A 57,671-nucleotide genomic window follows, 5' to 3' on the forward strand; every position below is an offset into this window, starting at 1 on the left:
GCTTTTAATACTTCATAACCAGTAGTTTCCAGTTTACGAGCGATAACGGCTTCTGCAATCATGTCTGTAACACCTGCACCGATCATGTGGCATCCTAACCATTCTCCGTATTTAGCATCGAAAATTACTTTTACAAAACCGTCTGGAGTTCCAGAAGCTTTCGCTTTTCCAGAAGCAGAGAAAGGGAATTTACCCACTTTGATTTCATAACCAGCGTCTTTTGCTTTTTGCTCTGTCATACCAACAGAAGCAATTTCTGGAGTAGCATATGTACAACCAGGAATATTTCCATAATCCAACGGTTCTACATGGTGACCAGCGATTTTTTCAACACAAAGGATTCCTTCAGCAGAAGCTACGTGAGCCAAAGCTTGACCAGGAACTACATCTCCAATCGCGTAATAACCCGGGATGTTGGTTTCGTAAAAATCGTTTACTAATATTTTATCTCTATCTGTAGCGATACCTACCTCTTCCAATCCGATGTTCTCGATATTGGATTTGATACCCACAGCAGATAAAACAATGTCTGCTTCAAGGATTTCTTCTCCTTTGGCTGTCTTAACCGTTGCTTTAACTCCTGTTCCCGTGATGTCCACTTTTTCAACAGAAGCATTAGTCATGATTTTAATTCCCGCTTTTTTCAAAGAACGCTCAAATTGTTTAGACACGTCGATATCTTCAACAGGAACGATGTTCGGTAAAAACTCTACTACAGTTACTTCCGTTCCCATAGCGTTATAAAAATGTGCAAATTCAACACCGATGGCACCTGAACCTACAACAATCATTTTCTTAGGTTGTTCCGCAAGCGTCATCGCTTGACGGTATCCGATTACTTTTTTACCGTCTTGTGGAAGGTTTGGTAATTCTCTTGAACGTGCACCTGTAGCAATGATAATATGGTCTGCGGAAAGTTCCGTAACCTTACCATCTTGATCGGTAACATCAACTTTTTTACCAGCCTTTACTTTACCAAAACCGTTGATAACTTCAATTTTATTTTTTTTCATCAAGAATTGAACACCTTTGCTCATTCCGTCTGCAACTCCTCTTGAACGGGCAATAACCGCAGAGAAATCTTTATCAAAAGTTCCGTCTATGTTGATTCCATAGTCAGAAGCATGTTTTAAATAATCAAAAACCTGTGCAGATTTTAAAAGCGCTTTAGTTGGAATACATCCCCAGTTAAGGCAAATTCCCCCAAGGTTTTCCTTTTCTACTACAGCTACTTTAAAGCCTAATTGCGATGCTCTGATGGCAGTTACATAACCTCCAGGACCACTTCCCAATACAATAATATCGAATTTCATATCTATGTGTTTCTATATAATTCAGCTACGAAATTAATCATTTAATTTCGTTATTAAAACTTTCGTAATTAAAAGTTCTTTTCAATTGTTTTAATTTAATTATTCGGTAATAAGACAGTGCATTACAGCTGATTTCTCAGGGAATCCAAATGTTTGGTTTCTGCAATTTCCACAGTCGAAAATTGAGAGTCGTACAGGTTTTTGTAATAACCGTCTTTGAGTTTTACCAATTCAAAATGAGTACCTGTTTCAACGATGCGACCTTGATCCATTACAATTATTTTATCTGCTTTTACAATGGTTGCCAATCGGTGAGCGATGATGATTGACGTTCTGCCTTTGGTTAAATGCTCCGTGGCATGCTGCATCAATTCTTCGGAGTAGGTATCTACAGAAGAGGTTGCCTCATCTAAGATTAAAATGCTAGGATTGCTGACATAGGCTCGTAAAAACGCAATCAATTGGCGTTGTCCTGAGGACAACATAATGCCGCGCTCCTTAACGTTATAATCGTAACCGTATGGCAAGCTTTCGATAAAGTCGTTGATACCGATTTTAATAGCAGCGGCAACAACATCGTCTCTCGTGATACTAGGGTTGTGTAGCGTAATGTTGTTTAAGATGGAATCGCTAAACAAAAACACATCTTGTAGAACTACGGCAACTTGCTTGCGCAAACTGTCCATAGTAAAAGATTTGATATCAGTGCCGTCAATGGAAATGCTTCCTTTGTCGAGTTCGTAAAAATTGTTAAGTAGGTTGATAATAGTCGATTTTCCAGCTCCTGATGAACCAACTATGGCGACGGTTTCTCCCGCTTTTATTTTTAAATCAATACCCTTTAATACTTCCACTCCCGGAATATAACTAAAGTGAACATCGTTAAATTCGATAGTACCTTGGAATTGACCTGCAACTAAATCGCCCGTTTTTTCCACTTCATCTTCAATTTCCAAAACCTCAAAAACGCGTTCTGCAGCGATGATTCCCATTTGCATTACATTGAATTTATCTGCAATTTGACGCAAAGGGTTGAATAACATATTGATCAACATGGTATACGCAAAAAGATCTCCAAAGGTAGTTAAGTGACCACCATTAGCTATTGTCATACCTCCATACCAAATAATAAAGCCCAGTGTTAAGGACGATACGATATCGGCTATAGGAAAGAAAATAGAGTTGTATAGGATGTTTTTAAGCCATGCGTTATTGTGTTTGTCGTTGATTTCTTTGAATTTTTGGTATTCCACTTCTTCTCTGGTAAAGAGCTGTACGATTTTCATACCGGTTAAACGCTCTTGAATAAAAGTATTTAAGTTGGAAATTTGAGTACGTACTTCTTGAAAGGCCCCTTTCATTTTTAGTTGAAAAACACGAGTAGCGTATAATAAAATGGGCATGCCGATAATTACAATACAACTCAACTGCCAATTCATATAAAACATAATCCCCAAAACGACCACCATCTTTAATAAGTCGCTGACAATCATAAACAAACCTTGACTGAAAATACTGGCTATAGATTCAATATCAGATACAGCACGCGTAACCAGTTTACCTACGGGTTCATGGTCGAAATACCGCATTTTAAAAGAGGTGATTTTGCGAAACAATTGTTCTCGAATATCTTTTACAATGTCTTGACCAAGCCAGTTGGCCCAATACACAAAATAAAATTGAGAAACCACCTCCAAAATAAGAACAATACCCATTAAACCTACATAAATCAACAAACCTTGACCGTCGTGTTTCTGTACATAATCATCCACGGTTTGTTTAAGCATATAAGGGCGTAAGGCTGCAAATATCGATAGGGATATCGCCCAAACGATAACCCAATTAAAACGACTTTTATAGGGTTTGGAATAAGCTAATATTTTTTGGAGAGATATGGATTTAATGGCTTTCATTCAAAATAAGGGTATGATACTCGGGTTAAAAATAATCCTTTTGCCGGAACTGAAAATCCGGCTTGACCACGGTCTTTGCTCTCGATTATGGTACGTAGGTGGTCTATGGGCACCTTGCCCAGTCCAATTTGTATTAAGGTACCCACTATGGCGCGAACCATATTTCTCAAAAAGCGGTTGGCTGTAATCGTAAAAACCAAACTGTTATTGTTAAGCTCCCATAAGGCTTGACTTATAGTGCAGTTGAAGGTGAAAACGTCGGTATTGCTTTTGGAAAAACATTCAAAATCCTCATATTCGAACAAAATCTGAGCAGCTTGATTCATCTTTTCAACATCTAAAGAACGAAAATGGTACCAGCTTAAATCTTTTTTAAAAGCGTCTTTAAATAAATGTATATGATATTCATAGGTTCTGCTTGTGGCATCAAAACGGGCATGTGCTTCAGTTGCTACGACATGAATTCCATAGACAACAATATCTTCGGGCAAAAACGAATTGAGTTTGGCTATGAGCAGCTTCTCGTCAATAGGGGCTTCATAATCAAAATGAGCGTACATTTGTCTTGCATGTACTCCCGCGTCAGTTCTCCCAGCTCCGACCAATTCCAAAGGCGTTTTTAGTAAAATACTTAGCGCCTTAGTAAGGGTTTCCTGAACAGTTACAGTGTTGGGCTGAGATTGCCATCCGTGATAGTTGGTGCCTTGATAAGCAAATTCTATAAAGTATCTCAAAATTAAAGGTGAAAATTTATTTGAAGTACAAATATAATCTAATTTAGTCATTTGCTGTTTTTAGTAAAAATAAATTTAACGTATTTACTTTAAAGTTAAAGGAGTTTTTAGGGCATTGCCTCCGGCCCAGGCCTTTTGCTATATCTTTTTATAACGCAAAGCGTCATAAAAAGGATGCCGCGTCAGTCCTTAATGCGAGCGTGCTAAGGTTAATGAACACAATTAAAAAAACGAACTTTGCAGGTGTAGATAAAGGAAAATTTAGTATATTATTTAATTACCTTTGCTTTTGGAACCTAATATATAGATAGATGCGTTTTATAATTTTTTGCTTATTATTGATTTCGAATTGGGGATATAGTCAGCATTTTGATCAATTTTTTATAGACAAAACCCTTAGAGTTGATGCGGTTTTTGCTGGAAATTCAGAAAGACAAAGCATAGTGATAGACGAGTTGAATGAGTTGCCAAGTTGGGCTGGACGCAAACAGCACTTAAGTAAAAATCATTTGGGTGGTAATGGTGTTATATCTATGTACGACATCAAAACGGACCAACTAATTTACACGCAAAGCTTTAGCACACTATATCAAGAATGGTTATCAACACCGGAAGCACAGTTGAAATCCAAAAATTTTGAAAATGTTTTCTTACTGCCGTTTCCCAAGTCGGAAGTGCGTTTGGAAATTGCTTTAATTGATAGTTCAGGGAATTATCCGGTATTGCTAAAACAACGAGTTGATCCGACGGATGTTTTAATTCATAAAAAGGGCTATCGGTATATAACGCCTCATACCTTGCTACATCGGGCTAAAACAGCTACCAACAGCATCAATATAGTTATAGTAGCTGAAGGATTTCAAGACAACCAAATGGATAAATTTAAACAATATGCCCAAACAACAATCGACGAGATTTTTGCGCATCAACCGTTTGGACAATTTCAAGATCGATTTAATATCTATGCCGTAGAAAGTGTGTCGAGTGATAACGGAGTTAGCGTTCCGCGTTTAAACGAATGGAAAAACACGGCGGTCGAATCCAACTTTGATACTTTTTATTCAGAGCGGTATTTGACGACTGCTCGTGTAAAAAAACTGCACGACCTGCTGGCTGGAATACCCTATGAACATATCATTATTTTGGCAAATACCGATGTATATGGCGGGGGCGGTATCTACAATGCTTATACCTTAACCACTACGGGACATGCAAATTTTAAACCCATCGTAGTTCATGAATTTGGACATAGTTTTGCGGGACTTTCCGACGAGTATTTTTATGAAAGTGATGTGCTTAGTGATATGCAGTCTATTGCCTTAGAGCCTTGGGAGCAGAATATTACAACTTTAAAAAATTTTGATTCCAAGTGGAAAGACATGTTAAGTCCAAAAACACCGATTCCGACAACTAGTAAAGATGTTGATAAATATCCGTTGGGTGTTTATGAGGGTTTGGCAGGAAAAAAAATATATAAAGCCGCTTTGGACTGTAGAATGAAAACAAATACGGCCAAAGAGTTTTGTCCGGTATGTCAAAGGGCAATCAGCCGTTTGATACAGTTTTATACCGATTAGAATTAAAGGGGAGCAAGTAAAAACTCGATGTTGAATTAATTAAAAAGCAGTTTGGTGAAAAAGATATTATTGTTGTCCGACACCCATAGTTTTATAGACGATACCATATTAAAATATGTGGATCAAGCCGATGAAGTGTGGCATGCGGGCGATATCGGAGCGATTAGCGTAACCGACGAAATAAAGAAACGCAAACCATTACGCGCGGTATTTGGTAATATTGATGGTATTGAGGCACGAGGAGAATTTCCGGAAGACAATCGTTTTGTTTGCGAGGGCATGCGGGTTTGGATAACTCATATTGGCGGTTATCCGGGTAAATATAATGCTAGAGTTAAGAATGAATTGCTTGCAGATCCACCTCAGATATTTATCTGCGGGCATTCTCATATTTTAAAAGTACAGTATGATAAGGCTTTGGGGGTTTTACATTTAAATCCGGGTGCGGCTGGAATTTCTGGATTTCATCAGGTGAGAACCATGTTGCGCTTTGAAATTAATCAGGGCAAAATTCAAAACTTAGAGATAGTAGAATTTCCCAAGCATAAAAAAACCGAACCCTAGGGTTCGGTTTTCCGCGCACTAATAAACTAAGATGAAAGGTTTATCTTAATCGATCTACAGATTTTACGAGATCTTCATCCTTCTTGATGGCTTTGTTGGCCAAGACCAACAACACGATAGAAACAATCGGGAGGAACATTCCAATACCTTTCTCAGAAACCGCTTCCGCAGTTTCTCCAGATATCATTAGAGAACGATACACAAATAATCCTAGTAATATAACGTTTGATATGAGGTTCAATCGGTTTAACACAAATTGATTTTGTCTTTTTTTATAGGCTAAAATACTGATAACACTTAAGCTGGTCGATAAACCGAATAAAATAGTATAGTATGAGTTTTCCATAAAATAGTAGGGAATATCACCAGTTGTTTTCCATAGTGGAAACACAAATGGTAGCACCCCAGAGAAAACCAAAGCTAAAAATAAATATACAGTTTGAATTCTTTGAATCATGATCTATTCTTTGAAAAGACAAAAATAACGTTTCTTTTTTTTAAATTCCTATTGTTTTTTAAAATTAATTCGTAATATTGCAAGACATAGCCGTAAGTGCTTCATATTATGGCTATTTCAAAACTTGTAACATACTCCAAAAAATACAACACAACAATTCCATTAAATTTAAACAATAAACATTTCTATGTTTGACATTTCTGTATTAAAAGAAATGAAGCTTCTCGAGCTTCAAGAAATCGCAAAAAATGCAAAGATTAGTAAATACCGATATTTAAAAAAAGATGAGCTCGTTTATCAGATTTTAGATTATCAAGCTGCTAATCCAGAGTCTGTTAAAGTCTCAAATACAACTACGGAAGATGCTCCCATAGCCAGTACAGCTGAAAAGCCGAAAAGAAAAAGAGTGATTTCCGAAGAAAAAAACGAAGTTTTAGTAACTGCTAAAATCGAGAAAGACGAAACAGTAAACGAAGCTACAACGGTAGAGGTACCAAATACTAAAAAAGATAATCCGGAACGTATAGAACCGATTAGACGAGTACAGGAACGCCCTCGAACGGATAACAGAAAAATTATACCAGCAGTAATAGAAGCAGAGGAAAAGCCAACCGAAGGTTCTAAAGAAGAAACTGCACCAAGAAAAGAATTTGTTGCCAAACAAAGAGTTAAAAAGGAAATACGTCCTGCAAATACTTCAGAGGTTAGAGAACAAGATACAACTAAAGTTGCTCAACCGAATACAGCAAAAAAAAACCATACGAATCCCAATTCCAATCAAAATGGGAATTCCAATCAAAATAACAATGCTAACCAAAATGGCAATTCTAATCAGAATAATAACAATTCTAATCAGAATTCAAACCATAATAACAACCCCAATCAAAACAATAATCCAAACGCTTCGGGTAAAAATAAAAAACCGCAATTCAGAGAGCCGGATTATGAATTTGATGGAATTATAGAAAGTGAAGGAGTTTTAGAAATGATGCCTGATGGTTATGGTTTTTTAAGATCTTCCGATTACAATTACTTGTCTTCACCTGATGATATTTATTTGTCACAATCACAAATCAGACTTTTTGGTTTAAAAACAGGTGATACCGTAAAAGGAGTGGTTCGCCCTCCAAAAGAGGGAGAGAAGTTCTTTCCTTTAGTTAAGGTTTCGAAAATTAACGGCCACGACCCACAAGTGGTTCGGGATCGCGTTTCTTTCGAGCATTTAACGCCTTTGTTTCCAGACGAAAAATTTAAATTAGACGAAAAGAGAAGTACGGTTTCTACACGTATCATGGATATGTTTGCTCCAATTGGAAAAGGACAACGTGGTATGATCGTTGCACAGCCTAAAACGGGTAAAACCATGCTTCTTAAAGATATTGCCAATGCTATAGCGGCAAATCATCCTGAAGTTTATTTGATTGTTTTATTGATCGATGAAAGACCGGAAGAGGTAACGGATATGCAGCGTAGTGTCAATGCAGAAGTAATTGCTTCTACCTTTGATGAACCAGCAGAAAGACACGTTAAAGTAGCAAATATAGTATTGGAAAAAGCCAAGAGATTGGTAGAGTGTGGTCATGATGTGGTTATCTTATTAGATTCGATTACACGTTTGGCCAGAGCTTACAATACAGTGCAGCCGGCATCTGGAAAAGTATTGAGTGGAGGGGTTGATGCCAATGCATTACAAAAACCAAAACGATTTTTCGGAGCAGCTAGAAATATTGAAAATGGCGGGTCGTTGAGTATCATCGCTACCGCACTTACAGATACAGGATCAAAAATGGACGAGGTTATCTTTGAAGAATTCAAAGGTACTGGAAATATGGAATTGCAGTTGGATCGTAAAATTGCCAACAAACGTATATTCCCTGCTATTGATTTAACGTCGTCAAGTACGCGACGCGACGATTTATTGTTAGACAAACCGATGTTGCAAAAAATGTGGGCTATCAGAAACTATTTGGCAGATATGAATTCTGTTGAAGCGATGAACTCGATTAACGACAACATTAAGAAGACCAACAATAACGATGAGTTTTTAAAATCGATGAACGATTAGATTTGATTTTTAAATAGTGTATTGTCCTGAAAAATTGATATTAGGATTAAAATTGGTACTTTCCATAAAGTATAAGTCAAAAAGATTAGGGTTAGATTTTTTAATTAAAGTCTAACCCTTTTTTTATAAATAATTGGAGACTAATCTAAAGTAACCCCAGCTTCGAACAGGTTAAAGCTACTTCTTTAGTACTTCTCTTGCGGCCAAACATACTGTTTTCATAAAGACTCATCGATAGGAATGATATTATATTTTTACGCTTCACTGCTTTCTTTTTATTTAATTGGGAGGGTAATAATTGTTGGATTTAAATATTAAGTAAGTGCAAAATTTTTAGTATATTAGTAGAGAGAAGTTTTGATTAATAATTTAAAACCAAAAGTCATGAAGAAAACATTTTTTTTAACATTCGTAATGATGTTTATAGGGCTAAGCGTTTCTGCTCAAGATATAGCTTTGACTAAAGAGCAATTGCCTAAGGGGATTCAGACCTTTATCAGCAAAAATTTTAGCGATAAAGTATTTCGTTCTGCAAAACTCGATAAAGAGCTTTTAAATCAAAAATATGAAGTAAAGTTTGAAGACGGTACGGAGGTTGATTTTGACAAAAACTCTAGAATGATTCAAGCAGAGTGTAAAACCGGTTTGCCGAGTTCGATTGTTTCTAAAGAAATACAAGATTATGTCACTAAAAATTATGGTATTAATTATATCGTAGAGTGGGAGTTAAAAACAGGAAATAGACAAGAAATTAAATTGGATAATAAAATAGAAATGATTTTTAACGATAAAGGACAATTTTTGAGATTGGATTAATTCGTTGTTAAAACAAAAAAAACCGAGCTAGCTCGGTTTTTTTTGTTTTTTAAAATAGCGTATGTTATTTAATAATAACCTTTTTCGTAGCCTGTCCTTCATTGGTTTGTACTTTTATAAAGTAAAAGCCTTTTGGCAAGTTGTCAACGGCATAAGTGTCGTTGCTTTCCGATTTCGGATGGTTTAAGGTTTGTATGGTTTGACCGCTAATCGTAGTTACATAAATTACATCAATTGCAGTTGACGATTGTATATATACTTTGTTGTTGGCACTTGGATTTGGATAAACGCTAAATTCAATGCTTTGGTTGTTGCTCGTAGAAAGTGAACCCCAGCGGTCTTGTGCTGCTGGTCCGCCCCATATTTTAGTTGCCAATGCTGGATTGTCAATAAATGGATTTCGGTTTCCTTGAGCGTATGAATTGCTGCTTTTTCCTAGATAGTTATTACGTTGAATTTCAACCTCAGAAACGGGGTCTTCCGCATTCCATTTTAAAAACAAATCAATCATACCATCTGGAGTACTATTAGCATTACCAATACCAACGTTATTAGGTAAACAACGGGTATTGTAACGTAAATACATATACATCATCATACGGGCAATGTCGCCTTTCCATTCGTCTCCAGGATACCATCCTGAGCCTGCTTTACCTGATTTCCCAGAGCCTTCTGCGAATTTAAGGTTTCCACGAGTGGAATTCCACTTTACATCAGAAGCTCTTAAGTGATGCGCATCTGCGCCAGGACCTGAAGTGTTTAGATTTGGAGTACCCAAAGACTTGGCATAGGTATGCTCTCTATTCCAATCCTCGTTGCCACCACCATTTTTATTCTTACTTCTTACACGACTGTTTGTACCACTAGTCACACCGGGCCAGCCGTAAACAAGTAATACGTTGTCGTTGTTAGTAGGGTCAAGGTCGCAAATTTTAATAGCATCCCAAACTTGATTGTAACTTAAGTCACGAGTATGTGTGTTGGTTATTTTGGTAATCAACTGGTTTTTTAAAGCAATTCCAGTTAATGAAAAATCAACACCGTTGTAATAAGACGCTTGATCTGCAGGTTGAGCTACAGCTATAAAAGAGCTGAATAATCCACCGATAAAGAGTAAAATAGTTTTATTCATTAGGCAAAATATTTGAGTTTTGTTTGTTTTAAAAAAAAGTCGTTATAGTTTTCGTTCCATTAAAGCCATATAAAAACCGTCAAAACCAGATTCTGAGGCTAAAATACGTCTGTCTTCGACCAATTTAAATTGTGAACCTATCTCTGTTTGTAAAAAATAAGCAATTTGTTCTTGATTCTCCGAAGGTAGTATAGAGCAAGTAGCATAAACCAACTTTCCTCCCGGTTTAACAATTTTAGAATAATCTTCTAATACTTGTCTTTGTACCAGTTTGATATTGTCGATAAATTCCGGTTGCAATTTCCATTTACTATCTGGATTTCGCTTTAAAACACCCAATCCACTACAAGGTGCATCTATCAAAACACGGTCTGCTTTCTCATGTAATTTTTTAATTACCTTGGTGGTGTCGATAATGCGATACTCAATATTAAATGCGGCATTTCTCTTTGCGCGAATCTTTAATTGTTTTTGTTTGCTCTCGTAGATATCCATAGCGATAATCTGCCCTTTATTTTCCATTAAGGAAGCCATATGCAAGGTTTTTCCACCAGCTCCAGCGCAAGTATCAACTACGCGCATACCCGGTTGAATATCTAGAAAACGAGCTACTAATTGAGAAGAGGCATCTTGTACTTCGAAAAAACCATCTTTAAAAGCATCTGTTAAAAACACATTAGCGCGTTCTTTTAAAATCAAAGCATCAGGATAGTTGTCGTCTAAAATCGTATCAATATCCAAATCCATTAAAATGGCACGTAATTTCTCACGTGTTGTCTTAAGTGTATTTACACGTAAAATAACTTGTGCTTGTTTGTTTTGTGCAGCCAATTCTTGAGTCCAAGTTTCTTCGCCCAATTCTTTTAATCCCAATTCGTCCATCCAATCTGGAATAGACTCTCTGTATTTACGTATCTTAATTAATTCGTCAAAACGACCTTTTATTTTTCTAACTGGGGTTTTTTCAAAGTATTTCCAATCCGGTAACTTATAGCCTCTTAGTACTGCCCATACGGCAAATATTTTCCAAACTTCATCGCGGTTATATGGTTCTTTTACTTCTGCTATTTCTGCATAAAGTCGTTTCCAACGAACCATTTCATATATTGTTTCGGCAACGAATTTACGGTCGGTACTTCCCCATCTCTTGTCCTTTTTTAATGCTCTCGAAACAACTTTGTCGGCATATTCTCCATCGTTGTAGATAGATAAAATAGAATCAATAACGGTAAATGTTAAATTTCTGTGTAGTCTCATTATAAATATAAAATCAGCCTACAAAGATAGTTCTTTTCAGGCTGATTTTTAAAAACAAAGGTTATTATTGTGTTATGATAAATAATAAATATATAGCTATATCTTATTTTTTGTCGCGATATTGTTTAAGAAGTTTGCGATTAAAGTCGTCTTCTGCTTTTTTAAGTTGAATGATTTTTTTGGCACTCAACACCTTTTGTACGTCTTCTAAAAAGTTTGTACGCAGCGAAAAATATTCTGTTTCGTAATTTATCAATTTCCTCAAAGCTTCGGATGCTTCTTTTTCTTGTAACTTTTCGATGGTTTCCATATCGGTGTTTTTGATATATCGCGCCGTAGGATTGTTTCTAAGAGCATGCATTTTTTCGGAGTAAGTCGTATATAATGGCCAAAATTTTTCTGCCTCCTTGGCAGTTAAGTTTAGTTCCGACGACAAATGAGTGATTTTTAATGCATGGATTTGGTCGTGGTTACCACGCTCTTGGGCAAATGCAATTTGAGTACAAAAATACAAAATGCAAAAAGTGAGCATTTGTTTCATAAAAAACAGTTTTTATTCGTTCAAATAATATTCTATATCCGTACTGCTAAGTAGGTATTCGTCGATCTTTAAGGCATCTATCTTTAAAGATTTTTCCAAAGCCTTTAAATCCTCTTGCGTAAAGTCTTTTTCGATATCAGTCGGAAGAGAGGCAGCTGTGTAATTTAAATAATTTTCAATATCTGCGGTACTCAACGAATTGTCGGTGTTGCTTTGATTCCAGAAATTTACAGCTAGGAAAAGCACAATCGTAGCAGCAACCCCTAAATAGGTAAAACGCGATATAAAACGCGATCGTTTAACAGCTGCTGTTTTTTGAGTCTCCCATTTCGAAAACAATTGCTCGTCAAAATGCTCAAAATATTGTTCAGGAATCTTAAAGTGATTTTCCGAATCGGTTAGCTTATTGGAATTTGGTTGTTTCATTGTTTTTTCAATCTTATAGGTTAGACTAAATTTTAGGCTAAAGGTTTAATGCTCCTTTAAAAATACTTCAATTTTTTTTACCGCATGGTGATAAGATGCTTTTAAGGCCCCGACGGTAGTCTCTAAAATCTCAGACATCTTCTGATATTCCATGTTTTCAAAATATTTCATTTTAAATACCAATTGTTGTTTTTCCGGAAGCGTCAGTACAGCCTTTTGAAGTAGTATTTGGACTTCATCGCCGCTATATAAATGGTCTTCTTGAAGTTGATTTACTTGAAGATGTGATAGTTCGTCAAAGGAAACTTGCTGTTTTTTTGCTTTTTGTTTTAAAAACGTAAGGGCTTCATTCGTAGCAATACGATACATCCAAGAGTAAAGTTTGCTATCTCCTTTAAATTTATCAATATTTTGAAAAATCTTAATAAACGCGTTTTGTAAAACGTCGTCTGTATCGTCGTGATTTAGCAGCAGCGTACGCAGATGGAGGTAAAGCGGTTTTTTATACCGAGTGACCAATTCCCTAAAAGCCTGTGCTTGAGTGTTAGTTTGGGTTAATCGAATTATAAATTGAGCTTCTTCTTCCAAAGGATTTTTTTATAAGTGGGAAAGTTAATCATTTTGAACCAATTGGAAAAAAGACAAACTCATTTGTTTAAATAGGAGGGCTAGTAGGTTCCTTATACTGACGAAAGTTAATGGCGATGAAGTTAAAGAGGACAAAGAAAATAGTGGGAAAGGTGTTTTTTGATTTCGCATAGTTTTGATAAACGCTTACCTTTGTAAAAAAAACAATGATTAAGACCATTATTTTTGATATGGACGGCGTAATTGTCGATACAGAGCCTGTGCATAAATACGCGTATTACAGACATTTTGACGAATTGGGAATCGTTGTTTCTCCGGAATTATTTGCTTCGTTTACGGGAAATTCTACTCGAAACGTATATCAGAAGTTAAGTGCGCAATTTGGATTGACTCAAGATGTCGAGGATTTGATTCTAAGAAAGCGTTTTATCTTTAACGATGCTTTTGATACCAAAGAAGACTTAGAACTAATTGGAGGCGTAAAGGCTTTGATTATGGATTTACATAAAAATGATGTCCAATTAATTTTAGCTTCATCTGCTTCTAAGGGAACCATTCAACGTGTTTTTAAACGCTTTGAGTTGTTTCCGTATTTTACAGATATTGTCAGTGGTGAAGATTTTCCAAAATCCAAACCCGATCCAGCTATTTTTTTACATGCAGCTTCCTTGTCCAAAGCGGCAAAAGAACACTGTGCTATTATTGAAGACAGTACCAGTGGGGTTCGTGCTGCTTGTGCTGCCGATATCTTTTGTATTGCATACCACAGTGAAAATTCAAAGTTGCAAGACTTAACCGGAGCCCGATATTTTATAAAAGATTTTAATGATGTAGATACTGCTTTGCTAAAACAAATCAAGCTCGATTAATATATTCCTTTTAAAAAGATAGGGCTACTTAAAAAGCAGCCCTATCTTTTATATATAACCATTGCGTTCGATTTATAGCTTGTGCATATTGCTGGCTAGCGTCTCGATAAATTTTCCAATAGGTCCTTTTACCATCATCGCCATCATCGGATTAAATTCGCCTTCAAAATGCAATTGAACTGCAGCATTTTCAGCATCGATAGGTTCAATATCTCCGATTAGGGTAAACGGTAATTTGTCACTTGCAGCTCCTAAAACTATTTTCGTAGGTGCTATCAGTTCTTTCTTTCTCAATTTGATTTCAGGCATACCCTTTAAACCAAAGATAAAAGTATCGGCATCGACAACTTCAAACTTCGCTATAGAATCGGGCATCAGCTGTTTAAAATTTTTGACATCACTTAAGGCTTCAAAAATATATTCTGCGGACTTTGATACCGTAACTTTAGGACTTTCTAATTTCATATTGTAGCAATTTTATGTTTAGTAACGGATAAAAATCCAGTACCCCTTTATCTATAAAGTCAATACTAAAAATCTATCTTTATTTTTAATTGGTTAGTTAGGACTCCATATAGAAGGGTTTTTACGCCATTCCTTTAGTGTCTCCAAATCCGATTCCGAAATATAGTTTTTTTCTACCGCACTTTCTAATAAACTAGCATAATTACTTAATGTCATCAATTCGACACCTGCTTCATTAAAGTTTTGGTCTGCAATTTCAAAACCGTAAGTAAAAATGGCTGCCATACCCAATACATGGGCACCGTTAGCTTTTAATGCTTCTACAGCTTGTAGGCTGCTTTTACCTGTACTGATTAAGTCTTCAATGACCAATACCGATTTCCCAGCGTCCAATTGTCCTTCAATCTGGTTTTGTCGGCCGTGTTTTTTAGCTTCGGGTCTCACATATACAAAAGGCAATTCGAGTGCTTCAGCAACCAATAAACCAATACCTATTGCTCCAGTTGCTACACCGGCAATAACATCTGGTCTGCCGTATTTAGCTTCAATGTTCTGAGCAAATTCATTTTTTAAAAATTTTCTGATATCTGGATATGAGAGGGTTATGCGGTTGTCACAATAAATAGGCGACTTCCATCCCGATGCCCAAGTAAAAGGATTTTTAGGATCTAATTTAATTGCGTTTATTTGTAAAAGCAATTCGGCCGTTTTTTGTGCTGTTTCTCTATTAAAAATCATAGTACAAATGTATAAAGTTTTTGTAAACGACAAACCTCTATTTCTAACAAATGAAATTGTAAAAGAAACCGATTTTCAATTGTTCTTGTTAGATAGTGTCGATATCGACAAAATTATCATTAAATATTTTCAAAATAAAATTCAAAAGGCTTTTCTTTATCATCCCAATGAAAAAGAAATTCTTAAAAAGATTAAAGAGAAGATTCCCGTGCAAAAAGCAGGAGGTGGATTGGTTTACAATTCAAAAGGTGAAATACTTTTTATTTTGCGTAATGGAAAATGGGATTTGCCTAAAGGGGGTGTCGAAAAAAATGAAGAAATCGAAAACACGGCTATTCGAGAAGTCGAAGAGGAAACCGGTGTAACCGGTTTAGTAATTACGCAAAAACTCCAAAAAACGTATCACGTTTTCAAGAGAAATGGGAAGTATAAGCTTAAAATAACGCATTGGTTTGAAATGAAAACCGATTTTGAAGGAATGGCAGTGGGACAGATCGAAGAGGGGATTGAGCAAGTGGCTTGGCTAAATAAAGAACAAATTAAGGAAGCGATGTCCAATTCGTACGAAAACATCAAACTCCTGATTGAAGAATCACATGTTTTATAAAATAATATGCAAAAAGGTCGGTAGTAAACACTACCGACCTTTTTTTTATCTTTTGACAAATACGGGTTTGGGAACCAGTCTTTGGTAATCGCCTTTGTTTCGGATAACATCTCTAACGATACTTGAACTAATAAAGGAGGTGCTTGCAGCCGTTAATAAAAAGACGGTCTCAATCTTAGTTAAAAAACGATTGGTATGTGCGATGGCTTTTTCAAATTCGAAATCTGCGGGATTTCGCAATCCTCTTAAAATAAATTGAGCGTCGTTTTCTATACAAAAATCCGTGGTTAAACCATGGTATGTACGAACCTTGATTTTGGGTTGATCTTTAAAGGTTTCTTCTATAAAACGCTTTCTTTCATCGAGTGAAAACATGTATTTTTTTTCTGCATTGACTCCAATAGCTACAATGATTTCATCAAACAGCGGTACTGCTCTGCATATAATATCAAAATGACCATTAGTAATTGGGTCAAAAGAACCTGGGAAAACAGCTCTTCTCATAATTAAGATTTTTCAAGGGCCAAAACAATGGCGTTATCAAATAATTCGGCCAGTGTAATGTCAGCGGCGCGAGCTTGTTGTGGTAAAATACTCTCATTAGTCATTCCAGGAATGGTATTCATCTCTAATAAAAACGGTTCGTCTCTCACCAATATAAATTCACTACGTGAGAAGCCTTCCATTTTTAGAATAATATAAATCTTTTTTGCGATTTCTGCTATTTTTTTAGCCACTTCGTCCGAAATACGTGCCGGAGTAATTTCTTGCGATTTACCCAAATATTTGGCTTCGTAGTCAAAAAAGTCGTTTTCCGAAACAATTTCTGTAATCGGCAATACTTTAATTTCACCGCGATAATTGATTACGCCAACAGAAACCTCGGTTCCTTCTAAAAAGCTTTCAATAATAATTTCATTATCTTCTAAATAGGCTTTGTCTATTGCTGTTAGAAGTTCTTCTGTGGTTTTTGCCTTGGAAATACCAAAACTAGAACCTGATTTATTGGGTTTTACAAAACAAGGTAAACCAACTTTTTGAATAATGGCTTCGGTGTCGATATAATCTCCTTGATTAAGGTAATATGAAATGGCTGTTTTAATTCCGTATGGTTTTAAAACAGACAGCATGTCGCGTTTGTTCATCGTCAAGGCAGCTTGGTAAAAACCACAAGAGGTATGAGGCATGTGAATCAGCTCTAGATACGCTTGTATCAAGCCATCTTCTCCTGGACTGCCGTGAATAGCATTGAAAACCACGTCAAAAACGATTTTTTGACCGAGGTAATTTACTGAAAAATCATTCTTGTCTATGGGAAATTCCCGATTGTCTTCTGTAACAAATACCCATTTGTCTTTTAATAGGTGAATGCGGTAAGGAACGTATTTAGAACGATCCAGTGATTGGTATACCACATTTCCACTGAGGAGTGATATTTTATATTCGCTGGAATACCCACCCATAATAATAGCTACATGCTTCATATCTAATGATTTTGTCAATTGGAAAAACCCTTTTTTTGGAGGGCAATCAATTAAACAAATTTATAATAAAACATAGAAACAAAAAATCTTTTCTATTTTATATCTTTGTCAAAATTATTTTTTTATGAGTATTAAAAAATTTGTAACAACAAAAGCTTTTTTTATCAATATTGCTTTGGCCGTAATCATCATCGTGGTGATTAGTTTTGCTTCCCTAAGATGGATGAAAAGCTCTACCAATCACGGTCAGAAAATTGCAGTTCCCGAACTGAGAAAAATGAAAGTAGATGCTGCTATCCGCATTTTGGAAGAAGCGAATTTAAAGTTAGTTATTTTAGATACTTTAGATTACGATACGAGTGTACCGCCTTTATCTATAGTGGAGCAAGATCCCATAGCTGGAGCAGGAGTAAAAGAGAACAGAAAGATTTATGTTAAGATAAATGCTGCGGGATATTCTAAAATTACCCTACCGGATTTAAATCAATTGACTTTTAGACAAGCATTGGCTACTGTGGAAGCGATGGGATTGGAATTAGGAACTACTTCCTACCAAACTTATATCGGTAGAGATGTGGTGTTGCAAATAAGACAAAACGGACAAGCATTAAAAGCGGGCGACAAGGTTTTGAAAGCTTCTAAAATCGACTTTGTATTGGGTGACGGTAGAGCCGGTTTACCTGCAGAAGCATTAGATGTTGCACCAGAAATTGAAAATAATACAGCAGAATAAATGCAAGAAAATATCGAATTCTCAGATGAATTAGAAGGAGACTTATACGAACATTATAAATTTGAAGCTTCTAAAGGACAAGCGCCTTTACGAGTAGATAAGTTTTTAATGAACTTAGTCGAAAATGCTACCCGTAATAAAATTCAACAAGCAGCGACTAATGGAAATATTTTTGTAAACGACATTCCCGTCAAATCCAACCATAAAGTCAAAGCTTTGGATGTGGTTCGCGTTTTGATGGAACAACCGCCTTTTGAGAATAAAATTCTACCAGAAAACATACCCTTAGATATCGTTTATGAAGACGATACCCTTTTGGTAATCAATAAAAAACCGGGCTTGGTAGTGCATCCAGGACATGGAAACTATACGGGTACCTTGGTCAATGCTTTGGCTTTTCATTTTGAAAACCTGCCTTTAAATAGCAGTGAGCGTCCAGGATTGGTACATCGAATTGACAAGGACACCAGCGGTTTGTTGGTCATTGCAAAAACGGAATGGGCCATGAGTGAATTGCAAAGACAGTTTGCCGAAAAAACGACAGAAAGAGAATATGTAGCCTTGGTTTGGGGCAATGTGGCTGAGGAAGAAGGAACTGTTGAAACATATATTGGACGACACGTCAAAAACCGAATGCAAATGGCTGCATATGATGACGAAATTAACGGTAAATATGCTGTAACGCATTATAAGGTTTTGGAACGTCTGGGCTATGTTACCTTGGTGAGCTGTCGATTGGAAACCGGACGTACGCACCAAATACGCGTGCACATGAAACATATCGGACATACCTTGTTTAACGACGAACGTTATGGTGGACACCTAATTTTAAAGGGAACTACCTTTACCAAATACAAACAATTTGTAGAAAATTGTTTCCAAGTGTTACCGCGTCAAGCTTTACATGCTCAAACCTTAGGTTTTGAACATCCGATAACCAAAGAGTTTATGCGTTTTAGTTCGGATATTCCTGCCGATATGATGCAGTGTATTGAGAAGTGGAGGAACTATTCATCAGCTAATCAACCCGAAGTGGAATAAGCCATGCGAAATTTTATCAGTATTGACTTAGCTACAGATAACGATTTTAAAAACAAACTACTTCAGTGGGCACAGCAGTTCCGCGAAGTAGTTTTTTTAGATAGTAACAACAGTAACGAGCCTTATTCGGATTTTGATTACTTACTTGCAGTCGATGCTTTTACGTCCATACAAACCGATCAACACCGCGCTTTTCTCGATTTAGAGGAGTACTACTCCCAAACCAAAGATTGGATTTTTGGTTATTTGACCTACGACTTAAAAAATGATGTAGAAAAATTGAAATCTGAAAATACCGACGAATTAGCCTTTCCAGATTTGTTCTTTTTTCAACCTCAGAAAATTTTTAAAATAAAGGGAAACGTTTTAGAATTGTATTATTTAAACAATTGTGATGACGAATGGGAGCGCGACTTAAAAGAAATCGAGCAGCTAATTCTTTTTGACGAAATTCCGACTACGACCGTAAACATTGAACAGCGTATATCTGAAGAGGAATACCTGCTTAAAGTGAGCGATATGCTAAAGCATATACAGTCTGGTGATATATATGAAGCCAATTTCTGCATGGAGTTTTTTGCCCAAAATGCCCTAATTAATCCCTTGCAATTGTACCGTCAATTAGACGGTATTTCAACACCTCCTTTTGCCGTTTTTTTTAAAAACAACAAGCATTATGCTTTGGGTGCCTCTCCAGAACGTTATCTTAAAAAAGTAGGTACAAAAATAATTTCACAGCCCATTAAGGGTACGGCTAAGCGTTTTGCGGATACCGTGGCTGATCAAAACGCCCGAATAGCATTGCAAAGCAATCTCAAAGAACGAGCGGAAAATATTATGATTGTTGACTTGGTACGGAACGACTTGTCTAAAACCGCTACGAAAGGATCGGTTAAAGTGGAAGAGTTGTGTGAAATTTACACCTATAAACAAGTGCATCAAATGATTTCTACAGTGGTTTCTGAGGTATCGGTAAACACTTCTCCTGTTGCGGTAATTCAATCGACCTACCCCATGGGCAGTATGACAGGAGCTCCAAAAATTTCCGCAATGAAAATAATCGAAGCACTCGAAGAGAGTAAGCGCGGACTGTATAGTGGAGCTATTGGATATTTTACACCTACGGGTGATTTTGATTTTAATGTTGTGATTCGAACCATTTTGTATAATGAAGCGAAACGCTATGTTTCCTTTTCCGTAGGGAGCGCGATAACTGCCTTGGCAGAACCTCAAGCCGAGTATGAAGAATGTCTTTTAAAAGCAAGAGCCATGAGAACCGTTTTACAGCCGGAAAGGGCTGACAAATAATGCGGTTTGTAGTTGATTAAGTATATATGCTCTAACTTTTATTGCTTTAAATAAGCATGTTTAAGCATCTTAGATTACTGCTGTTTTTTAAATGGGATAGCCATAAAAGAAAAAATACGCTAAGGAGACGGGCTCACTATGGGTTATAATTACAAAATTTTATAAAATCTTTAATTTTTTTGGCACAAAAGGGGTTTCAAAAAACAAATAAAATATGTTACTTTGGTAACTTTAATTTTTAAAATGTTAGCAAAACTCAAAACTCATATTCAAAATCGGTTCCCAGAATTACAACAAGCCAAGCTCTTGCTGGCGGTAAGCGGTGGAATTGATAGTATAGTGATGCTTCATTTGTTTGCGGAATTAAAGTTAAACATTTCTGTGGCTCATTGTAATTTTCAGTTGCGTCAAAGTGAAAGTGATAAAGACATGGAATTTGTTAAATCTCTTTGTCTACGCTTGGGAATTCCTTTTTTTGGCATTCGTTTTGATACAGAGCAGTATTCTAGAGAAAAGGGACAGTCTATTCAAATTTCCGCTAGAATTTTACGTTACGAATGGTTTGATAAACTCTTAGACGAAAATAAATTGGATTATGTGTTGACTGCACATCATTTAGATGATGCTGTCGAAACTTTTTTAATTAATTTTTCGAGGGGAACTGGTTTAGAAGGTTTGATCGGTATTCCCGAGCAAAATCAAAGAATCATCCGTCCGATGTTGATTTTTTCTCGTGATGAAATAAATGCGCAAGCGCAGGCAATGGAATGGAGTTGGCGCGAAGATCGTACTAATGCTGAAACCAAATACCTACGCAATAAGATTAGAAAAGAGGTTGTGCCCATTTTTAAAAAGAGCAATCCCGGTTTTTTAAATTCTTTTGCCAATTCTTTGGTCTATTTAAACGAGGCCAACAGCATGTTGAAAGATGCGTCAAAACAATATTATCAAGAAGTGGTTAAAGAATTAGGTGAAAAGCATTTTATTTCGATAATTGCGCTCAAACGACGAAATAATTATTTGGCTTATTTGCATTATTGGCTGCAACCATATGGCTTTAAAGCTTGGAGTGATATTGACACATTAGTAGAAGGGGCTACGGGAAAGCTGATTTATTCAGATTCTCATGTCTTACTTAAAAATAGAGCGGAATTAATACTGGCACCAAAGTCTGCATTAGAAACAGATAATGAAGTTTATTACCTCCAGGAAAACGAAACTATAAAACAACCAATAACTATAAAAAATGAACAACAAAATGAACGAACCATACTAATAGATAAAAAAATTATTTACGTAGATAAAGATCAATTGAAGTTTCCGTTGTCACTGAGAAGATGGCGTGAAGGAGATTGTTTTTACCCTTTGGGTATGCGTGGAGCTAAAAAACTAAGTAAGTTCTTTAAAGATGAAAAATACTCACAAATCGATAAAGGCGAAACTTGGATTTTGTGTTCCGAAAACCAAATTGTATGGATTGTTGGCAATCGAATGGATGATCGATTTAAAGTAAAAAGTACAACTAAAAACATTTTAAAAATACAACTAATACCATGAAAAAATTAGCTTATTTGCTGCTCTTTTTGGTTTCTATAGTTTCGGTACAGGCACAAATTGTCAATCCGGCTAAATGGAAATCTAAAATTGAAAAGCTTTCAGATACAGAATATATAATTACGCTTGACGGAACGGTCGAAGGGGATTGGCATATGTATTCTCAATTTACCGCAGAAGGTGGTCCTTTACCTGCAGAATTGTTGTTTAACAATGAGAAAGGAAATTATGTTATTGCCGAAAAGGCAAAAGAAAGCACTACAAAAACGGTATATAACGACGTTTTTGAAGTAGATGAAACCTATTTTGACGGTCCAGTTCAACTGGTACAAAAAGTAAAATTGACTAATAGCGATTTAAAAACGATTCAGTTGGAATTGTCCTATCAAGTTTGTTTGGATGTCTGTATTAGTCAGAGTAATTTCTTTGAATTTGACGTAAAAAATTTAACGTCCAAAGAAGTTTTAAACTTTGAAGACTCATCCGATACCGTTGCTAAAACAACAGAAAAAGCGGTTACAATTACACCGGTTAAGGAAGAGCAGAAAGGATTGTTTAAAATCTTTTTTATCGCGTTTTTATCTGGATTTGCAGCTTTGTTAACTCCTTGTGTATTCCCGATGATTCCAATGACGGTGAGCTTCTTTACCAAACAAAGTAAAACCCGCGCTAAGGGAATCAGAAATGCCATTTTTTACGGATTGTCTATCATTCTAATTTACGTAGTGTTAGGTACTATAGTCACGGCTGTTTTTGGAGCGGATTCGCTTAATGCCTTATCAACCAACGTTTGGTTTAATATCATATTTTTCGTTTTATTGGTGGTTTTTGCAACCTCCTTTTTAGGCGCATTTGAAATCATGTTGCCCAATTCCTGGGCAAATAAAGTCGATTCTCAGGCCGATCGTGGTGGGTTTATTGGCATTTTGTTTATGGCGTTAGCTTTGGCGATAGTCTCTTTCTCCTGTACAGGACCGATTGTTGGAACCCTATTGGTAGAAGCGGCATCTAAAGGAGGAATTGCTCCGATAGTGGGTATGTTAGGATTCTCCACAGCATTGGCTTTGCCGTTTATGTTGTTTGCCATGTTCCCGGGTTGGTTAAATTCGATGCCTAAATCAGGTGGATGGTTAAATACGATTAAAGTATCATTAGGATTTTTAGAATTGGCCTTAGCGTTTAAATTCTTGTCTAATGCCGATTTGGTATTGCAAGCTCATTGGTTAGAAAGAGAGGTTTTCTTAGCTATTTGGATTGCTATTTTTGGTGCTTGGGCTTTATATTTGTTAGGGAAAATCAAATTACCACATGATAGTCCAATGGATCATATCTCCGTAGGTCGTTTAGCGATGGCTTTACTGGTAGGTACTTTTACCATTTACTTAATTCCTGGATTATGGGGTGCTCCATTAAAAATTATTTCTGGATTTCCACCTCCGATGACCTATAGTGAAAGTCCGTATGGAGTAGGTAATTCCAAAGGCGGTGCTGCTGCGACTGATGTAGAATTGCCCGATGGAGCCAAATTGGGAGCTCATGATTTGGTGGCTTTCACCGATTATCAAAAGGGAATAGACTATGCTAAATCGGTTAATAAACCCGTTTTGTTGGATTTCACCGGATTTGCTTGTGTGAATTGTCGTAAAATGGAAGATTATGTATGGTCGGATCCAGAGGTATTAAGCATACTGAAAAAGGATTTCGTACTGATATCACTATATGTTGACGACAAAAAACCTCTACCCGAGGCAGAACAGTATATCTCTCCAGAAACTGGACGAAAAATCAAATCCATCGGAAACAAATGGAGTGATTTCCAAATCACGCATTACAAAGCCAATGCGCAACCCTATTATGTTGTTTTAGACGCGGATGAAAAACCGTTGAACAGTCCTATTGGTTATACTCCTGATGTAGAAACCTATAAGAATTGGTTGTTAGAAGGAAGTAGTAAATAAACGTTATATATAATAAATGTAAACATGAAAAATAAGATAGCCTTAGTAGCTTTGATTTTGACTTCCTATTTGGGAACGGCTCAAGTTCAAGTACCTCAGATGAGTACAAAAGCAAAAATCGAACAAGTGGTTGGATTAACCGATATCAGTATTGAATATACAAGACCCAATATGCGTGGTCGTTCGGTATTCGGTGATTTAGTTCCCTACGGTAGAATGTGGAGAACTGGGGCTAACGTAAATACCATAGTTACTTTTAGTGATGATGTTGTGATTGATGGAAAAACGCTTAAAAAGGGAAAATATGCACTTTATACTTTGCCGAAAGCAGAGTCGTGGGATGTGTTTTTCTATGCAAATACCAACAATTGGGGATTACCTGAAACTTGGGACGACTCTAAGGTCGCTCTTAAAACAACGGTTAAACCTATTCCTCTGAATAGAAATATCGAAACTTTTACTTTAGCGTTTAGCAATGTAAATATTGATGGAGCCGATTTGGAAATCTCTTGGGAGAAAACCATGGTTGCCGTGCATATCGAAGTACCGTCAGAAAAATTGGCATTAGCCAGTATAGACCAAGTCTTAGCAGGGCCTAAGGCAACAGATTATTTTGCTTCGGCACAATATTACTTCTCGATTAATAAAGACATGAATAAGGCTTTAAATTGGATCAATCAAGCGATTGAAATGAGTGGAGCCCAAGTGCCTTACTACTTTTTGCGATTAAAATCGCAAATCCAAGCTAAATTAGGCGATAAAAAGGGGGCTATTGAAACAGCGAAAAAATCCTTAGAGTTAGCACAAACGGCAAACAATGCCGATTATATTAAAATGAATAAAGACTCCATTTTAGAATGGTCTAAATAGATTACAGGGCTGTCGTAAAGACAGCCTTTTTTCATCTTAGTAAACCGTATATTCATTTTCCATTTTCTTATTAATAGTTTATATTTGCATCTTAACAACACATCCCTATTTTATGTTAACAGAACTGAATGCTATTTCGCCTATTGATGGTCGATATAGAAATAAAACCAATTCTTTAGCTGCTTATTTTTCTGAAGAAGCCTTGATTAAATATAGAGTATTAATTGAAATCGAGTACTTTATAGCTTTGTGTCAGATACCTTTGCCACAATTGAAAGGAATTTCCCCAGACGTATTTCCTGAATTGCGTAAGGTTTATCAAAATTTTACGACAGAAAACGCTTTGGAAATCAAAGAAACAGAGAAGACTACCAATCACGATGTCAAAGCCGTTGAATACTTTGTCAAAGCCGCTTTTGATCAGTTGGGTTTACAAGCTTATAAAGAGTTTATTCATTTCGGATTAACTTCTCAAGATATAAATAATACCGCTATCCCGCTTTCAACGAAAGAGGCTTTTCAAGAGGTTTATATGCCTGTTTTTATAAAATTAGTCAATAAATTGAAGGCGCTGAGTTTGGAGTGGAAAGATATACCGATGTTGGCTCGTACACATGGACAGCCGGCTTCTCCTACGAGATTAGGTAAGGAAATACACGTTTTTGTTGTGCGCCTGGAAGAACAACTCCGCTTGTTAAACAACATTCCTTTTGCTGCAAAATTCGGGGGTGCTACTGGTAACTTTAATGCCCATCATGTAGCCTATCCAAATCTAGACTGGAGACAGTTTGGAAATGATTTTGTCGAAGCAAATTTGGGGTTAAAACATTCGTTTCCTACCACTCAAATCGAGCATTATGATCATTTTGCCGCATTCTTTGATGCGCTAAAACGAATCAATACCATTATTTTGGATTTGGATAGAGATGTCTGGACTTATGTATCCATGGAGTATTTTAAACAAAAGATTAAAGCAGGGGAGATTGGGTCTTCCGCTATGCCACATAAAGTGAATCCGATTGATTTTGAAAATTCAGAAGGTAATTTGGGAATTGCCAATGCTATTTTTGAACATTTATCGGCCAAATTACCCGTTTCACGTTTGCAAAGAGATTTGACCGATAGTACGGTTTTGCGTAATATTGGGGTGCCTTTTGGACATACACTTATCGCATTTGAAGCTACCTTAAAAGGACTGGATAAATTGCTTTTAAACGCAGATAAATTTGCTTTAGACTTGGAAAATAATTGGGCAGTTGTTGCAGAAGCTATTCAAACGATATTGAGAAGAGAGGCTTATCCAAATCCTTATGAAGCGCTAAAGGATTTAACTAGAACCAATGCCGTAATAAATAAAGAGTCCATGCATCAATTTATAGATGGATTAGCAGTTTCAACAGAAATAAAAGCCGAACTGAAACAAATAACACCAAGTAATTATTTGGGAATAACAGTTTAAGCCGATAGGTTAAAAGCCGGAATGTTTTAAAAAAATATTGGGCATCTTATAAGATGCCCAATAAATTGAATTAATAGTAAATAACCGTCATTACTCCGCAATAATCTCCCCTTTCATTAAGGCGTAATGTGCAGGAAACGTACACATAAATGGATATGTTCCCGCTTCGGTAATTTTAAATTCAATAGTTGTAGATTCCCCGCCACCTATCGTTTTGGTGTGAGCAATTATGCTGTTTTTTTCTGATTCTGGTATATAGTCAGTTTCTTTGGCAACAGCAGCTTTTTCTGCAAATGCCGGAATATCAACACCGGTCTTTAAAACCACAAAATTGTGCCCCATTATTGCTTTATCCATTTTTCCTATGTGTTTTAACGTAAGTATAATGGTTTCACCTACTGGGACTCTAATTTCTGTTTTGTCAAATTTCATAGCGTCATCTCCCGATATAGTTACTTCAAAACCCTCTTTTGGCGCACTTACTTCTGAAGTTGCTGTTGCTGCTGGAGTATCCTTCTTTTTATCCCCGCATGAACTTAATGAGATGCTAAACAAAGCTAGTGTTGAAATTAAAAGTATTTTTTTCATAGGGTTTTTGTTTTTTGATTACGATGTAAAATTAATTGTATTAATGTGGTAAGGACATGATATTTATCAGGTTATGATATTTTTTTCATTTTTTTTCATATTTATATATACTGCTGTATTCTAAATGGCAGCGCCATAATACAAGGTCTTATATCTTTGGTGTAGGCCGACTTGGTTAAGTTTCTCCAACGCGATTTGTCATTTTGATGTGTTCCTTTTTGTCGAAAAGGCGTTTGCTGACTTCAGGATGAAAGGGCTTGTAGTTTTTTTTAAATTTTTTGAAGTGTCGATCGAATCCTAATTGGGTTTTCCGTTAAAAAACGCTTATTAAATTGCCTAAAGATTTGATTTTTGAGTAAATTAGTTTAAATTTATTAGGTAGAAAGGCTGCAGAACCACAAGCTTAAATCACAGATTATAAGATTTTTATTGTGAAGAAAGCGAGTCCGCTATACCGTGATATTCACGAATATTAATTTTTTTAACAAAACTAAAATATGAAAAAACGCGTTTTAATGTTGGCTGGCGATTTTGTAGAAGATTACGAAGTTATGGTTCCTTTTCAGGCCTTACTTTCGGTAGGTATAGAAGTTGACGTGGTTTGCCCTGGCAAAAAGGCTAATGAGGCTATAGCAACGGCAATTCATGATTTTGTAGGTTTTCAAACGTATATGGAATTGCGAGGACATAATTTTATTTTAAACAAAACTTTTTCTGAGGTAAAAATTTCAGATTATGATGGGTTGTATGTATGTGGCGGGAGAGCTCCTGAGTACATTCGTTTAAATCCGGACGTTATAAAGTTTGTGCAGTATTTCTTCGAAAAGAATAAACCAGTAGCGGCAATATGTCATGGGATTCAAATACTAACCGTTGCATCAGTGCTCAAAGGAAGGAAATTAACGGCCTATCCGGCTATTGGGCCAGATATCGTATTAGCGGGTGGGCATTATCAAGAAATCGCTGTAGATGCCGCTTTTACGGATGGCAATTTAACCACATCTCCTGCATGGCCAGGACACCCAGCGATATTGAAGGAATTTTATAAAATGCTGGGAATTGCCATTGTGAAAAATTAAAAGGATTGCTATTGTTGTTACAGACTTGTAAAAGGGGCTGATGAAGTGCAAAACATTTCTTATTTTAGCAAAACTAAATTAATACCATGATTACAGAGAAACAATTTCAAGAAGAGTTAGCTATCATCATAAAAAATGCTCTAAGAGAAGATATTGGAGACGGAGACCACAGTTCGTTGGCTTGTATACCAGCAACAGCTATGGGAAAAGCCAGATTGTTGGTTAAGGAGGAGGGAATTTTAGCTGGGGTAGCATTTGCGAAAATGATTTTTAATTATGTCGATCCGAATTTGGAGGTTAAAGTTTTAATAAATGATGGAACTGCTGTAAAAGTAGGCGATGAAGCATTTTTGGTATCGGGTAAATCCCAATCGATACTCAAAGCGGAGCGCTTGGTTTTAAATTCGATGCAGCGCATGAGTGCCATAGCTACTAAAACAAAAGTTTTTGTAGATTTATTAGAAGGCACGTCAACCAAAATATTGGATACGCGGAAAACGACTCCCGGTATTAGAGCAATCGAAAAGTGGGCCGTTAAAATTGCCGGTGGTGAAAATCATCGTTTTGCGTTGTATGATATGATTATGCTAAAGGATAACCACATCGATTTTGCAGGTGGTATTGCTCAGGCGATTCAAAAAACAAATGCATATTTAAAAACCAATGATAAAGATTTAAAAATAATAGTAGAAGCGAGGTCACTTGATGAGGTACGTCAGATTTTGGAACAAGACGGAGTTTATCGTATTCTATTAGATAATATGGATTATGACACGACCAAAAAAGCGGTAGCTATGATTCAGGGACGTTGTCAGACCGAATCGTCTGGAAACATAGACCAAACGACCGTAAGAGAATATGCCTTATGTGGTGTCGATTTTGTTTCTTCTGGAGCTTTAACTCATTCTGTATACAATATGGATTTGAGTTTAAAAGCAGTTTTATAAGTTTTTTAAAAACAGCAATTCGTGTCGAAAGAAATAGAGGATAAGATAGATAAAATACCGGTAATAAATAAGGTGATGGGTTTTGTGAAAACCATTAAACTACCAAAATTGGAAGGGTATTCACTATACGATTTGTTAGAATTATATATTACGGGTATCGTAAAAGGAGCCTTTTCGTATCGAGCAGGATCGATTGCCTTTAGTTTTTTTATGGCGCTCTTTCCATTTGCCCTTTTTATTCTTAATTTGATTCCGTATATTCCTTTAGATAATTTTCAGGCCGATTTTATGCAATTTATTGCCAGCTCTGTGCCGCCTAATACCTACGAAGCCATATCGTCTATTTTGGATGATATTATGAATAACAGCTATAAATCCTTGTTGTCATCAGGATTTTTATTGTCTATTTTTTTGATGGCAAACGGAGTTTTTGCCATAATAGGCGGATTTGAGTCCTCTTACCATATCACCATCTCACACAGTCTTTTTCGACAGTATTTGCTAGCCCTGGGTTTGTCTATTATGCTGTCTTTTATGTTGATTATCACGGTAGCGGTGTTTGTGGTTTTGGAGGTGATTATGCACAGTATTATGGATATGGAAATTTGGTTGCAATGGGCGAGAAATTTATTTTTGTTATTTGTAATCTTAATGGTCACTTCTACTTTGTATAAATTTGGAGCCAAGGAAATGCAAAAAGTATCCTTTATATCTGTAGGGTCTGTTTTTACAACGGTATTGTATGTGTTTACTTCCTATTTCTTTGGAATATATGTTTTAAGATTTGCACGCTACAATGAATTGTATGGTTCTATTGGCACATTGTTAGTTTTAATGTTTTATATTTGGATAAACTGCATGATTTTGCTGTTGGGCTTTGAATTAAATGCATCTATTAGTAAATTAAAACAAAAAAAATAGTTATATTTGAGTAAGGTCAAGTGTAAAATAAATTTTCAGGTTAGGAGTCCAATGAATACCTATTGATAAGGTTGAGGTTAAAATAACTTTGATTAAAAAATAAAGAAACAACCATAAATACATACATATGAAAAACTCATTTTTAGTGCTGTTGATTTTACTCTGTGGAAGTGTAAGTCTAAATGCGCAAAGCATAGTTGGTAAGTGGAAAACTATCGATGATACTACTGGGAAAGAAAAGTCAATTGTTGAAATTACAGAAATAAGCGGAAAATATTACGGAAAAGTAATCAAGTTAATCAAGCCTACAGTTGAGAATCCGGTCTGTGATAAATGTCCTGGAACAGACAAAGGCAAGCCTATTGTTGGTTTGACGATCATCAAGGGTTTGGTTAAAAAAGGGAGTGAGTATACCGATGGAAGAATTATTGATCCTCAGACGGGTAAAGAATATAAGTGTACCGTTAAACTCAACGGTATTGACAAATTAGATGTTCGTGGATATCTCGGAATATCGTTGTTGGGAAGAACGCAAACATGGGTCAGGTTATAGATGTGCTTCTAAGCATTTAAATGAAAATTTGGAAAACACTTTTGGTAGAGAAGCCTTCTATCAAAAGTGTTTTTTTTTATACAAAGATGTATCTTTGTAAATACAATTTTTAGTTATGATATATTTTGTAGAGGTGGTGGTGCCTTTGGCGGTTTCTGCAACATTTACGTATTCGGTTTCAGAAGCGGAATTCGAATTTGTACGCGCGGGTATGCGCGTGGCGGTTCCGTTTGGAAAAAATAAAGTATATACTGCTTTGGTGTTGGAAAAACACCATCGTGTACCGTTACAGTATCAAGCAAAAGAAATACACGAAATATTAGATACCTATCCAATAGCTACTGAAAAGCAGATTCAACTGTGGAAATGGATATCGGAATATTATATGTGTAGCTTGGGAGAGGTGTATCGTACAGCGATGCCATCACGACTTTTGCTCGAAAGTGAAACCCTGATTCATTTTAATGCACAATCTGATATTGATAGTGCTGTTTTAAGTGATTTAGAATATTTGGTTTTTGAAGCATTACAGTTTCAATCGACACTCAAAATTGAAGAAATAGTATCGATTCTAAATAAAAAAACGGTTTTTCCTGTTATCAATAGCCTTTTGGACAAAGGAGTGATTTACCTACAGGAAGAATTGATTGAAAAATACAAACCCAAACAAACGCGGTATGTGCGACTGGTTTCGGATTACGAATCCGGAGAGCAATTAAATGCGTTGTTGGAATTATTGTCGCGCGCTGCCAAACAACGCGAATTGATTTTGAGTTATTTTCAGCTTAAAGCAGTAGAAAAAAAACCGGTTTCGGTAAAGCAGTTACTCGAATATTCGGGAAGTACGTCTTCTGTAATTAAAGCATTGGTGGACAAGGAGATTCTTGAAGAGTATTTCTTGACAGAAGACCGGGTTATCTTCAAAGATAGTGATGCCGTTAATTTTGAATTGAGCGATGCTCAACAAAAGGCATATCATGAGATTAATGAGCAACTGAATTCTAAAGATGTGGTATTGCTTCACGGGGTAACTGCTTCTGGGAAAACGGAGATTTATATCAAAATGATAGAGTCATTTATCCTTTCGGGAAAACAAGTTTTGTTTTTGCTGCCAGAAATTGCATTGACTACACAATTGGTAACGCGATTAGTGGCGTATTTCGGGAATCAAGTAGCGGTTTTTCATTCAAAATATTCTCATAATGAACGGGTTGAGGTGTGGAATCAGGTATTGTTAGAATCCGCAACTGCGCGGATTGTGATAGGAACGCGATCAGCGCTTTTTTTGCCATTTGAGCAATTGGGATTTGTAGTCATTGATGAAGAACATGAGGCGACCTTTAAACAACAAGATCCTGCTCCGCGATACCACGGTAGAGATGCGGCTATAGTGCTGGCAAAACTTCATGGAGCTAAAGTGTTATTGGGTTCAGCAACACCGAGTTTAGAGAGCTACTACAATGCCGAACAAGGAAAATTTGGACTGGTTACTTTGACAGAGCGTTATGCAAATGTGATTTTACCGGAAATTATTCTAATAGATGTAAAAGAAAAATACAAACGCAAGCTGATGACGGGGCATTTTTCAAACACTCTGTTGGAAGAAATGGCTCAGGCTTTGGCACTGGGCGAACAAGTGATTTTATTTCAAAACCGTAGGGGTTTTTCTCCTGTGGTTGAGTGCATGACCTGTGGAACCGTGCCTCAATGTACAGACTGCGATGTGAGTTTGACTTACCATAAATACAAGAACCAGCTGCGTTGTCATTATTGTGGTTTTAGTATGCAGATGCCTACTTCTTGCATAGCTTGCAATAGTGTGGACTTAAATACTAAAGGCTTTGGTACCGAACAGGTCGAAGAAGAGCTGAAGCAGCTTTTTCCTGAAAAGAAAATTGCCCGAATGGATCAGGATACCACTAGGGGAAAATATGGGTTCGAAAAACTATTAGAAGCCTTTAAAGAAGGGGAAATCAATATTTTAGTTGGGACGCAAATGTTGGCCAAGGGATTGCATTTTGATAATGTTAATTTAGTGGGAGTTATGAATGCCGATAACAGCTTGTTTCATCCCGATTTTCGCGCGCATGAACGCGCTTTTCAAATGTTGATGCAGGTGTCGGGTAGGGCGGGTCGAACCCATAAACAAGGTCGTGTTGTCATTCAAACTTATAATCCATATCACAATATTATTCAACAAGTGACGAATAATGATTATTTAGGTATGTATAAAGAACAGATGTACGAAAGGCATAATTTTAAATATCCACCCTTTTATCGCCTGGTTCGTTTGACATTGAGGCATCGCGAATTCGATAAACTAAAAGAGGCATCTTTTTGGATGTACAATGTATTAAAAACCCAATTGGACATGCCGGTATTAGGACCGGAGGAACCGGCAATTAGCCGAATTCGCAATCAATATATTCGAGTAATATTAATTAAAATTCCGCAGCAAAAACCTTTGATGCCTACAAAAAAACACATTCAACGTATCCTAAAAAGTTTTGAAGCAGTAGGGGGATATCGTGCGGTTAAAGTCACGGCTAATGTGGATTTTTACTAAGGTTTGTCTGGATTAAACTCCAAGCGTAGCCGTTATTGACGGCTGAGTCACTTAGTAAAAATTTTGTATAAATGAGGCTTATTAGGGTTGTTTTCTTGATGTATAATTGTTATTTTTCGTTAAAAAAGCAAAATATTTTACTTAATATATGATTTTAATCATAAATTATGCGTTTTGTCTTTTTTAAATTTGTTTGTTAATTAATATTTTATACTATGAAAAGAATTTATTTTGGTTTCATATTTTTATGTGTTACCCTACTGTCTATCGGTTGTTCAAGTGACGACGGAAATCCCATTGTAGTTCCACCGGTTGAGCCAGAAATGACTCCCCCTTCTGCTGCGGTTTTTAAAGAGTTACAAAAAGAAGCCTTAAACAAAATGACTCAACGAACTAAATTTTCTGCAGAAGACGGACTTGTATTTGTTTCCGAAAAGGGAGTGGAATTACAAATACCTCCAGAGAGTCTTACGACTAAACAAGGCGCCATGGTTGAAGGAGAGGTAGAATTGGAATTTATAGAGTTTTACGACAGAGCTTCTATGGTTTTAGCCAATAAGCCATTGATGGGGAATAACGGCGAGGACGCCTATGTACCCTTAATTACCGGAGGGCAATTTTATATCAATGTTACACAGAATGGTATGGATTTACAAGGGCACTATTTTAATATGGTGGTACCGGCTGAAAATACGGGAACCTTGAATAATGAGATGACGCTGTGGGAAGGTCTTTTTAATGAAGATGGAAACTTGGAATGGAACGAATTTAATCCTGGGCAAGAATTAGGGGGAGTGTTTGCGGATGCTGAGACCAATAGTTACCAAGTTTATCTACGTGATTTTGGATGGACCAATATCGATATATTGGCTTCATTGGAAGGAGAGAAAACACCCATAGTGGTCAAGACTCCGGATGGTTATGATAATAAAAATAGCGCTGTTTATGTAGCTTATAAGGGAGAGCCAGGAGTATTGGCTTACTTAGATGTCTATAGCGTTAGTAGTGGAAGCTTTACCGAACATTATGGTTGGGGACCAATTGGCTTTGAAATGTATATCATTTTTGTATCGGAAAGTAATGGTGGATTGATTTATGCCATACAAGAGGTTAAGTTGGAAAAGAATAAAGTAATTACAATTGCTATGTCGGATTTGAAAAGCGCTACTGAGGCTGAATTATCTGCGATAATCAAAGCATTACCATAAATTTTTTGTTGTATTATAGTTAGTTTATGAAGAGGTGGTTTCCGATAGTAATAGGAGGCTGCCTCTTCTTTTTATTACGGTTGATTGAAAAAGAGTTTGGCAAAGTTTGTATTCTAAATATAAAAGCGTATTTTTGCACCCAATTTTATAACAAATAAAATCTAATATTTATGAATCATTATGAAACTGTTTTCATCTTGAATCCCGTTTTATCTGAAACTCAGGTAAAGGAAACAGTACAGAAATTTGAGGAATTTCTTACTTCTAGAGGAGCACAGATGGTATCAAAAGAGGATTGGGGCTTGAAAAAAATGGCTTACGAAATCCAAAACAAAAAAAGTGGTTTTTACCATTTATTCGAATACACAGTAACTGGAGAGATCTTGATCGCTTTAGAGACTGAATTCCGTCGTGACGAAAGAATCATGCGTTTCCTTACTGTAAGTATGGACAAACATGCAATTTCTTGGGCTGAAAGAAGAAGAGAGAAATTAAAATCTAAAAAAGCTTAATTATTATGTCGACTATTGAGCAATCTGCAAAAGGAAAAAAAGACGGAGATATCAGATATCTAACGCCTTTAAATATAGAAACAAACAAAGCTAAGAAATATTGTCGTTTCAAAAAATCAGGTATTAAATATATCGATTTTAAAGATCCAGATTTCTTATTGAAATTCGTAAACGAACAAGGGAAAATTCTTCCTCGTCGTTTAACAGGAACATCTTTGAAATACCAAAGAAAAGTTTCTGTAGCTGTTAAAAGAGCTCGTCATTTAGCATTAATGCCATATGTGGCTGATTTATTAAAATAAAAAGAGGCGAAAACTATGGAACTTATTTTAAAACAAGACGTACAAAAATTAGGATTTAAAGATGACTTAGTTTCGGTAAAACCGGGATACGGACGTAACTTTTTAATTCCTCAAGGGATTGCTATTTTGGCTACACCTTCTGCAAAGAAAGTATTGGCTGAAAACTTAAAGCAAAGAGCTCATAAAGAAGCTAAAGTAATTGCTGATGCGAATGTTATCGCTGAGGCGCTTAGAGCTTTAGATATTAAGATCACGGTTAAGGCTGGTGGAGAAAAATTATTCGGTTCTGTAACCAATAATGATCTTGCTGAAGTTTTTGCTAAAAACGGTCAAAGTATCGATAAAAAATTCATCACTTCTGGTATCATCAAACGTACTGGTAAATATGAAGCGACTGTTCGTCTTCATCGTGATGTAATCATTGAAATTCCTTACGAAGTTATTGCTGAGCAAGAATAATCAATTGATTTGATATACTAAAGCCTTCTCCAACGAGAAGGCTTTTTTTGTTATAGGTACTTTGAGGTTAGTGTAAGTAATATTCTTCCGCATGCTGATTACTGATTACTAGTTACCAATAAATATTTATTTTTGCCTTAATACATAAAAAGTTCCAACATGGATATCAACAAGCGTTTTGATCGGATATTGGCAATACTGGTTCAATTGCAGTCTAAGAAAGTGGTTACGGCACAGGAATTGGCAGCTCGTTTTGAGGTAAGCCTGCGGACTATTTATAGGGATATTCGTTCGTTAGAATTAGCGGGAATTCCCGTGTACAGCGAAGTTGGTGTGGGGTATTCTTTGGTTGATGGGTTTCGTATGAGACCGGTCCTTTTTACAAAAGAAGAAGCTTTGAGTTTTGGTGTAGCGGAAAAGCTGATGAGCACTTATCTCGATAAAAATCTTAGTGGACAATTCAGTTCGGCTTTATACAAGATGAAAGCCATGTTGCGCACTACCGATAAAGCGGTGGTCTCGACGGTAGAAAGCAAGGTGTTGGTCCGTTCTAAAACAGAACTATTTAATCAAGAGGTGCCGGAGGGTTTGTCTTTGTTGTTTGAAGGGATTTCAGTGCGCCTCTGTCTGTCTATTACTTATCAAAGTGTAGAGGCCTTGATGCCGTCAGTGAGGTTGGTAGAGCCGGTTGGAGTTTTTCACGAAAATGGCTTTTGGTATTTTGTAGCATATTGTCATTTGCGCTTGGATTATAGGCAGTTTCGATTAGATCGGGTACATCAAGTTGATTTAACAGAAAAACCGTTTGAAAGGCAACATAAGTCTTTAGAGTTTTATTTGGAAAAGCAACAACAAGACTTGGCAAGTCTTGTAAAAGTAAGAATTTCTGTAGATCAGGACGTCGTTAAGCATTTGAAGTGGGAGCGAGATTATTTTGGTTTTCACAGTGAGATTGAAAAGGGAGATCAAGTAGAGATGACCTTTATGTGTACAAACTTGAATAATGGATTTGCTCGCTGGTATATGATGTTTGGTGATAAAGCGAAGATTTTGGAACCCGAAAGTCTTAGGGAAACGGTTCGGGCATTTATTAGTGAAAATCTTAAAAATATTGATCAATTAAAATCATAAAAAAATCCAGTCTTAAAACTGGATTTTTTTGTACTTAACGTTCCCAGAAAAAAGGTGGTGTTATGTTCAGTGCTCTCAGATAGACAAAAGCTTGTGCTCTGTGGTGTATCTCATTATCTATAAAATAGAAGATGCTGTTTGTGAGCGAATTGTTGTATTGTCCAAACAGATTGAATTCTAAACGGAAATCCGTTTCGGGAATTAAAGCGTAGAGCGAATTGATTGCGATGGTGTCCTTGTCCCATTGTTGTAAGAGTTCCTCTTTGGTCTTGTAAAGATTGGTGTGTTCTGTAAATACAGAAGGTTCTCTTGATATGATTTCCTTTAAACCAGGTACGCCTATGGCGAGTATCTCGTGAATCATAACTGAGAAAGGGCGCATGTTTCCGATGGTAAATTCAAAAAGGTCTTTTTCTGGAAAAAGTTCAATTGTCCTGCGGGTTGACGCGCGATGTCCTTGCCAATGGATTAACAGCTCTTCTTTTGATAAGATGTTTGTGTTCATAGTATTTGTGTTTTAAATTATTTTTCAAAATTAGGGGGTGTCTATGACAACTGTTTGTCAGTAGTTGATGGACGATTTTGTTTTTTTTAAATAAAAGTTATAGTGGTTTTTTGTATAAAAATAGGGGAAGATTTAGAAAGTGTCGTATTTTTGATTTTTAAAAATATAAATTGAAATTACTTAGACGACATCTTTTTGTAGTACCTGTAAAGATGGTTTGCAAATGAGGTGAGCGGTCTCGGTTAATAAATATATCATTATGAAATACAGTCGTTTGACCAAGGAGCAATTTGAGGAAATGCACCAAGAATTTATTAATTTTTTGGTTTCTCAGCAGATTGATAAAAAGGAATGGGATGAGATTAAGGAGAAAAAACCTCAAGTAGCTGATCAGGAATTGGATGTTTTTTCCGATTTGATTTGGGAGGGCGTATTGACAAAAGCAAAATTTTTGGAGCACTATTCTAAAAATCACATTTTCTTATTTTCTTGCAACGAAACTCGAATCGATACGATAGTAATCAAAAGTCTAAAACAAGATGTTGATTTTTTATCTCAAAAGGGTTTGCAATGGTTAAGCGATGCCATTTTTACCGATGAGGTAGAAGTTAAGTATGGAGCTAAAGATTTTGAAGGTGATCGCAATACAGAGCTCTTCGGGATTATTCAGCAAGGGGCCATCTTGAGTGAAGGAACTTTGTATGGGGAATTTAAGGAAATGTTGAAATTATAATTATAAGGATTATGGATGATGTATTAAAACAAATCAATGCTTTGCGAGAGGAGCTTAACCTCCATAATTATAATTATTATGTATTGGATAAGCCGACAGTTACTGATTTTGATTTTGATCAAAAGCTCAAGCAATTGGAGCAATTGGAACAGCAGCATCCAATGTATTACGACGAAAATTCTCCGACGCAGCGCGTTGGAGGGGCTATAACAAAAAACTTTGAAACGGTTGCTCATCAGTTCAGAATGTACTCTTTGGATAATTCCTATTCCAAAGAAGATTTATTGGAGTGGGAGAAGCGTGTTCAAAAAGGACTGGGTGATGTTGCTGTGACCTATACCTGTGAGCTTAAGTACGATGGGGCCTCTATAAGTATTACTTATGAGAATGGTATCTTAAAACGTGCTGTAACGCGAGGTGATGGTATTCAAGGAGATGATGTAACCAATAATATAAAAACTATTAAGTCGGTTCCTATTCGGTTATCAGGCGATTATCCCGATAAATTTGATATACGTGGAGAAATCGTTTTGCCGTTTAAAGGTTTTGAAAAGATGAATCAGGATTTGATTGAAATCGGAGAAAATCCTTATTCAAATCCTAGAAATACCGCATCGGGTAGTTTAAAATTACAGGATAGTGCCGAAGTGGCGCGCCGACCATTGGAATGCCTTTTGTACACTATTGTTGGAGAGGAGCTGCCATTTACTACCCAATTCGAAGGATTAACGAAAGCCAGAGAATGGGGTTTTAAAGTGCCTCCTAATGCTCAATTGGCTCCAGATATGGAGGCTGTCTTTGAATTTATAGATTATTGGGATAAACACCGTCAAGACTTGCCCTATGAAACCGATGGAGTGGTGGTTAAAGTAAATTCTATTGATCATCAACAGGAATTGGGATATACTTCAAAATCACCGCGTTGGGCTATTGCTTATAAGTTTAAAACGGAGCAAGCCGAAACCATATTAAATACTATTACTTATCAAGTAGGTAGAACAGGAGCCATTACTCCAGTTGCAAATTTACAAGCGGTACAGTTAGCCGGTACAACGGTGCGGAGGGCTTCATTGCACAATGCAGATCAAATTGAAAAATTAGATATACGCGAGCGCGATTCGGTATATGTAGAAAAAGGTGGCGAAATTATACCCAAAATCGTTGGTGTGAATTTTGATTTACGTCCATTGGATTCTGTGCCTACTGTTTATATTACGCATTGTCCAGAGTGTCAAACGGAATTGGTGCGAAAAGAGAGTGAGGTACAACATTATTGTCCTAATTTTTACGGCTGTCCACCCCAAATTATAGGGAGAATTCAACACTATATATCCAGAAAAGCCATGGATATTGAGGGATTGGGTGGAGAAACGGTGGCTTTATTAGTCAATAATCATTTGATAGAAAACTATGCCGATTTATATGAGCTGCGAAAAGAACAGGTGGTACACTTGGAGCGTATGGCGGATAAATCTGCTGAGAATTTAATAAACGGTATCGAGAAATCGAAGCAGGTTCCATTTGAGCGGGTACTATATGCTTTGGGAATCCGTTATGTAGGTGAGACGGTTGCGAAAAAACTGGCAAATCACTACAAAACGATAGAAGCTTTGTCTAGAGCAACACTGATGGATTTGATTTTAGTCGATGAAATTGGAGAGAAAATTGCGCAAAGTGTGGTTGATTTCTTTGAAAATGACATAAACAAAAGTTTGATCGAACGATTAAAGAATTATGGAGTGCAGTTCGAAATGCAGTTTAAGGAAAGCACTGCCATATCCGATCGTTTTTCGGGAATGCTATTTGTGGTTTCTGGGGTTTTTGAAAAATTCTCTAGAGAAGAACTCAAACAGTTAATAGAAGATCACGGAGGTAAAATCGGAAGTTCTATTTCTGCCAAAACCACTTATGTTGTTGCTGGTAACAATATGGGGCCTGCAAAATTAGAGAAGGCAAATAAGTTAAAAATCAATATCTTGTCAGAAGATGATTTTATAAAATTAGTTCAGTAATAAGTGTTTTTCTATATTTAAAAGTAAGGTTGAGTGCTATTTAGTGTCGTAAAAGTACGGTAGTTTTGTAAAAAGTTTAAAAAGCAGTATTTTCTTTTTGGGGTTTCACAATTTAGGTAAGTTTAAATTGGTTAACTTTGTAAAGAACAATCAAGCCTATGTTTTTAAATATATTAAAGTACAAAATCCTTAAAAAATCGGCCGAAGCACAATTGTTAAAAGGACAGAAAATCGATTTGCTTGGAGAAATTAAAGAGGTGGGAGTAATCTTAAATCAAAAAGATTTCCCTAATAGGGAACTAATAATACAGGAATTAAGCAAACATAGAATCAAACCCGAGCAGCTGGTTTTTTTGATTAGTAATGCCGATTTAAAGACTTTAAAAGCCAATGAAATCGCTATAAAAGCAAGTCATTTTGATACAAGGGGACAGCTAAAAGACGAAAAGGTTGAAGGTTTTATTCAAAAAAAATTCGAATTGTTAATTAGTTATTACGACCTTGATGAGCCGTTGTTGTTGTGGTGTACTGCGCATTCAAAAGCAAAGTTTAAAGTGGGGTTTTCGAGTGTAAAAATCAATAATAACCACTTCGTATTGCAATTGGAAACCGGGCAACATAAAAGTTATATAGACGAATTGTTTAGATATATAGAAATTTTAAAAAAATAAGAAAATGCAATCATTTGTGGGTACTGGAGTTGCTTTGGTAACTCCCTTTAAAAGTGATTTTTCCGTTGATGTTGAAGCTTTAGAGCAATTGGTGGAGCATGTTACTAAAGGTGGTGTGGAGTATCTGGTGGTTTTGGGTACTACTGCTGAGTCGGTTACTTTGTCCAAAGCTGAAAAGGAATTGGTAAAGGCGACAATCATTGATGCTAATCAGGGGAGATTACCTTTGGTTTTAGGTGTTGGTGGTAATCATACGGCTGGAGTTATTGAAGAATTGAATGCTGAGAATCTAAAGGGGTTTGCAGCTATACTTTCGGTTTCTCCCTTTTATAATAAACCTACTCAAGAGGGGATTTATCAACACTTTAAAGCAATTGCTTTGAGTTCTCCTTTGCCTATAATCTTATATAATGTTCCGGGAAGAACGGCGAGTAATATGTTGCCGAGTACTGTAATTAGACTGGCTAGTGAATTTCCGAATATCATTGGAATTAAGGAAGCAGCAGGCGATTTGGTTCAGGCGATGCAGTTGATTCAACATAAACCCGCAAACTTTTTAGTGATTTCAGGAGATGATATGATTGCTTTGCCAATGGTTTTAGCAGGCGGATCTGGAGTAATTTCGGTAATTGGTCAAGGATTTGCAACGGAGTTTTCTGAATTGATTCGATTGGGATTGAATCGGAAAGTTGATGAGGCTTATGCGCTTCACTACCAATTGGCAGAAAGTATTGACTTGATTTTTGAACAAGGAAATCCGGCTGGAATAAAAGAAATGTTGCAGGCGATGAAGGTGACAGGGAAAACAGTACGTTTGCCCTTAGTTAATGTTAACGAAGATTTAGCAAATAGGATTGAATCATTTGTTACTAAAAATTATAAATTAGCCAATCTATAAAAATATAAGAATCATGTTATCAGCAGATTTACAAAAAGCATTAAACGTACAAGTGAAAATTGAAGGAGATTCATCTCAGATATATCTGGAAATGGCTTCTTGGGCAGAAATTCAAGGATTTGAAGGAATTGCTACTTTTATGTATGCTCAGTCCGATGAAGAACGTCAACATATGTTGAAGTTGATTAAATATGTCAATCAAAGAGGTGGAGTAGCGGATATTCCTGCAATTTCCAAACCAGAACTGGATCATACTTCTTTTAAGGCGCTTTTTAAACAATTGTTTGACCATGAGGTATATGTGTCACAGAGTATTAACGACTTGGTGCATATATCTTTGACAGAGCGCGACTATGCGACGCATAATTTCTTACAATGGTATGTTTCTGAGCAAATCGAAGAAGAAGCTACAGCACGTACTATTTTAGATAAAATTAATTTAATTGGAGACGATAAAGGCGGACTTTATTTGTTTGATAATGATCTTAAGAACTTTAATCAACAAGTAAAGCTAACGGTATAGTTTGTTTATAAAATCTTGAAAAAATTCAAGAAAAGGTGTCTAATATTGACATCTTTTCTTTTTTACTATAAAAAGGTTTTTTATAATCCAATTAATACTTAAATTTGCATTTGCTTTCATAGAACTGTCTCGGGAAGTTTTTGTTGTAAACCATAGACTATGTGAAATCGTTACTTATAATGGGTTTGTTGTAAACAAGCAGGTTTAAAGAGAAAGCGATAGCATGTGACCTAAATATGAAATAATACCTACATATGAAAAAATATATATGCTTGTCTCTTTTAATGATAGTATTAGTCGGGTGTAGCCCGCTTCAAAAAGCGATGAAATCTGAGGATGTCGCTTATAAAAGAGAAGTAGCACAACAATTATATGATCAAAAAAAGTATAGAAAAGCACTCCGTCTTTATGAACAATTAGAGCGTGTAGGTAGGGGAACGCCAGATGCAGAAATGATGTTTTTTAACTTTGCCAATTCATCGTATTTTGTAAAGGATTATATGTTGGCTAGAGAGCGTTACAAATTATTTGCTGCGGCTTATCCTAAGAGTGCACACCATGAAGAAGCTTTATTGTTAGAAATAAAGTCTACTTTTGCCTTGTCGCCGGTCTATTCTTTAGATCAAGGATTTACACATGCAACCATTACAAAGTTGCAGGAGTTTATCGATACATATCCGGCATCAGAATATGCCATTGAGGCAAACCAAATCATGACCAAGGCGAATCAGAAATTGGAGAAAAAAACTTTTGAAAATGCCAAACAATTAAACACTATTGGTGGTTGGACCAGAGATTATACTGCTGCAATTATTGCTTTGGATAATTTTATTTTTGACTATCCAGGAACCATATATAAAGAAGATGCATTATATTATAAATTTGATTCTGCATATAATTTAGCGATTAACAGTGTGTATTCTAAAATGGAAGACCGTTTAGAAAATGCAAAAACCATGTATGAGGCTTTAATTAGGTTTAAAGAGGATACAAAATATAGAAATCAGGCCGACAGAATGTTGGAACGAGTTAATAACGATTTACAACAATTTTCAAAATAATTTTAGGATGGATTTAAAGAAAACGAATGCTCCAGTAAACACAATTACCTACAACAAAAACAAGATTGAGGAGCCTACAGGGAATGTTTATGAAGCGATAACTATTATTGCAAAAAGAGCGAATCAAATCAACGCAGACATCAAAAAAGAGTTGTTAGATAAATTGGATGAGTTTGCAACGTATAACGATAGTTTGGATGAAGTTTTTGAAAATAAAGAGCAAATCGAAGTATCTAAGTTTTACGAAAAATTGCCTAAACCACATGCTCTTGCAGTGGAAGAATGGTTAAATGGAGATATTACTTATAAAGAAGTTGTGAAATAATATATACTACAACATGTCAGTTTTAAGCGGAAAGAAAATAGTACTGGGTATATCTGGTGGAATTGCCGCATATAAGACGGCAAGTTTAGTGAGACTATTGATAAAAGCAGGTGCCGAGGTTCAAGTAATCATGACACCTGCTTCTCATCAATTTGTTACTTCGTTTACATTGTCAACCCTATCAAAAAAACCGGTTTATACCGATTTTTTTAATTCAAATCAGGCTACTTCAACGTGGAATAACCATGTCGAAATAGCGCTTTGGGCTGATTTAATACTCATTGCTCCTGCTACGGCCAATACCATTTCAAAAATGGTTAATGGAGCGTGTGATAACTTATTACAGGCGATTTATCTGTCGGCAAAGTGTCCGGTTTATTTCGCTCCTGCTATGGACTTGGATATGTATATCCATCCTTCTACGCAAAATAATTTAAAGGTTTTAGAATCTTATAAAAACCTGATGATTCCCGCTGAGAAAGGGGAATTGGCAAGCGGTCTTTTTGGTGAAGGCAGAATGGCTGAACCCGAAAATATTTTAGCTTTTTTATCAAAATCCTTATCGCAAACGCTATCTCTTAGCGGAAAAAAAATACTAATTACTGCCGGACCTACATACGAAGCGATTGATCCGGTGCGTTTTATAGGTAATCATTCGTCTGGAAAAATGGGTTTTGATATTGCTATAGCAGCTGCTGAGCAAGGTGCTCAAGTGACTTTAGTGACAGGGCCAACGCAACAACATATTCAGCATCCCTTGGTTAGCGTTATTTCAGTTTTATCGGCACAAGAAATGTATGATGAATGCCATAAGTATTTTGACGATACCGATGTGTTTATCGGCGCTGCCGCCGTAGCCGATTACCGACCTAAAAAGGTAGCTGTACAAAAAATAAAAAAATCTGCAGACGATTTTGTTATTGAACTCGAAAAAAATCCCGATATTTTAGCTTCTTTAGGAGCCGTTAAAAAACAACAGTTTTTAATTGGTTTTGCTTTAGAAACTGAAAACGAAATAGAAAATGCCCAACAAAAAATACGTAGGAAAAACCTGGATTTAATTGTACTAAATTCACTAAATGACGCGGGTGCCGGTTTTGGTTTACCTACTAATAAAGTGACATTTATCGATAAAAACTTTCATGTTGAACCTATGGATTTAAAATCCAAAGAAGCAGTTGCGGTAGATATTATCAATAAAATAAAGGATCACTATGCGTAAAATATTTTTGTCATTTGTTGTGCTGTTGTATTCTACTGTTGTTTTGGCACAAGAATTCAATGCTACCGTGACTGTCAATCACAGTCAGATTGGAAACAGTAATATGCAAGTGTTTAAAACGCTAGAAACTTCTTTAAAAGATTATATCAATACCAACCGTTGGACTTCTAAAAATTTTGGCTCCAATGAAAAAATAGATTGTACGTTTTTTTTTAACGTTACCGCTTATGAAAACAATGTGATATCGGGTAGTTTGCAAGTGCAATCGTCTCGGATTATTTATAATTCGACTTATACATCTCCCTTGTTAAACTTTAACGATAAAGATATTAGTTTTCCCTACACCCAATTTGAAAACTTAAATTACAACCCCAATAATTTCGATTCTAATCTAATGGGCTTGGTGGGCTACTATATCAATATTATTTTGGGATTGGATGCCGATTCTTTTTCAAAAAATGGCGGAACTGCTTATTATCAAAACGCGTCGAGTATAGTGTCTATGGCACAACAAAGTGGCTATAAAGGCTGGGCTCAAGGCGATGGTAACAATAATAGGTATTTCTTGGTAAACGACATTATGTCGTCAGCAAATGATGCCTTTAGAGAGTCGCTGTATATATATCACCTTCAGGGATTAGATAAAATGGCAGATGATACTAAAAAGGGAAAAGAAGCAGTGATGACTGCTATCGATACCCTTTCCAAATTATATGCCGTAAGACCAAATGCTTTTTTATTGCGTATTTTCTTTGATGCAAAAGCAGACGAAATTGTTTCTATTTTATCTGGTGGACCAAATGTAAATAAGCAAAAGACCGTCGAAACTTTAAATAAAATTTCTCCTTTGAATTCTTTCAAATGGAATAATTTATAATTGCTTAAAACAACCATTCATGCTGAGCGTATTATCCATTAAAAACTTTGCTTTAATCGAGCGTTTGGAAATTGATTTCTCGAATCATTTTACCATTATTACGGGTGAAACGGGAGCAGGGAAGTCTATTTTACTGGGTGCTTTAGGTTTGATTTTGGGAAAAAGAGCCGATTTGAGTTCGCTCAAAGCCAAAGACGAAAAATGTGTTATTGAAGCCCATTTTCAAATTGGAGCTTACAACTTAAAACCCCTATTTGAGAACTTAGATATCGATTACGAAGAAACGACTATTGTGCGTAGAGAAATTCTTCCTTCGGGTAAATCTAGAGCCTTTGTCAACGACAGTCCAGTGAATTTATCTGCTCTACAAGATCTGGGAGTGGCACTTATAGATATTCATTCTCAACATCAAACTCAAGAATTGTCTGACGAAATTTATCAGATTCAAATCTTGGACGCCGTAGCAAATAATAGCTCCATACTTTCAGAATATCAACGCGCTTTAAGCATTTTTAAAAAAGGGCAGACCCAATTAAAAAGTTTACAAACCGAACAAGCCGATTGGATTAAAGAACGCGATTACCATACTTTTATGTCTGAAGAGTTGTTTCAAGCACAACTCAAAGCGGGCGAGCAAGAAGTTTTGGAATCCGATTATGAAAAATTAAATAATATTGAATTCGTAAAAGAAGCTTTATCCAAGTCTTGGAGTTTGCTTAACGAAGATCAAATTGGGGTTAATACAGCACTTAAGGAAGTACGTACTGCGCTACAACGGATTGCGGGTTTTTCAAGTGATTTCAAGGAATTGTTTGAGCGCATCCACAGTGTAGAAATCGAACTTAATGATGTGACCAATGAAATGGAATTACAAACGGAAGCATTGGTTCACAATCCAGAACAATTGCGTGCTATTGATGAAAAGTTGCAATTGATTTATGCCTTACAAAAAAAGCATCAGGTTCAAAGTATAGCGGAGTTGTTGGTTATTGAAAGTGAATTAAATGAAAAACTTTTCTCTGGTAGTGATTTAGATACGAGAATTGATAAACTCTTAAAGGATTTAAAAAGTCAAGAAGATGCATTAAAAGACTTAGGAGCGCAGTTAACCCAAAAACGGAAAGAGGCCGTTCCTGTTTTGCAGGAAAAACTTTTAGAATTGCTGCGTTTGTTAGGTATGCCTAACGCTGCTTTTCAATTTGAGATTAAGCCAAATAAATCGTTTTTAAACAACGGTATGGATGATTTACAATTGTTGTTTTCAGCCAATAAAGGGATCGATTTTGGATTGTTGAAAAAAGTTGCTTCGGGTGGAGAATTGTCGCGAATTATGCTGGCTATAAAGGCGATATTGACGCAGTATTCTCATTTGCCTACGATTATATTTGATGAAATTGACACCGGTGTTTCTGGAGAAATTGCAGATAAAATGGGTGTCATCATGCAACGGATGAGTCAGAAAATGCAAGTGCTTTCGATTACGCATTTACCTCAAATCGCAGCCAAAGGAGATCATCACTATAAGGTTTTTAAAACCACTGTAGACGATTCAACCACCTCGCAATTGGTGTTGTTAAATGATGAAGAACGCATTGTTGAAATTGCTCAGATGCTTTCGGGAAAAGATATATCCGAATCGGCACTTGTACACGCGAAAGAATTACTGAACAAATAGGGAAGTTATGGAGGGAATCAATCATTATGAAAATGAGTTTATAAAAGCAGATCGTTTAATTTCAGATGGGGATGCGGCTATGGGTAAAGAAATCATAGAGGGTATTTTATCGGAGATACCTGATTTCGGACGGGCTCATAATCATTTGGGATGGATTTTTTATTATAAACTCTATGATTATGCTCGAGCGGAATACCACTACCAATTGGCGATGAAGTTTGAACCAACTTATGGAGCTGCATATTTGAATTACACTTATTTATTGGTTGATTTAAAGCGGTTAGACGAAGCCAAAAAACATATAGACTTTGCTATTAATACAGTAGGAAACCCCGACTTAGGTTCGTATTACTGCGAATTGGGACGATTATATGAAATAGGCTTAGATTTTATAAGCGCATATAAATATTATCGAAAAGCGCAATACCATTCGTATTCAAACTCGTTTATCGAGACACTGAAATTAAATGGAGAAAGGGTAAAAGATAAAATGAGTATATTTGAAAAACTTAAATTAAAATTTATTTAAAAGATATAGTTTATGTATAATTTGTTAAAAGGGAAAAGGGGAATTATTTTTGGCGCACTTGACGAAAATTCAATCGCTTGGAAAACGGCAGAACGCGTACACGAAGAGGGAGGGACATTTGTACTTACCAATGCACCTATTGCAATGAGAATGGGTACTTTAGATCAATTGGCTAAAAAAACCGGTTCTCAAATAATTCCTGCTGACGCTACATCTATGGAAGATTTAGAACAGTTGGTCGATCAGGCAGTAGCTATTTTAGGAGGTAAAATAGATTTTGTACTGCATTCTATCGGTATGTCTGTGAACGTTCGTAAAAGCATCCCTTATACGGAGAATAAATATGATTTTACCCAAAAAGGTTGGGATGTTTCTGCTGTTTCTTTCCACAAGGTAATGCAAGTTTTGTATAAAAAAGATGCTATGACCGAATGGGGAAGTATTATTGCATTGACTTATATGGCATCGCAACGCGTTTTTCCTGATTATAATGATATGGCGGATAACAAAGCATATTTGGAATCTATTGCTCGTAGTTTTGGATACTTTTTTGGGAAAGATAAAAAAGTTCGTGTTAACACGATTTCTCAGTCTCCAACGGCTACTACAGCTGGGCAAGGCGTTAAAGGTTTTTCAGGATTTATTTCTTACGCAGACAAAATGTCTCCTTTAGGGAATGCTTCTGCTTTGGATTGCGCTAATTATGTAGTTACCATGTTTTCGGATTTAACTAGGAAAGTGACCTTACAGAATTTATTTCACGACGGAGGATTCTCAAATATGGGAGTTAGTCAAGAAGTGATGGAAGCCTTTGAAAGAGGTTCGGACGATTCTAAAGTATAGTTTAAAATAATAGTTTAAAAATGGGACTTTCTTTTCAGATTGTCCCATTTTTTTTGCGGTATTGTAATTAGGGATGTTGGGCTATCAGGTGTTGATGTGAAATTTTACAATTACAGACCACTAATTACTGATGCAGCTTATTTAAGCAATTGTTTCCGCTTCATTAGGTCCTTCTATATAATTTGGAAGGAAACTGTGTTGTACGGGCTCTGTGCTGCTGTAATTGAAATGAAGTAAAGAGCGTAAATGAAATGAAAATACAATTGTTTCATCGGTTTTTTTGTAAAAATAGCTGCTTTCTACAATGTATAGAACCTACTTACAAAAAGGTTAGTTAATGAATAAAATGTGAGTTTATGAAAGTGGAATAGCGGATTTGTCTAAAATTGTAGCAATTAGTCAATATGGTATAATTGGTTGGGAAACCCCAAACCATATACGCGGTAAATAATGGCATACGGAAGTATTTTGAGGAACTATAATGCTATAGCGATATACGTAAATTATAAACGAGTAGTGGTTTAAATAAGAAGACAGCCTCGTAACTCCAAACAGTTATGTTTAGTGTAGTCTCTTAGCATAATAGCTTGTTGTTCTATTGATTCTTAAAGTCTAAACGATTTGTTTTATTACAGATAAATATAAAAAAAAGAGAGGCTGTCCTTTGGAGACAGCCTCGTCAATTAATTTATAATATGTTTTTTAGTGTCGTATTGAGTGAGTCTAAAATAGCCGAGTGGATAGTTTTTTTGATCGGTGATATTTTGAACATTTCCGCGAACTTGCCCTGTGGGAACTTCAAACGGACCACCACCTCCTTCAATAATTCCCAATAAGGTATTCATATAATTGTAATAGGACTTTGATATCCCATAGAGACGAATATTTAGCTCGTCACCAATTTTTATTTCATCACTAAAATAGGAAGTTTCCATTTTTTTACCTTGGGAAAATTTGTCACTAAAAACGCTATACGAATTTTTTTCGCCTTCCAGTTCATAACGTACCAAGTAGTAATTGTCCTCATCGGGGTTATCTTGGAAGTACGAAGTTATCTGATAAAGTTCTTCACTAAATATTTTTGTAATTGTTTGTTCTACTTCGATAATTTCCGGAACTTCTATAAGATTCTCTGTCGCTTCATACACTTCATTTTCATAAACGATTTGCAGTTTATAAGTATCTTCCAGATTGGCTGCGAAATAATCACAGTAGTATTCGCCAGTTTGTCCTTTTTCGGTGAATATAAATACTTTTCCATTGCTGCTTTCAACAGTAACTATGGCTTGATGTACTTTTGGAATTTCTTTGGAATAGTAATCGGTGGTCAACGACAAACGAATCATTTGTTCGCCGTTAAAAGCTCGAATATTAAAATCCAAATTGGCTTCAATAACCAAACGCGGTTCTGCTGTAGGTAAATCGATATCTACCACGGTTTCACAGCTCGTTAGACCTAAGCTAAAGAGCAAACCAAAAAATAGTTTTATATATGTTTTCATCGATTAAAATTTAAAATTATAAGTTACGCTAGGTACCATTCCGAAAATAGACATTTTGACCGCTTCATTTTGCCCTATGATATCGCTTTCTCTAAAGTTTATTGAAGCGGCATTTTTACGGCCATACAAGTTATAGATTCCAAAAACCCATTCTCCTTGCCAACCTTTTTCTTTATCGGGTTTCGATACATAAGTGGCAGAAATATCTAAGTGATGGTAAGCGGGTAAACTGTTTTTGTTGCGTAGGTCGTAACTTGGTATACGTACATCAAGGTATTCGTATTGACCGTTAGGATAGGTAATTGGTCGCCCAGATTGTAAGGCAAAACTCGCGCTAAAAAGCCATTTTTTGTTTAATTCGTAAACAGCCATTATGGATAAATCGTGCATTTTGTCGTAGGAACTTCTATACCATTCTCCGTTGTTGATACCTATTTCTTGTGGAGTTCGCCCAGGAGTTCGTTGTTCCGATTTAGATAAGGTATAGGAAATCCAACCGGTTAATTTTCCCGTGTTTTTTCTAAACATAAGTTCTAAACCATACGAGCGAGATTCTCCCGTTAATATAATTTGTTCGATAGCATCATTGGCGATCAAATCTGCACCATCGATATAATCAACCTTGTTTTTTCCTTTTTTAAAGTAGGTTTCCAGTTCTAAAGAATATTTGTCGTTGTCGAAGTTTCTAAAATATCCCAATGCAACTTGATCGACCATTTCCGGTTTTAAGAAAGCATCACTAGGTGCCCAAATATCCAACGGAGTTGGGGAAGAAGTGTTGGAAATTAAATGCAAATACTGGTTCATACGGTTAAAACTAGCCTTAACAGACTGGTCGTCATTGAATGCATATGAAATGGAGAATCGCGGCTCAAAATTCTGAAAACTCTCGATGGTTTCTCCGGACGAATATTCTCGGGTACCAATTGGGGTTCCCTTCGAATAGATATGAAGTTTTTCATCGTATTCTACGGCTTGATTATTGGCGTAGATATTCATGGATTGAGACCCTAGACGGTAAAACATACTATAGCGCAATCCGTAGTTTACCGCTATTTTTTCTGTTAGTTGTTGTTCCGCTTCTAAATAGACACTGGGCTCAAAAGCGTGTTTCTGTTGTAGTTGACGTTCGTTTATAGGTGAATCGGGTTTTGTAGGTGATATTTTACCCGGATTAAAGTCATAATAAATGGCGTTTACACCGTAGTTTAATTGAAGTTTATCGGATAAATAATGTTTTAAATCGTATTTAAAGTTGTAGTTCTTAATACCGGAATCCCAATCTAAACCGGTGGAGTCCAATTTAAGTCCATAATAATAATCGCTATAAATCAAGGACGTATTGGCAAAAAGTTGGTCGTTAAACAAATGGTTCCATCGAAGATTAACCATGGTGTTTCCAAATTGATTGCTAAGGAAATCACTAAACTTAAAAACATCGCGTCCAAAATATCCAGATAAGTACAAGTTGTTGTTATCGTTGATTTTGTAGTTTAATTTGGTGTTTAAATCATAAAAATAGGCAGTACTGTTGATGTCTGTAAGTTTTAAAAACAAATGGGCATATGAACCTCTACCGGCAATTAGAAAAGACGAACGGTCTTTTACAATAGGGCCTTCGAGCATTAGTCGGCTCGAAATAGATCCTATCCCACCGGTACCATGAAACTCTTTGCTATTTCCATTTTTCTGAAATATATCGAGTACTGATGAGGCTCTACCACCAAATCGCGCAGGTATTCCTCCTTTGTACAGCTTTAAATCTTTTATTGCATCGGAATTAAACACAGAGAAAAAACCAAATAAATGGGAAGAATTGTAAACAGTTGCTTCATCTAATTGAATAAGGTTTTGTCCTGCAGAACCCCCGCGAACATTAAATCCAGAAGCTCCTTCACCAGCATTGGTAACACCAGGTAGCAAAAGAATGGACTTTAAAATGTCGGATTCTCCCATCACTACGGGCATTTTTTTGATTTCGTTAATGGACATTTTATTAACACTCATCTCCGGCTTGCGGATTACAGCTCTTGGATTATTTTGAATAATAACCACTTCGTTGAGTTGTTCGGAGTCGGTATCCAAAGCAATATTGAGTTTTGTATTGCTCAATAATTCAACTTTCTTATATTGAGTCGAAAATCCGACATAGTCAATTTTCAAGGTATAAGTTCCTTTGGGCAACGATATGGAATAAAAACCATATTCATTAGTACTGGTCCCATTATTGATTTCGTCTATATATATCGAAGCACCAATTAATGTTTCATTGTTTTTAGTATCTGAAATAATACCGCTTAGCGTAAATTTTTCTTGAGCATGGGACGAAGTCCATAAGAAAAAGCTAATCAAGAGGCAATACAGGTTTAGTGAACCCGGTCTCACAATTTTTAGAATCATAATTATTTATTAATTAAACACACAAATTTAGCACTTAGAACGAAACTATGGTGGTAATTATTTTGAAGAACTGAAAATTTATACAAAAGGTTTTCGAATAAATTTAATGAATAAACTAAAAATTTAGAATACTTTTATAAAATTAGCTAATAGTTTGTTTTACAAATAATTGAAAAACTTAAAATAAATTAAATATCGATTTCTTTTGCCATTTTAGATAGGTGTAAAAGGGTCTTCCAGTTTCGGGTGCTGGCTTTTACTTGGAGTATATTTTCAAAAAAGTTAGTGGTTAGTTTGGTTTTACCATATCCCGTTAAGCAATATAGATAAATAGCTTGGTTACTAATCAGATATTGGTCGGGTAAGTAGTTTTGAAGGTTGAGTTTGTCTAGATTTTTTTGCTCTGGTGTTGAAGCAAGCAGCGTTACATGAAGCAAGGTCGGATTGGATTCGCTGCTGAAGGGATTGTTTTCTATAATGTTAGCGAGGGTTAAGGTATCCATTACTATTACAGGAACTTCAAATCCGAATTCTCTTTGAATTTGTTGCTCGATTTGTTTCTCAATGAGTTGTTGTGGTTGTTCTTGACATTGAAATACGATATTTCCGCTTTGAATATAGATTTGGATGTTTTTATAACCTAATTCATCATACAATTTGCGTAGTGCAATCATCTTGATTCGTTTATGGCTTCCAACATTGATGCCTCTTAAAATCGAAATATATGTTGTCATAAAACTACTATTTGTTAGCTAAGCTGTAAATGTATCTTATTTTTAGACATGATGAAACAGCCGTAATTATTTGGAAGAAAAATGCGATTATTTTTTATAGAGAAGTATTAGGCTTTTTTATTTTACTTTTGATGTCATGAATACGAAATGGACTTATTCGAATATTTGGTTGAGGAACATGGCTATGTATCTCTTTTTATTTATCATTTTTTTTACTGCGCAGTATTTTGATGCTACGGAGGTGATGACAACTCAAACGATTATTGACGAATTGGTGTTGGTATTGACCCTGATCTACGCCTTTATCTTTTTTCATAATACGGTAATCGTAAAACCGTTTTTGCTAAATAAAAAATACCAGCTATTTTTTTTGTTTTCTTTTTTATGGTGGGCATTCTACATAGCTGTAGCTACTAAAATAAATCTGTATAGAAATGATCACGATACCTTGGCTAATCAAATTGGTAGTGTTATTGTTATTAATTTTGTTGGTACAGGTGTTTATTTTATCCATGTTTGGATTCATCAGAATGTGATTACAACTCAAAAAAAATTATTGAATACAGAAGCCGAATTAGAGGTCTTAAAATTGCAACTCAATCCTCATTTTTTGCTCAATGCGCTAAATAATCTCTACGGTGTGGCCTTGTCTAATCCGCAAGATACCCCAAATCGGATTTTGGAATTGGCAGAGTTGCTTCGATATCAAATCGAGTCTACCAAAAAAGATTATATAAGTATCTTTGAAGAGGTGGATTTTATTAAAAAGTATATCAGTTACCATCAGTTTAAGAGTAATAATTTAACGGTTGTTCAAGAGTATTCAGGTATATTTAGCAGGCATAAAATACCACCATTATTATTTATCTTGTTGGTAGAGAATGCACTAAAATTTTCTGCTCAAACGGAAAAGGCTATGGTTTCTCTTCGTTTAGATTTGGATGGAGGAGATTTGATTTTTTCTATTGAAAATGGATGTTTACCAAATTCAGAAAAGGTTGAGGGTACAAGAATGGGCTTAGAAAATTTAAAAAGACGCTTAGAGGTTACGGCAATTAAGTACAAATTAGACATAGAGTCGACGAACGGAAATTTTAAAGTAGTGTTATATTTATGGCAACTCCCTATAACTGTTTTATAGTAGATGATGAAAAACCGGCACATCAGGTTATTCAGTCACATATTAACCAATGTGATGATTTAGTAGTAGTTGGGCAAGCTTATGGTAGTTCTGAAGCCTTGCAAAAACTTCAAGAGAGCAAAGTAGATATTTTGTTTCTAGATATTAATATGCCGTTGATTACGGGTTTAGAATTGTTGCGGATTTTACCTGAAAAACCCATAACGATTATTACAACAGCTTATTCTGATTTTGCCTTGGAATCCTATCAGTTAGATGTGGTGGATTATCTTTTAAAACCCGTTTCTTTCACCCATTTTATTAAAGCAACTCAAAAGGCAAAAATATTTTGTAAACAGCGGGTTCACCTAAAGCAAGTGAAAACACATATTAGTGTGAGAGAGAATGGTATGGTGGTGGACTTGAGCTTGTCGTCTATATTATTCGTTGAAAGTGCAGGCAATTATGTTAAGATTTTTGTATCGGGGCGGACTCGTGCTTATCTTATATATGGATCTTTATTAAGTATTAAAGAAGATTTGGTCTCTGAATATTTTGTACAAGTACATCGTTCTTTTATTGTCAATAAAAAACACATCGTGAAAAATGAGAAAAACATACTGTATTTAGAAGATAATTACCAGATTCCAATTGGGCGAAAGTATCAAATTTTGATGGATCTTCTATAGCGAGTAAACCAAAATAGGAGATAGCTATTGAAAAAGACAGTCTACGTAATGGGGGATTCTATTTTCTAAAAAATTTTAGGTTCTCATCAGTACAGTCCATTTTTACGCAAAAACATTAAAAAAAGGCCGTCTCGAGTTGTGAGACGGCCTGATTTTTTGAATTTACAATATGGTAATTATGCCATTTGATTGATGATGCTATTTAAGGTTTCACTAGGACGCATTGCATGATTGGTCTTAGATTCGTTGGGTTGGTAATATCCACCTATATCTTGTGGTTTTCCTTGTGCCCCAATCAATTCTGCATTGATTTTAGCTTCATTCTCTGTTAAAGCTGATGCGATAGGAGTAAAGAAGGTTTTGAGTTCTGCATCTTTAGTTTGTTTAGCTAATTCTTGTGCCCAATACATAGCTAAGTAAAAATGTGATCCTCTATTGTCAATTTGGCCTACTTTACGCGCTGGAGATTTGTCATTAGATAAAAACAAACCGGTAGCAACGTCTAGGGTCTCCGCTAAAACGATAGCTTTAGGATTGTTTTGTGTTTGTCCTAAATGCTCTAACGATACAGCCAATGCTAAGAATTCACCTAAGGAATCCCAACGCAAATAACCTTCTTGAATAAATTGTTCAATGTGTTTTGGTGCCGATCCACCAGCTCCGGTTTCAAACAAACCACCACCGTTCATCAAAGGAACTATAGACAACATTTTTGCAGATGTTCCCAATTCTAAAATCGGAAATAAATCGGTTAAATAGTCACGCAATACATTTCCAGTTACCGAAATGGTATCTAAGCCCTGGCGAATTCTATCTAGTGTAAAGGTAGTAGCGGCAACCGGATTTAAGATACGAATATCTAAACCTGTAGTATCGTGATCTTTTAAATAAGTAGTAACTTTTTTAATAATTTCTCTGTCGTGTGCTCTGTTTTCATCAAGCCAAAAAACGGCCGGAGTTTCAGATAAACGGGCTCTATTTACGGCAAGCTTAACCCAGTCTTGTATAGGTGCATCTTTGGTCTGACACATTCTAAAGATATCTCCTTGTTCCGCTTTTTGTTCCATCAAAACGGCACCGGCTTTATTACTTACTTGTACCGTACCTTGAGTTGCTATTTGAAACGTTTTGTCGTGTGAACCGTATTCTTCTGCTTTTTGCGCCATCAAACCAACGTTTGGAACGGATCCCATAGTTCGTGGGTCAAAAGCACCGTGTTTTTTACAGTCTTCAATAGTAGCTACATAAACACCAGCGTAAGAACGGTCTGGTATTAATGCAATAGTATCTTGTGGTTTACCGTCTTTATTCCACATTTGCCCAGAGGTACGAATCATAGCAGGCATAGAAGCATCTACAATTACATCTGAAGGAACGTGGAGGTTTGTAATTCCCTTATCAGAGTTTACCATAGCCAATGCAGGTCCGTTTGAAATGGCTGTTTCAATAGCAGCTTTAACTTCAGCTTCTTGCGGTAAACCTGCGATTTTTGCATAAACATCGCCTAAGCCATTTCGAGTATCCACGTTGATTTCTTTAAATAGTGTAGCATATTTTTCAAAAACTGCTGCAAAATATACTTCAACTATAGCACCAAAAATAATAGGGTCAGAAACTTTCATCATCGTGGCTTTTAAATGCACGGATAATAAAACGTTTTTATCTTTAGCTACTTGAATTTCTTTGGCTACAAATGTTTTTAATGCGTCTAAGCTAAGAACAGAACTGTCAATAACTTCTCCGGCTTTAAGCGGAGCAAAGTCTTTTAATAGTTGTTTGTTTCCTTGAGCATCGATGAATTCTATTTTATACTCATCGGCATCGGTTAGCGTAATCGATTTTTCACTACCGTAAAAATCACCTTCAGTCATAGAAACTACAGCTGTTTTTGATGTAGCTTCCCAAGCTCCCATAGAATGAGGATTTACTTTGGCGAAATTCTTAACGGCTTTAGGAGCTCTACGGTCGGAGTTCCCTTCGCGTAAAACTGGATTTACTGCAGAACCCAAAACTTTAGAGTATCTATTTTTTATTTCTTTTTCGGCAGCTGTTTTTGGTTCCTCAGGAAAACTAGGGATAGCATATCCGTGTTTTTGCAATTCGGCAATGGCTTCTTTTAATTGAGGTACCGATGCAGAAATATTGGGTAATTTTATAATATTCGCTTCTGGTGTATTGGCTAAATCTCCCAGTTCACTCAAGGCATCTTCCGTTTTTTGAGATGCTTCTAAGAAATCGGAAAAAGTAGCTAGTATTCTTCCAGACAAGGAAATGTCTCTGGTTTCTACTTCAATAGCTGACGATTTGGTGAACGCTTTGACAATAGGTAATAATGAATGTGTAGCCAACATAGGAGCTTCATCAGTCATCGTGTAAATAATCTTAGATTTGTGTGTCATTTGTTGTGATTTTAAATGATAGCAATCGCTTTTTATATAAAAATAAAATATACTTTCATAAATGTTTCAATAAAGCAAATATAATAAATATTAGCCTGAAAATGTACGAATAACTAGAGTTTGATTTGCGTTTTACCATTTTGATAATGGTCGATGTTAAACTTTATAATTCAATAATTTTTGCGTTTAAAAATCGCCCTTTTCCAAGTGGGCATATA

Annotated in this window: 56 protein-coding genes (1 of these 56 cut by a window edge); 37 read left to right on the forward strand and 19 right to left on the reverse strand. The window is 36.1% G+C overall.

Annotated features, from left to right (window positions below; all coding sequences use genetic code 11):
• The 3 genes from lpdA to truA all read right to left on the reverse strand — a co-directional run.
• Nucleotides 1-1,313, reverse strand: the 5' portion of a protein-coding gene (lpdA, locus tag KO524_RS08840) for a dihydrolipoyl dehydrogenase (protein WP_219293055.1). The gene continues 79 nt to the left of window position 1, outside the view; the window shows 1,313 of its 1,392 coding nt (coding positions 1-1,313); it begins with the start codon at nt 1,311-1,313; the stop codon falls past the left edge of the window.
• Nucleotides 1,314-1,435: 122 nt separating this feature from the next.
• The gene (locus KO524_RS08845) at nt 1,436-3,226 is read right to left on the reverse strand and encodes an ABC transporter ATP-binding protein (protein WP_219293057.1); all 1,791 of its coding nucleotides are present in this window, start codon (nt 3,224-3,226) and stop codon (nt 1,436-1,438) included.
• Nucleotides 3,223-3,960 (reverse strand): tRNA pseudouridine(38-40) synthase TruA, encoded by a 738-nt coding sequence (gene truA, locus KO524_RS08850; RefSeq protein WP_219293235.1) that lies wholly within the window; start codon nt 3,958-3,960, stop codon nt 3,223-3,225. Before truA ends, KO524_RS08845 begins: the two co-directional genes overlap by 4 nt.
• 311 nt (nt 3,961-4,271) lie before the next feature.
• Here truA and KO524_RS08855 point away from each other — a divergent pair, with 311 nt between their 5' ends.
• Complete coding sequence (locus KO524_RS08855; RefSeq protein WP_219293059.1) at nt 4,272-5,537, forward strand: M64 family metallopeptidase; 1,266 nt, start codon at nt 4,272-4,274, stop codon at nt 5,535-5,537.
• Between the two features lie 54 nt (nt 5,538-5,591).
• On the forward strand, nt 5,592-6,101 hold the full coding sequence (locus KO524_RS08860) for a metallophosphoesterase family protein (protein WP_219293061.1): 510 nt from the start codon (nt 5,592-5,594) through the stop codon (nt 6,099-6,101).
• 40 nt (nt 6,102-6,141) lie between these two features.
• On the opposite strand, the gene KO524_RS08865 is transcribed toward KO524_RS08860, so the two are convergent.
• Nucleotides 6,142-6,558 carry a DUF4293 domain-containing protein gene (locus KO524_RS08865; protein WP_219293070.1) on the reverse strand — a complete coding sequence of 139 codons (417 nt, stop codon included), beginning with the start codon at nt 6,556-6,558 and terminating at the stop codon, nt 6,142-6,144.
• A gap of 187 nt (nt 6,559-6,745) precedes the next feature.
• On the opposite strand from KO524_RS08865, the gene rho reads away from it, so the two are divergent.
• Both rho and KO524_RS08875 read left to right on the forward strand, forming a co-directional pair.
• Nucleotides 6,746-8,623 (forward strand): transcription termination factor Rho, encoded by a 1,878-nt coding sequence (gene rho, locus KO524_RS08870; RefSeq protein ID WP_219293072.1) that lies wholly within the window; start codon nt 6,746-6,748, stop codon nt 8,621-8,623.
• 384 nt (nt 8,624-9,007) lie between these two features.
• Nucleotides 9,008-9,439, forward strand: a complete 432-nt coding sequence (locus KO524_RS08875; protein ID WP_219293078.1) for a PepSY-like domain-containing protein — start codon at nt 9,008-9,010, stop codon at nt 9,437-9,439.
• Between the two features lie 64 nt (nt 9,440-9,503).
• Here the strand turns inward: KO524_RS08875 and KO524_RS08880 are convergent, their stop codons facing one another.
• The 5 genes from KO524_RS08880 to KO524_RS08900 form a co-directional block, all read right to left on the reverse strand.
• Nucleotides 9,504-10,571, reverse strand: coding sequence for an endonuclease (locus KO524_RS08880; protein ID WP_219293080.1), 1,068 nt, complete (start codon nt 10,569-10,571; stop codon nt 9,504-9,506).
• Nucleotides 10,572-10,613: 42 nt separating this feature from the next.
• Nucleotides 10,614-11,828 (reverse strand): RsmB/NOP family class I SAM-dependent RNA methyltransferase, encoded by a 1,215-nt coding sequence (locus tag KO524_RS08885; protein WP_219293082.1) that lies wholly within the window; start codon nt 11,826-11,828, stop codon nt 10,614-10,616.
• Nucleotides 11,829-11,931: 103 nt separating this feature from the next.
• Nucleotides 11,932-12,369: a hypothetical protein gene (locus KO524_RS08890; protein ID WP_219293084.1), complete on the reverse strand. Its 438-nt coding sequence runs from the start codon at nt 12,367-12,369 to the stop codon at nt 11,932-11,934.
• Nucleotides 12,370-12,381: 12 nt separating this feature from the next.
• Nucleotides 12,382-12,795, reverse strand: a complete 414-nt coding sequence (locus KO524_RS08895; protein ID WP_219293086.1) for a hypothetical protein — start codon at nt 12,793-12,795, stop codon at nt 12,382-12,384.
• 45 nt (nt 12,796-12,840) lie between these two features.
• Nucleotides 12,841-13,383: an RNA polymerase sigma factor gene (locus KO524_RS08900; RefSeq protein WP_219293089.1), complete on the reverse strand. Its 543-nt coding sequence runs from the start codon at nt 13,381-13,383 to the stop codon at nt 12,841-12,843.
• Between the two features lie 206 nt (nt 13,384-13,589).
• Between KO524_RS08900 and KO524_RS08905 the strand changes: the two genes are divergently transcribed.
• Nucleotides 13,590-14,252: an HAD family phosphatase gene (locus tag KO524_RS08905; RefSeq protein WP_219293091.1), complete on the forward strand. Its 663-nt coding sequence runs from the start codon at nt 13,590-13,592 to the stop codon at nt 14,250-14,252.
• Between the two features lie 72 nt (nt 14,253-14,324).
• Here the strand turns inward: KO524_RS08905 and KO524_RS08910 are convergent, their stop codons facing one another.
• Entirely contained in the window at nt 14,325-14,717 is a 393-nt protein-coding gene (locus tag KO524_RS08910) for an SRPBCC family protein (protein ID WP_219293093.1), read from the reverse strand.
• Nucleotides 14,718-14,810: 93 nt separating this feature from the next.
• A complete protein-coding gene (pyrE, locus tag KO524_RS08915) occupies nt 14,811-15,455 on the reverse strand; it encodes an orotate phosphoribosyltransferase (RefSeq protein WP_219293095.1) in 645 nt (214 codons plus the stop codon).
• Between the two features lie 7 nt (nt 15,456-15,462).
• Here pyrE and KO524_RS08920 point away from each other — a divergent pair, with 7 nt between their 5' ends.
• Nucleotides 15,463-16,062, forward strand: coding sequence for an NUDIX hydrolase (locus KO524_RS08920; protein WP_219293097.1), 600 nt, complete (start codon nt 15,463-15,465; stop codon nt 16,060-16,062).
• 45 nt (nt 16,063-16,107) lie between these two features.
• Here the strand turns inward: KO524_RS08920 and coaD are convergent, their stop codons facing one another.
• Both coaD and KO524_RS08930 read right to left on the reverse strand, forming a co-directional pair.
• Nucleotides 16,108-16,566, reverse strand: a complete 459-nt coding sequence (gene coaD, locus KO524_RS08925; RefSeq protein WP_219293098.1) for a pantetheine-phosphate adenylyltransferase — start codon at nt 16,564-16,566, stop codon at nt 16,108-16,110.
• A gap of 2 nt (nt 16,567-16,568) precedes the next feature.
• The gene (locus tag KO524_RS08930; RefSeq protein ID WP_219293100.1) at nt 16,569-17,546 is read right to left on the reverse strand and encodes a D-alanine--D-alanine ligase; all 978 of its coding nucleotides are present in this window, start codon (nt 17,544-17,546) and stop codon (nt 16,569-16,571) included.
• A gap of 124 nt (nt 17,547-17,670) precedes the next feature.
• On the opposite strand from KO524_RS08930, the gene KO524_RS08935 reads away from it, so the two are divergent.
• From KO524_RS08935 to purB, 7 genes are all read left to right on the forward strand, one after another.
• The gene (locus KO524_RS08935) at nt 17,671-18,279 is read left to right on the forward strand and encodes a PASTA domain-containing protein (RefSeq protein ID WP_219293102.1); all 609 of its coding nucleotides are present in this window, start codon (nt 17,671-17,673) and stop codon (nt 18,277-18,279) included.
• The gene (locus KO524_RS08940) at nt 18,280-19,320 is read left to right on the forward strand and encodes an RluA family pseudouridine synthase (RefSeq protein ID WP_219293103.1); all 1,041 of its coding nucleotides are present in this window, start codon (nt 18,280-18,282) and stop codon (nt 19,318-19,320) included.
• A 3-nt stretch (nt 19,321-19,323) separates the two neighbouring features.
• On the forward strand, nt 19,324-20,628 hold the full coding sequence (locus KO524_RS08945; protein ID WP_219293105.1) for an anthranilate synthase component I family protein: 1,305 nt from the start codon (nt 19,324-19,326) through the stop codon (nt 20,626-20,628).
• Between the two features lie 243 nt (nt 20,629-20,871).
• Nucleotides 20,872-22,185 (forward strand): tRNA lysidine(34) synthetase TilS, encoded by a 1,314-nt coding sequence (tilS, locus tag KO524_RS08950; protein ID WP_219293107.1) that lies wholly within the window; start codon nt 20,872-20,874, stop codon nt 22,183-22,185.
• The gene (locus tag KO524_RS08955; protein WP_219293109.1) at nt 22,182-24,140 is read left to right on the forward strand and encodes a thioredoxin family protein; all 1,959 of its coding nucleotides are present in this window, start codon (nt 22,182-22,184) and stop codon (nt 24,138-24,140) included. Before tilS ends, KO524_RS08955 begins: the two co-directional genes overlap by 4 nt.
• Nucleotides 24,141-24,164: 24 nt before the next feature.
• On the forward strand, nt 24,165-25,010 hold the full coding sequence (locus tag KO524_RS08960; RefSeq protein WP_219293111.1) for a DUF2911 domain-containing protein: 846 nt from the start codon (nt 24,165-24,167) through the stop codon (nt 25,008-25,010).
• Between the two features lie 112 nt (nt 25,011-25,122).
• Nucleotides 25,123-26,469, forward strand: coding sequence for an adenylosuccinate lyase (gene purB / locus KO524_RS08965; protein WP_219293113.1), 1,347 nt, complete (start codon nt 25,123-25,125; stop codon nt 26,467-26,469).
• Nucleotides 26,470-26,559: 90 nt separating this feature from the next.
• Here purB and KO524_RS08970 read toward each other — a convergent pair whose 3' ends face one another.
• The gene (locus KO524_RS08970; RefSeq protein ID WP_219293115.1) at nt 26,560-27,057 is read right to left on the reverse strand and encodes a plastocyanin/azurin family copper-binding protein; all 498 of its coding nucleotides are present in this window, start codon (nt 27,055-27,057) and stop codon (nt 26,560-26,562) included.
• 497 nt (nt 27,058-27,554) lie between these two features.
• On the opposite strand from KO524_RS08970, the gene KO524_RS08975 reads away from it, so the two are divergent.
• The 10 genes from KO524_RS08975 (at nt 27,555) to KO524_RS09020 (ending at nt 36,735) form a co-directional block, all read left to right on the forward strand.
• Nucleotides 27,555-28,136 carry a DJ-1/PfpI family protein gene (locus KO524_RS08975; RefSeq protein ID WP_219293117.1) on the forward strand — a complete coding sequence of 194 codons (582 nt, stop codon included), beginning with the start codon at nt 27,555-27,557 and terminating at the stop codon, nt 28,134-28,136.
• Between the two features lie 86 nt (nt 28,137-28,222).
• A complete protein-coding gene (nadC, locus tag KO524_RS08980; protein ID WP_219293119.1) occupies nt 28,223-29,083 on the forward strand; it encodes a carboxylating nicotinate-nucleotide diphosphorylase in 861 nt (286 codons plus the stop codon).
• Nucleotides 29,084-29,104: 21 nt separating this feature from the next.
• On the forward strand, nt 29,105-30,004 hold the full coding sequence (locus KO524_RS08985) for a YihY/virulence factor BrkB family protein (RefSeq protein WP_219293121.1): 900 nt from the start codon (nt 29,105-29,107) through the stop codon (nt 30,002-30,004).
• Between the two features lie 127 nt (nt 30,005-30,131).
• Nucleotides 30,132-30,557 (forward strand): DUF2147 domain-containing protein, encoded by a 426-nt coding sequence (locus KO524_RS08990; RefSeq protein WP_219293123.1) that lies wholly within the window; start codon nt 30,132-30,134, stop codon nt 30,555-30,557.
• Nucleotides 30,558-30,672: 115 nt separating this feature from the next.
• Nucleotides 30,673-33,123, forward strand: a complete 2,451-nt coding sequence (priA, locus tag KO524_RS08995; protein WP_219293125.1) for a primosomal protein N' — start codon at nt 30,673-30,675, stop codon at nt 33,121-33,123.
• A gap of 215 nt (nt 33,124-33,338) precedes the next feature.
• Nucleotides 33,339-34,331 carry a hypothetical protein gene (locus tag KO524_RS09000; protein WP_219293127.1) on the forward strand — a complete coding sequence of 331 codons (993 nt, stop codon included), beginning with the start codon at nt 33,339-33,341 and terminating at the stop codon, nt 34,329-34,331.
• A gap of 170 nt (nt 34,332-34,501) precedes the next feature.
• Nucleotides 34,502-34,843: a 30S ribosomal protein S6 gene (gene rpsF / locus KO524_RS09005; protein ID WP_219293129.1), complete on the forward strand. Its 342-nt coding sequence runs from the start codon at nt 34,502-34,504 to the stop codon at nt 34,841-34,843.
• A gap of 2 nt (nt 34,844-34,845) precedes the next feature.
• Complete coding sequence (gene rpsR, locus KO524_RS09010) at nt 34,846-35,145, forward strand: 30S ribosomal protein S18 (RefSeq protein WP_219293237.1); 300 nt, start codon at nt 34,846-34,848, stop codon at nt 35,143-35,145.
• Between the two features lie 15 nt (nt 35,146-35,160).
• Complete coding sequence (gene rplI, locus KO524_RS09015; RefSeq protein WP_219293131.1) at nt 35,161-35,604, forward strand: 50S ribosomal protein L9; 444 nt, start codon at nt 35,161-35,163, stop codon at nt 35,602-35,604.
• A 159-nt stretch (nt 35,605-35,763) separates the two neighbouring features.
• Nucleotides 35,764-36,735, forward strand: coding sequence for a YafY family protein (locus KO524_RS09020; protein ID WP_219293136.1), 972 nt, complete (start codon nt 35,764-35,766; stop codon nt 36,733-36,735).
• A 34-nt stretch (nt 36,736-36,769) separates the two neighbouring features.
• Here the strand turns inward: KO524_RS09020 and KO524_RS09025 are convergent, their stop codons facing one another.
• Nucleotides 36,770-37,240, reverse strand: a complete 471-nt coding sequence (locus KO524_RS09025) for a DinB family protein (protein WP_219293138.1) — start codon at nt 37,238-37,240, stop codon at nt 36,770-36,772.
• A 259-nt stretch (nt 37,241-37,499) separates the two neighbouring features.
• Here KO524_RS09025 and KO524_RS09030 point away from each other — a divergent pair, with 259 nt between their 5' ends.
• The 12 genes from KO524_RS09030 (at nt 37,500) to KO524_RS09085 (ending at nt 48,609) form a co-directional block, all read left to right on the forward strand.
• Nucleotides 37,500-37,973 (forward strand): DUF6495 family protein, encoded by a 474-nt coding sequence (locus tag KO524_RS09030; RefSeq protein ID WP_219293140.1) that lies wholly within the window; start codon nt 37,500-37,502, stop codon nt 37,971-37,973.
• Nucleotides 37,974-37,984: 11 nt separating this feature from the next.
• Entirely contained in the window at nt 37,985-39,985 is a 2,001-nt protein-coding gene (gene ligA, locus KO524_RS09035) for an NAD-dependent DNA ligase LigA (RefSeq protein ID WP_219293141.1), read from the forward strand.
• Nucleotides 39,986-40,143: 158 nt separating this feature from the next.
• Entirely contained in the window at nt 40,144-40,656 is a 513-nt protein-coding gene (locus tag KO524_RS09040) for a hypothetical protein (protein ID WP_219293144.1), read from the forward strand.
• Between the two features lie 4 nt (nt 40,657-40,660).
• The gene (gene dapA / locus KO524_RS09045; protein ID WP_219293146.1) at nt 40,661-41,554 is read left to right on the forward strand and encodes a 4-hydroxy-tetrahydrodipicolinate synthase; all 894 of its coding nucleotides are present in this window, start codon (nt 40,661-40,663) and stop codon (nt 41,552-41,554) included.
• A gap of 13 nt (nt 41,555-41,567) precedes the next feature.
• On the forward strand, nt 41,568-42,077 hold the full coding sequence (locus KO524_RS09050) for a ferritin (protein ID WP_219293147.1): 510 nt from the start codon (nt 41,568-41,570) through the stop codon (nt 42,075-42,077).
• Nucleotides 42,078-42,331: 254 nt separating this feature from the next.
• The gene (locus KO524_RS09055; RefSeq protein ID WP_219293148.1) at nt 42,332-43,138 is read left to right on the forward strand and encodes an outer membrane protein assembly factor BamD; all 807 of its coding nucleotides are present in this window, start codon (nt 42,332-42,334) and stop codon (nt 43,136-43,138) included.
• A gap of 7 nt (nt 43,139-43,145) precedes the next feature.
• Nucleotides 43,146-43,463 carry a DNA-directed RNA polymerase subunit omega gene (locus KO524_RS09060; protein ID WP_219293150.1) on the forward strand — a complete coding sequence of 106 codons (318 nt, stop codon included), beginning with the start codon at nt 43,146-43,148 and terminating at the stop codon, nt 43,461-43,463.
• A gap of 13 nt (nt 43,464-43,476) precedes the next feature.
• On the forward strand, nt 43,477-44,685 hold the full coding sequence (coaBC, locus tag KO524_RS09065; RefSeq protein ID WP_219293151.1) for a bifunctional phosphopantothenoylcysteine decarboxylase/phosphopantothenate--cysteine ligase CoaBC: 1,209 nt from the start codon (nt 43,477-43,479) through the stop codon (nt 44,683-44,685).
• On the forward strand, nt 44,678-45,562 hold the full coding sequence (locus KO524_RS09070) for a DUF4835 family protein (protein WP_219293153.1): 885 nt from the start codon (nt 44,678-44,680) through the stop codon (nt 45,560-45,562). Before coaBC ends, KO524_RS09070 begins: the two co-directional genes overlap by 8 nt.
• A gap of 19 nt (nt 45,563-45,581) precedes the next feature.
• Nucleotides 45,582-47,237 (forward strand): DNA repair protein RecN, encoded by a 1,656-nt coding sequence (gene recN, locus KO524_RS09075; RefSeq protein WP_219293155.1) that lies wholly within the window; start codon nt 45,582-45,584, stop codon nt 47,235-47,237.
• A gap of 7 nt (nt 47,238-47,244) precedes the next feature.
• On the forward strand, nt 47,245-47,766 hold the full coding sequence (locus tag KO524_RS09080; RefSeq protein WP_219293157.1) for a hypothetical protein: 522 nt from the start codon (nt 47,245-47,247) through the stop codon (nt 47,764-47,766).
• A gap of 12 nt (nt 47,767-47,778) precedes the next feature.
• Nucleotides 47,779-48,609: an enoyl-ACP reductase gene (locus tag KO524_RS09085; RefSeq protein ID WP_219293159.1), complete on the forward strand. Its 831-nt coding sequence runs from the start codon at nt 47,779-47,781 to the stop codon at nt 48,607-48,609.
• Between the two features lie 683 nt (nt 48,610-49,292).
• Here the strand turns inward: KO524_RS09085 and KO524_RS09090 are convergent.
• The 3 genes from KO524_RS09090 to KO524_RS09100 form a co-directional block, all read right to left on the reverse strand.
• Nucleotides 49,293-50,111, reverse strand: a complete 819-nt coding sequence (locus tag KO524_RS09090; RefSeq protein WP_219293161.1) for a DUF4249 domain-containing protein — start codon at nt 50,109-50,111, stop codon at nt 49,293-49,295.
• 3 nt (nt 50,112-50,114) lie between these two features.
• Nucleotides 50,115-52,511 (reverse strand): TonB-dependent receptor, encoded by a 2,397-nt coding sequence (locus KO524_RS09095; protein WP_219293163.1) that lies wholly within the window; start codon nt 52,509-52,511, stop codon nt 50,115-50,117.
• Between the two features lie 188 nt (nt 52,512-52,699).
• A complete protein-coding gene (locus KO524_RS09100; RefSeq protein WP_219293165.1) occupies nt 52,700-53,245 on the reverse strand; it encodes a DUF1697 domain-containing protein in 546 nt (181 codons plus the stop codon).
• Between the two features lie 136 nt (nt 53,246-53,381).
• Here KO524_RS09100 and KO524_RS09105 point away from each other — a divergent pair, with 136 nt between their 5' ends.
• Both KO524_RS09105 and KO524_RS09110 read left to right on the forward strand, forming a co-directional pair.
• The gene (locus KO524_RS09105) at nt 53,382-54,386 is read left to right on the forward strand and encodes a sensor histidine kinase (RefSeq protein WP_219293167.1); all 1,005 of its coding nucleotides are present in this window, start codon (nt 53,382-53,384) and stop codon (nt 54,384-54,386) included.
• A complete protein-coding gene (locus tag KO524_RS09110; protein WP_219293169.1) occupies nt 54,359-55,054 on the forward strand; it encodes a LytTR family DNA-binding domain-containing protein in 696 nt (231 codons plus the stop codon). The genes KO524_RS09105 and KO524_RS09110 overlap by 28 nt, the downstream gene beginning before the upstream one ends.
• A gap of 176 nt (nt 55,055-55,230) precedes the next feature.
• Here the strand turns inward: KO524_RS09110 and KO524_RS09115 are convergent, their stop codons facing one another.
• Complete coding sequence (locus KO524_RS09115) at nt 55,231-57,453, reverse strand: NADP-dependent isocitrate dehydrogenase (protein ID WP_219293171.1); 2,223 nt, start codon at nt 57,451-57,453, stop codon at nt 55,231-55,233.
• Between the last annotated feature and the right edge of the window lie 218 nt (nt 57,454-57,671).

It is taken from the genome of Flavobacterium sp. NKUCC04_CG (genome assembly GCF_019345525.1).
Classification (GTDB): Bacteria; Bacteroidota; Bacteroidia; order Flavobacteriales; family Flavobacteriaceae; genus Flavobacterium.

Coding starts and splice junctions, on each gene's coding strand:
- priA (WP_219293125.1), top strand. CDS start 30,673: ATGATATATTTTGTAGAGGTGGTGGTGCCTTTGGCGGTTTCTGCAACA.
- rho (WP_219293072.1), top strand. CDS start 6,746: ATGTTTGACATTTCTGTATTAAAAGAAATGAAGCTTCTCGAGCTTCAA.
- KO524_RS09095 (WP_219293163.1), bottom strand. CDS start 52,511: ATGATTCTAAAAATTGTGAGACCGGGTTCACTAAACCTGTATTGCCTC.
- KO524_RS09050 (WP_219293147.1), top strand. CDS start 41,568: ATGTTATCAGCAGATTTACAAAAAGCATTAAACGTACAAGTGAAAATT.
- KO524_RS08905 (WP_219293091.1), top strand. CDS start 13,590: ATGATTAAGACCATTATTTTTGATATGGACGGCGTAATTGTCGATACA.
- coaD (WP_219293098.1), bottom strand. CDS start 16,566: ATGAGAAGAGCTGTTTTCCCAGGTTCTTTTGACCCAATTACTAATGGT.
- pyrE (WP_219293095.1), bottom strand. CDS start 15,455: ATGATTTTTAATAGAGAAACAGCACAAAAAACGGCCGAATTGCTTTTA.
- rpsF (WP_219293129.1), top strand. CDS start 34,502: ATGAATCATTATGAAACTGTTTTCATCTTGAATCCCGTTTTATCTGAA.
- KO524_RS09000 (WP_219293127.1), top strand. CDS start 33,339: ATGAAAAGAATTTATTTTGGTTTCATATTTTTATGTGTTACCCTACTG.
- KO524_RS09020 (WP_219293136.1), top strand. CDS start 35,764: ATGGATATCAACAAGCGTTTTGATCGGATATTGGCAATACTGGTTCAA.
- KO524_RS08945 (WP_219293105.1), top strand. CDS start 19,324: ATGCGAAATTTTATCAGTATTGACTTAGCTACAGATAACGATTTTAAA.
- KO524_RS08990 (WP_219293123.1), top strand. CDS start 30,132: ATGAAAAACTCATTTTTAGTGCTGTTGATTTTACTCTGTGGAAGTGTA.
- KO524_RS08975 (WP_219293117.1), top strand. CDS start 27,555: ATGAAAAAACGCGTTTTAATGTTGGCTGGCGATTTTGTAGAAGATTAC.
- KO524_RS08885 (WP_219293082.1), bottom strand. CDS start 11,828: ATGAGACTACACAGAAATTTAACATTTACCGTTATTGATTCTATTTTA.
- KO524_RS08880 (WP_219293080.1), bottom strand. CDS start 10,571: ATGAATAAAACTATTTTACTCTTTATCGGTGGATTATTCAGCTCTTTT.
- purB (WP_219293113.1), top strand. CDS start 25,123: ATGTTAACAGAACTGAATGCTATTTCGCCTATTGATGGTCGATATAGA.
- dapA (WP_219293146.1), top strand. CDS start 40,661: ATGCAATCATTTGTGGGTACTGGAGTTGCTTTGGTAACTCCCTTTAAA.
- KO524_RS08970 (WP_219293115.1), bottom strand. CDS start 27,057: ATGAAAAAAATACTTTTAATTTCAACACTAGCTTTGTTTAGCATCTCA.
- KO524_RS09100 (WP_219293165.1), bottom strand. CDS start 53,245: ATGACAACATATATTTCGATTTTAAGAGGCATCAATGTTGGAAGCCAT.
- tilS (WP_219293107.1), top strand. CDS start 20,872: ATGTTAGCAAAACTCAAAACTCATATTCAAAATCGGTTCCCAGAATTA.
- KO524_RS08930 (WP_219293100.1), bottom strand. CDS start 17,546: ATGAAGCATGTAGCTATTATTATGGGTGGGTATTCCAGCGAATATAAA.
- KO524_RS08865 (WP_219293070.1), bottom strand. CDS start 6,558: ATGATTCAAAGAATTCAAACTGTATATTTATTTTTAGCTTTGGTTTTC.
- recN (WP_219293155.1), top strand. CDS start 45,582: ATGCTGAGCGTATTATCCATTAAAAACTTTGCTTTAATCGAGCGTTTG.
- KO524_RS08960 (WP_219293111.1), top strand. CDS start 24,165: ATGAAAAATAAGATAGCCTTAGTAGCTTTGATTTTGACTTCCTATTTG.
- KO524_RS08895 (WP_219293086.1), bottom strand. CDS start 12,795: ATGAAACAACCAAATTCCAATAAGCTAACCGATTCGGAAAATCACTTT.
- KO524_RS08890 (WP_219293084.1), bottom strand. CDS start 12,369: ATGAAACAAATGCTCACTTTTTGCATTTTGTATTTTTGTACTCAAATT.
- ligA (WP_219293141.1), top strand. CDS start 37,985: ATGGATGATGTATTAAAACAAATCAATGCTTTGCGAGAGGAGCTTAAC.
- KO524_RS09115 (WP_219293171.1), bottom strand. CDS start 57,453: ATGACACACAAATCTAAGATTATTTACACGATGACTGATGAAGCTCCT.
- KO524_RS08935 (WP_219293102.1), top strand. CDS start 17,671: ATGAGTATTAAAAAATTTGTAACAACAAAAGCTTTTTTTATCAATATT.
- KO524_RS09105 (WP_219293167.1), top strand. CDS start 53,382: ATGAATACGAAATGGACTTATTCGAATATTTGGTTGAGGAACATGGCT.
- KO524_RS08875 (WP_219293078.1), top strand. CDS start 9,008: ATGAAGAAAACATTTTTTTTAACATTCGTAATGATGTTTATAGGGCTA.
- KO524_RS09030 (WP_219293140.1), top strand. CDS start 37,500: ATGAAATACAGTCGTTTGACCAAGGAGCAATTTGAGGAAATGCACCAA.
- KO524_RS08940 (WP_219293103.1), top strand. CDS start 18,280: ATGCAAGAAAATATCGAATTCTCAGATGAATTAGAAGGAGACTTATAC.
- KO524_RS08855 (WP_219293059.1), top strand. CDS start 4,272: ATGCGTTTTATAATTTTTTGCTTATTATTGATTTCGAATTGGGGATAT.
- KO524_RS08845 (WP_219293057.1), bottom strand. CDS start 3,226: ATGAAAGCCATTAAATCCATATCTCTCCAAAAAATATTAGCTTATTCC.
- coaBC (WP_219293151.1), top strand. CDS start 43,477: ATGTCAGTTTTAAGCGGAAAGAAAATAGTACTGGGTATATCTGGTGGA.
- nadC (WP_219293119.1), top strand. CDS start 28,223: ATGATTACAGAGAAACAATTTCAAGAAGAGTTAGCTATCATCATAAAA.
- KO524_RS09080 (WP_219293157.1), top strand. CDS start 47,245: ATGGAGGGAATCAATCATTATGAAAATGAGTTTATAAAAGCAGATCGT.
- KO524_RS09060 (WP_219293150.1), top strand. CDS start 43,146: ATGGATTTAAAGAAAACGAATGCTCCAGTAAACACAATTACCTACAAC.
- KO524_RS09085 (WP_219293159.1), top strand. CDS start 47,779: ATGTATAATTTGTTAAAAGGGAAAAGGGGAATTATTTTTGGCGCACTT.
- KO524_RS08920 (WP_219293097.1), top strand. CDS start 15,463: ATGTATAAAGTTTTTGTAAACGACAAACCTCTATTTCTAACAAATGAA.
- rplI (WP_219293131.1), top strand. CDS start 35,161: ATGGAACTTATTTTAAAACAAGACGTACAAAAATTAGGATTTAAAGAT.
- KO524_RS08910 (WP_219293093.1), bottom strand. CDS start 14,717: ATGAAATTAGAAAGTCCTAAAGTTACGGTATCAAAGTCCGCAGAATAT.
- KO524_RS09040 (WP_219293144.1), top strand. CDS start 40,144: ATGTTTTTAAATATATTAAAGTACAAAATCCTTAAAAAATCGGCCGAA.
- KO524_RS09090 (WP_219293161.1), bottom strand. CDS start 50,111: ATGAAAACATATATAAAACTATTTTTTGGTTTGCTCTTTAGCTTAGGT.
- KO524_RS09110 (WP_219293169.1), top strand. CDS start 54,359: ATGGCAACTCCCTATAACTGTTTTATAGTAGATGATGAAAAACCGGCA.
- KO524_RS08955 (WP_219293109.1), top strand. CDS start 22,182: ATGAAAAAATTAGCTTATTTGCTGCTCTTTTTGGTTTCTATAGTTTCG.
- KO524_RS09025 (WP_219293138.1), bottom strand. CDS start 37,240: ATGAACACAAACATCTTATCAAAAGAAGAGCTGTTAATCCATTGGCAA.
- KO524_RS09055 (WP_219293148.1), top strand. CDS start 42,332: ATGAAAAAATATATATGCTTGTCTCTTTTAATGATAGTATTAGTCGGG.
- KO524_RS09070 (WP_219293153.1), top strand. CDS start 44,678: ATGCGTAAAATATTTTTGTCATTTGTTGTGCTGTTGTATTCTACTGTT.